Source organism: Kineococcus gurbantunggutensis (assembly GCF_050871925.1).
GTDB lineage: Bacteria > Actinomycetota > Actinomycetes > Actinomycetales > Kineococcaceae > Kineococcus.
The window spans coordinates 1-55,915 of sequence record NZ_JBJLSG010000013.1 but is presented as its reverse complement, the minus strand read 5'-3'; the positions used below and the strand labels follow the sequence as shown (position 1 = coordinate 55,915).

The following is a 55,915-nucleotide window of genomic DNA, read 5'->3' as shown; positions in this document are numbered from 1 at the left end:
GGTCCAGCAGCGAGCCGCCGCCGATCTCGGGGTCGTGGAAGCGGCGCGCGGACTCCGGCGCGGGGAAGCCCAGGTCGGCGTGCACGGAGAGCACCCGGCCGACCGCCCCGGAGGCGACGACGTCGAGCAGGTCGCGCGTCAGCGGCAGGAAGCGCGTCCAGTACGCCTCCATCAGGAACACCCCGCGCTCGCGGGCGGTGGCGGCCAGGTCGCGGGTGGCGGCGGCGGTGACCGTCATCGGCTTCTCCACCAGCACCGGCGTGCCCGCCAGCAGCGCCGCCCGCGCGGGGGCGTGGTGCTGCGGGTGGGTGGTCGCCACGTACACGGCGTCCACGGCCGGGTCGGCGAGCATCGCGGCCACGTCGTCGTAGGCGCCGGCGGCGCCGTGCTCGTCGGCGAAGGCGCGGGCCCGGCCCGCGTCGCGCGAGCACACCGCCACCAGCTCGCCGCCGTCGGCGCGCTGCAGCGCCTGCGCCACCGTGCGGGCGATGCCGCCCGTGCCGACGAAGCCCCACCCGACGCCCACCGCGCCACCTCCACCCGTCGTCGTGCCCGTCGTCGTGCCCGTCGTCGTGCCCGTCGTGCCGCTCACGTCCCGCTCCCCCGCTCGTCCCGCTCGTCGTGCCCGTCGTCGTGCCCGTCCGGTCCGTCCCGGCCCGCCGCCACCGCCGCCCGCGCGGCCTGCACCAGCCCGGCCCCGCGCAGCAGGGCGTCGGTGAGCGCGGCGACGAAGCCGCCGCCCGCGCCCGCACCCCCGGACCCGGCGGGGACGGCGGGCACCTCCGCCACCCCGGCGGGGGTGACGACGACGCAGCCGCGCGCGCCCCGGGTGACGACGCTGGTGCCGTCCGGGCGCACGGCGCGCGCCTGGCGCACCAGGCCCTCCACGTCGGCGGCGGGCTCCTCGCCGGCCAGGACCGCCAGCTCGGCGGCGCCGGGCACGAGCAGGTCGGTGCGGCGCAGCAGCTCCGGCGGCAGCGGGCGCGGCGGGGCGGGGTCGAGCACCAGCAGGCCGGTGCACAGCCGGGCGGCGGCCAGCAGCACCGCGTCGGGCGCCTCGCAGCGCAGCAGCACGACGCGGGCACCGCTGACGAGCGCGGCGGCGTCGCGCACCCGGGCGGCGTCGTCGAGGCGGTCGCCGGGGCCGGGGGCGACCTCGACGCCCGCGGCGGCCAGCGCGGCGCGCACGGCTCGCTCCGGCGCGCCCGCGTCGCCGACGGCGACCAGCGCGGTGCTGCGGCCCCGCCGGGCGGCGGCCGCGGCGTGCGCGGCGCCCGCGCCGCCGAGAGGACCCACGACGGTGACGTCGCGGGTCTTGGGGGCCTGCAGGCGCCCGTGCGCGTCGCGCACCGCGCCGGCGGGTGCCGGACCGTCGTGGCCCGGACCGTCGTGGCCCGGGCCGTGGTGGCTCGCGCCGGCGGGCGCGGGGCGCTGGCTCACCGCGCGGGCAGGACCCAGATCGCGGCCACGGCGGGGTCGCCGAGGTCCACGTCGCGGGCGCGCTCGCCCTCGCCGAGGCGCACGACGGTGGTGCCGGCGAACTCGCGGCGCTTGACGACGCGCACGTGCTCGTCGAGGCCGATGCCCAGGTCGGCGAAGTAGCGCAGCACCTCGGGGTCGGCGTCGGAGATGCGGGCCACGGAGCCGGCGGCGCCCTCGGGCAGGTCGGCGAGGTTGTGCGCGCCCGGCCGCGGCACGGTGCCGTCGGAGCGCGGGATGGGGTCGCCGTGCGGGTCGCGCTCGGGGTGGCCCAGGCGCCGGTCGAGCCGGTCGAGCAGCCGGTCGGAGACGGCGTGCTCGAGGACCTCGGCCTCCTCGTGCACCTCGTCCCAGGAGTAGCCGAGGTCGGCGACGAGGAAGGTCTCGATGAGGCGGTGGCGGCGCACGACGCCCAGGGCCTGCTCGCGCCCGGCGTCGGTGAGCTCCACGCCGCCGTAGCGCTCGTGGCGCAGCAGGCCGGCGTCGGTGAGCTTGCGCACGGCCTCGGAGGCGGTGGAGGGCGACACGCCCAGGGTCTGCGCGAGCCTGGAGAGGGTGATCTTCTCGTCCGACCACTCCCCGGCGGCGTACACCGTCTTCAGGCAGTCCTCGGCGGCCGGGGTGGCGGGACGGGGCACGCGCCCAGCTTGCCACCCGGGCGCCCCGCGCCGGGCGGCGCCGGGACGGACACCTGTTTTCGGTGGACCGAAAAGTGTTTGTCGACGTACAGTGGGGGTAGGGGACGAGCACCGCACGCACGACGAGAGGGGTGCCGACGTGGACCGACGCTGGACCGGGATCGGCGATGCGCTGCTGGCCGCCGCGCTGCTCGCCGCGGTGGTGGTGTGCGCGGGTGCGCAGCGCTGGGCCGAGGCCGCCGCCGCGCTGGCCCTGGCGCTGACCTGGGGCGCCGCCGCCGTGCGCCGCCTGGCCGGCCGCCGCGCCGGCGGTGCGGTGCGGGCCGTGGAGGAGGCCGCCGCGGTCGTCGCCGAGGGGGGCGACCCCGCCGCCGCCGCGGCCCAGGCCGGCCCCCGCGCCGCCTGACGACGGGGGCCGGGCCCGGGGCGCTGCCGCCTCAGTCGAAGATCTCGGCGGACACGCCGGTGGGGCCCTCGTACTCGCGGTCGGCGATCCCGGAGATCGCCTCCTCGACCTCGGCCGAGGCGCCGTTGCCCTTCGCGGCCTGCACCAGCGCGTCCTTGGACGCCGGGTACTCCACGCCGTGCAGCGCCTTCTGGACGTCGATGGGGCTGACGTTCGCCATGCTCGCTCCTCCTCGGGGTGGTGCTGATCCGTCCTGACCGGCCGCCCGGGCGGGCGACCGCGCCCCATCCACTCGCGAACCGGCCGGGCCCGCACGTCGGGGGTGCCACGATCGCCCCGTGGACAGCACCCCCGCGCACGGCACCGGCGCGCACGACGACGACCTCGCCCCCGCGCACCTGGCCGCCGCGTGGCGCGGCACCCGCCCGCCGCGCGCGCTGGTGCACCTGGACTCCGCCGCCGCCGGGCGCAGCAGCCGGGCGGTGCTGGCGGCCACCGCCGCGCACGCCCTGCGCGAGGCCGAGGTGGGCGGGTACGTCGCCGCCGCCGGCGCCGCGGACGTCCTGGAGCGCGCCCGCGACGACGTGCGCGCGCTGCTGGGCTGGCCGGCCGGGGAGGGCGTGGTGGCGTTCGTGCACGGCGCCGGCGACGCGCTGGTCCAGCTGCTGCTGAGCTGGCCGGGCGGTGCGCCGGCCACCGCCGCGCACGCGCCGGGCGAGTACGGCCCCAACACCGCGCTGCTGCACCGCGTCGGCGTCGCCCCGGTGCTCGTGCCCGGCCCGCACCGCCTGGACCCGGCCGCCTTCGAGCGGGCGCTGGCCGGGCGGCGCCCGGACCTGGTGCACGTGACGTGGGTGGGCAGCCACGTGGGCACGGTGCAGCCGGCCGCGCGGGTGGCCGCGGTGTGCGCGGCCGCCGGCGTGCCCGTCGTGCTGGACGCCGCGCAGGCGCTGGGGCACGTGGACACCGACATGGGCGCCCTGCCGCCGGAGGCCGACGTCGTCGTCTACGGCACCTCCCGCAAGTGGCTGGCCGGCCCGCGCGGGGTGGGCTTCGTCGCCGCGCGCGGCCCGCTGGCGCGGCGGCTGGGGCCGCTGGAGCAGCCCGAGGCGCACGTCGCCGGCCGCGTGGGGCTGGCCGCGGCCCTGGCCGAGCACCGCGAGCTGGGCCCGGCCCGCGTGCGCGCCGGGCTGGCCGCGGTGGGCGCCGCGGTGCGCCGGCGCCTGGCCGACGGGCTGGCGGGCTCCTGGGAGGTGGTGGAGGACCTCGACGAGCCCAGCGCCACGGTGACGCTGCGCCCGGCGGGCGGCGCGGTGGACCTGGTGGCGCTGCGGGCCCGGCTGCTGGGGGACGAGGGGGTGCTGACCACCTGCCTCGGCGTCGAGCGCGCCCCCGGGGAGATGCGCGCGCCGGCGCTGCGCGTCAGCGGGCACCTGGACACCACCGCGGGGGACGTCGAGCGCCTGGTGGCCGCGCTGCGCCGGGTCCGCTGAGCCGCGCCCCGCGCCGTCCTGGGCGCGCGGGATGCGGCCGCCGCTGGGAGAGTGTCGGTGATCACCCCGATCACCGACACGAGAACCCGGGAGGTCCGCGATGAAGGGCAAGGTCCTGTTCCTGGTGGCCGGAGCCGCCGGCTACGTCCTCGGCGCTCGCGCCGGCCGGGAGCGCTACGAGCAGATCAGCTCGGTGGCGGCCCGCGCGTGGGGGAACCCCAAGGTGCAGAGCACGGTCAACGACCTGGAGGGCAAGGCCACCGACGTGGCCAAGCAGGCCGGCGCGAAGGCGCAGGAGAAGGTCGGTGCCGCCGCCGGCTCGGTGGCCGGCACCGTGCGCGCCAAGGTCGGCGGCAGCGGCGAGGGCGAGGGCGGCGGCGGGATGGTCTACGACCCCGCCAGCGCCAGCGGCGTCGCCAGCGTCGACGACAGCGGCGCCACGAGCGCCGACGAGCCCCTGGGCGAGCAGCACCACACCCGGATGCCCACCGACTGACGGGCCGCCGGGCGGGTCGCCCCCGGCGCTCCCCCGCGGGGGAGCACCGGGGGCCGCCGCGCGCGGTCGGCGCCTCAGGCGCCCCCGCCCGCGGGCAGGACGCCGATCAGCTCCAGCCGGCGCCGGCACGCCGCGGTCCACCGCTCGGTGTGCGGCAGCGCGAGCCCGCCGTGGGCGCCCCACCGCACGCCGTCGGCCAGGCCCAGGCCGTGCAGCCGGCGGGCGCAGCCGGTGCCGTCGTGCTCGGTGCGCTCCCGGAGGCCCCCGCCGGGCAGGACGAGCACGGCGGGCGCGCTCAGCCACGGGCGGGTGCGGGTGCGCCGGCTCACAGCAGCGCGTGCAGCGCGCCCTCGCCCGCCGCGCCGAGCGCGAGGGTCAGCGGCAGCCAGGCCAGCAGGGCGCGGTGCTGACGCCCGCGGCGGCCCAGCAGCACCGCCAGCAGCGCCGCGACGGCGCCGAAGACCACCGCGTCGTCGGCGTAGCGCAGCACCAGGGCGTAGGAGACCAGCGCCTCGCACGCCCACGCGGCCACGAGCAGCGCCGCGCCCAGCCCGCGCTCGCGCCCGCGCGCGCTCCACCACGAGCGCCCCGCCAGGGCGAACACCGGCCCGGCGAGCAGGGCGGCGGCGGCCCACACGGCCGTCGACGACGCGCCGACGCCGAAGCCGCGCGCGGCGGCGGTGAGGTAGTAGCCGGCGACCTGCGCGGTGCAGGTGAGCAGCCCCAGCAGCGCGGCGCCGGCGCGGGTGCGGGCGCGCGAGCCGGCCAGGAACGGCGCCACCAGCCACGGGCTGACGGCGTTGGCCAGGCCCGCCAGGGCGGTGCCGCCAAGGACCGTCTGCCCCAGCGAGGTGGCCACCCCCACGAGCAGCCCCGCCAGCGGCGCCAACAGCACCAGCAGCAGGGGGCGGGCGGGGCGCGCGGCGGCGGGCGCGGTGAGGTCGGGCGCGGTCGGGGCGGGCACGGCACCACGGTCCCAGCGCGGCGGCGCCGGCGCGTCACCCCGCGGTCGGAGCGCGGCGGCCGCGCCCCTCCCCCGCCGGTCGGACGGGGGGCGCCGGGGCTCAGCCGACGGGCGCGGCGCTGCCGGGGGCGGGCTCGCCGGCCAGGTCCGCGGCCCACAGGTCCGGGCCGAACACCTCGTAGCGCACGTCGCGCGCGGGCACGCCGCGCTCCAGCAGGGCGCCGCGCACCGCGCGCATGAACGGCACCGGCCCGCACAGGTAGTGCAGGGCGCCGGCGGGCGGGCCGTCCTCCCCCAGGGCGTCGAGGTCCAGCAGCCCGGCGTGCACCCCGGCCACGCGGGGCGCGCCGGCCAGGGCGGAGGGGGTGGCGCCGTCCTCGAACCACAGGTGCGCGCGGGAGCCGGGCAGGGCGGCCAGGTCGGCGAGGACCTGCTCGCGCAGCGCGAAGGACGCCTCGGCGGTGTCGGCGTGCAGCAGCGTCACCGGCAGGTGCGAGCCGGCGGCGGCCAGGTGCGAGAGCATCCCGGCCATCGGGGCGATGCCGGTGCCGGCGCTGACGAGGACCACCGGACGCCCGGAGTCGTCCAGGACCACGTCGCCGAACGGCACCGACAGCTCCAGCTCGTCGCCCACCCGCACGCGCTCGCACAGCAGGGTGGAGACCTCCCCGTCCGGCTGCCCGCCGCCGTGCACGCGCCTGACGGAGAACTGCCGGTGCCTGCCGTCGTCGGCGCGGGTGAGGCTGTACTGGCGCGGCTGGCGCACCCCGTCGGGCATCGTCACCCGCACCGAGACGTACTGCCCCGGCAGGGAGGCCTGCACCAGCCGGTCGTCGGCGCGCTCCACCACGAACGTGGTGACGTCCTCGGTCTCGGCGCGCTTGGCGACCACCCGCCAGGGCCGCCAGACGGTGTCCGGGCGCACCCCGCGCGCGCTGTACAGGCCCCGCTCGGTGTGGATCAGCGCGTGCGCCATCAGCCAGTACACCTCGTCCCAGGCGGCGGCGACCCGCGGCGTGACCGCCTCGCCGAGCACCTCGCCGATGGCGGCGAACAGGTGCTCGTGCACGACGTCGTACTGCGCGGGGCTCACCCCCAGCGAGGCGTGCTTGTGCGCGGTGCGCACCAGCAGCTGCTCGGGGAGCTGCTCGGGGGTGCGCAGCAGGGTGGTGGCGAAGACGGCCACGGAACCGGCCAGCGCCACCTGCTGGGTGCCCTGCGCCTGGTTGCCGCGGTTGAAGGTGCCGTCGAGCAGCTCCGGGTGCGCGGCGAACAGGCGCGCGTAGAAGCGGTCGGCGATCTGCTCGACGTTCTGCGCGACGACCGGCAGGGTCGCCTCGATGACGGGACGGGAGCGCTCGGACAGCACGGGGACTCCTGGTGGTGGCGCGGGCGGGGCGCGGTCACCGTCCCACAGCCGGGGCGCGCCCGACAGGGCCCGGCACGCCGACGGGCGGGCCCCCGCGGTGGGGACCCGCCCGTCGGCGGTGCTGCGGCGCCGCCGCGGTGGGGCGCTGCGGTGGTGCCGTCAGCGGCGCAGGACGCTGCGGGCGACGCGGTTGCCCACGTACTGCCCGAGCTGCACGATCACGATGATCGTGGCGACGCTGACGTAGACGACGCCCCAGTCGTAGCGCTGCGAGCCGTAGGTGATGGCGTACTGGCCCAGGCCGCCGCCGCCGACCAGGCCCGCCTGGGCGGTCATGTCGACGATGCCGACGAAGATGAACGTGTAGCCCAGCACCAGCGGCCCCAGGCCCTCGGGCAGCACGACCCCGAAGAGGATCCGCAGCCGGGAGGCGCCGGCGGCGCGGGCGGCCTCCACCACGCCGGGGTCCACGTTCACCAGGCTCTGCTCGACGATGCGCGAGACCGCGAACGCGGCGGCCAGCGAGATCGCGAACGTCACCGCGTTCGTGCCGATCGTCGTGCCGATGACGGCCACCTGCAGGGGGCCGATGGCGGCGAGGAAGATGACGAACGGGATGGGCCGCACGACGTTGACCAGCACGCCCAGGACGCCGAACACCAGCCGGTTGCCCAGCAGGTTGCCCGGCCGGGTGGCGTACAGGGCGATGCCCAGCGCCAGGCCGAGCACGCCTGAGGCGACCATCGAGACCAGCGCCATGAACAGCGTCTGCCAGATCGCGTCCCGGTAGACGTCGAGCGTGTCGAGGAAGCCCTCCACGTCAGACCTCCTCCTCGACGGCGACGCCCGCCGCGCGCAGCGCGGCCAGGGCGGCGTCCACGGCCCCCTCGGGCCCGGTCGCCTCGTACGTCAGCGAGCCCAGGCGCCGCTCGCGCAGCTCCGAGACCCCGCCGTGCACGAGCTCGGTGCGCACCCCGGCGCCGCTGAAGGCCCGGTCCACGCGCTTCTGCAGGTCCGGCTCGTCGGTGACCTGCACGGTGAGCAGGCGGCCGGGGTGGCGGTGGCGCAGCCGCTCCAGCACGTCCGGCTCGGGCCGGTCGTGCAGGACGCTGCGCACGAACCGCCGCGCCGGCGCCGTGCGCGGCGCGGAGAACACGTCGTAGACGTCGCCGACCTCCACCACGCGTCCGTCCTCCATGACCGCGACCCGGTCGGCGATCTGCCGCACCGCGTCCATCTCGTGGGTGATGACCACGATCGTGACGCCGAGCTCGCGGTTGACCCGCCGCAGCAGCGACAGGACCTCGGTGGTGGTCTCCGGGTCCAGCGCGCTGGTGGCCTCGTCGGCCAGCAGCAGCGGCGGGTTCGTCGCCAGCGCGCGGGCGATGCCCACGCGCTGCTTCTGCCCGCCGGAGAGCTGCTCGGGGTGGGCGTGGGCGCGCTCGAGCAGGCCGACGAAGTCCAGCAGCTCGGCCACCCGCGCGTCGCGCTGCGCCTTCGGCACGCCGGCCACCTTCAGGGGGTAGGCGACGTTCCCGGCGACCGTTCGGGAGCGGAACAGGTTGAACTGCTGGAAGATCATGCCGATCTTCTGCCGGGCCCGGCGCAGCTCCTTCTCCGGCAGCCGGGTCAGGTCCTGCCCGGCGACGGTGACCGTGCCGGAGGTCGGCGCCTCCAGCGCGTTCATCAGCCGCACCACCGTCGACTTGCCGGCCCCGGAGTAGCCGATGACGGCGAGGACCTCGCCCTCGTGCACGTCGAGGCTGACGTCGTCGACGGCGGTGACGGCCTTGCCGCCCCTGCGCTCGTACCGCTTGCTGACGCCCGTGAGGCGGACGATGGGTTCGGCCACGTCAGCCCTGCGCCGCCCGGGCGTCCTGCTCGACGTCGGTGAGCTCCTGCTGCAGGGTGGCGGCGTCGGTGTCGCGCACCACGGCCTGCGGGTAGCTCTTGACGAACTCCGCCTGCACCGCGGGGTCGTGGATGAGGGCGGCCAGGTCCAGGTACGTCTGGTCGCCGGTGTCCTCCGCGCGCGAGACGAAGAGGTTCACGTAGGGCGCCGCGGAGGAGCTGCTGGGGTCGTCCTGGAACACGATGTCGTCGGGCGACAGGCCGGCGCTGGTGGCGTAGTTGTTGTTCACCACGGCGCCGGCGGCCGAACCGCTCTGCAGGGCGTTGGCGGTCTGCGAGGCGTCCAGCGCGGTGACCTCGACCTTGGCGTCCTGCACGTCGTCGGTGGTGGAGAACGCGTTGCCGCCGCCCTCCAGGGTGAGCAGGCCGGCGGCCTGCAGCACCAGCAGCGCGCGGGCCTCGTTGATGGCGTCGTTGGGGATGGCGATCGTGGCGCCCGGGGCGAACTGCCCCGGCTCGTCCACGGTGGTGGAGTACAGCGGCAGCGGGTAGACGGCGGTGGCGCCGATGGGCTGCAGGTCGTCGCCGGCCTCGACGTTGTAGTTCGCCAGGTACTGCACGTGCTGGAACTGGTTCAGGTCGACCTCGCCCTGCTTCAGCGCCGGGTTCGGCAGGCTGTAGTCGGAGAAGTTGACCAGCTGCACCTCGACGCCCAGCTCGGAGCGCGCCTTGTCGACGTAGGTCTTCCAGTACGGCTCGGCCTGGTCGGTGACGCCGATGCGCACGGTCCGCACCTCGCCACCGCCGGCGGCGGTGGTGGCGGTGTCGTCGCCGGTGCCCCGCACGACGAGGGTGACGACGATCGCCACGATCGCGACGATCGCGAGGCCGATGACGATCGGCAGCTTGCTGCGCCCGGGCTTCTCGGGCAGGGCGGGCGGCGTGGTGCTGGACAACGCGGGCTCCTCGTGGGTCGTGCTCGGTGGGTGCGCCGGCGGACCGGGGGTCCGCGGCGGGGGTCGAGGGGGCGGCGCCGCGGGGGCGCGCGCGGGGTGGGGGGCGGTCAGCCGGCGACGGTGGCGGTGCCGCCCCGGGGACACGACGGGGACGCGGCGCGCGGGCTCACGACGGCTTGCCTCCTGCTCGGGAAGGCCGCGGGCACCGGGGGTGCCGCACGGCCACACGCTTGCGGGACGCTCCGTCCCGCCGGGCTTTCACCTGGAGCACCCCACCGCGGACGAGGGTTGCCGGTCAGCTAGCCAGGGCTTGTCGCTGACGCTCGATGCCGCCGCGAATCGTACGAGGGCCGCGCGGGGGGCGTCAAAACGCCCCGGGGGCGGGCGCGGCGGCGCCACCGGCGCTGTTGCGAGTAGGTTGCAACAAGCGGTCGGTGCGGCCCGCCCGCTCCCGTCCCCGCGCCCGCAGGAGGTCCCGTGCCGTCAGCCGGCGCCCCGCCCCGTCCCGGTCCGCCCGGTCCGCCCGGCCCGCCCGGGCCCGCCGCCCCCGGCCGCGCCGCGCGCCCGGCCGACCCGCTGGGCCGGCGCGCGCGGGCCCGCCGCCGCGCCGCGGTGCTGGTGCTGCTGGTGGCGCTGGCCGCGGCGGCGGCCGTGCTGGGCGCCGCGGCGGGCGCGGCCGCCGTGCCGCCCGGCGACGTGCTGCGCATCGCCGGGCACCACCTGCTCGGGCTGCCTGCCCCCGCCGTCGCCGGCCCCGCCGCCGGCGCGGTCGCCGACGCGGTGGTGTGGCAGGTGCGCCTGCCGCGGGTGCTGCTCGGCCTGGCCGCCGGCGCGGGCCTGGCGGTGTGCGGCACGGCGATGCAGGCGATGGTGCGCAACCCGCTGGCCGACCCCCAGCTCCTCGGCGTGACCTCGGGGGCCTCCACGGGCGCCGCGGCCGCCCTCCTCTTCGGCGCCGGCGCCGGGTGGGGCGCGCACGCCCTGCCCGGCAGCGCCTTCGCCGGCGCGCTGGCCGCCGCCGTGCTCGTCCACGCCGTCGCCCGCTCCGCCGGCCCGCTCACCTCCGCGCGGCTGCTGCTGTCCGGCGTCGCCGTCGGCCACGCCCTGCACGCGGCCACCAGCTTCCTAGTCTTCGCCTCCGGCTCCGCCGAGGGCGCGCGCTCGGTGGTGTTCTGGCTGCTGGGCTCGCTCGGGCTGGCGGCGTGGGGCGCGCCGCTGGCGGTGGTGCTCGTCGTCGTGGCCGCCACCGCGGTGCTGCTGACGGCGTGGGGGCCGCGGCTGGACGCCCTGGCGCTGGGCGACGAGACCTCCCGCGCGCTGGGGGTGTCCCCGGCGGCGTTCCGCACGGCGCTGCTGGCCGTGGTGGCGCTGTGCGTGGGGGTGCTGGTGGCCGCCTGCGGGGCCATCGGCTTCGTCGGCCTGGTCGTGCCGCACGTGGCGCGGCGCCTGGTCGGCGGCGCGCACCGCTGGTGCGTGCCCGCCGCGGCCGCCCTGGGCGCGGCGTTCCTGGTGGCCGCGGACCTGCTGGCGCGCACCGCGCTGGCGCCGCAGGAGCTGCCCGTGGGCATCGTCACCGCGCTGGTCGGCTGCCCCTTCCTGCTGTGGCTGGTGCGCACCACCCGCACCGCCGCGTGAACCCCGCGACGACCCCGCGACGACCCCGCGACCCCTCCGAGGAGACCCGTGCCCCGCAGCGACCGCCACCACCGCACCGCCCTGCGCACCCGCGCCGGCGCCCTGGCCGCCTGCGCGCTGCTGACCGCCGGGTGCGGCGCCGGCGGTGAGGGGGGCGAGCGGGACGCGGCCCCGGGCGCCGGGCGCGTGGAGGTCGTCAACTGCGGCCAGCGCGTGCAGGTGGCCTCCCCGCCCGGGCGCGTGGTGCTGCTCAAGAGCGCCGCCGTGCCCGCCCTGCACGCCCTGGGCGTGCTGGGCAGCGCGGTGGCGCGCGCCGGGCAGTACCCGGCGGGCTACTACGACGCGGCCGCGCGGGCGGAGCTGGACGCGGTGCCCCTGCTGACCGACCGCACCGACACCGCCGGGCACCTGCGCATCTCCCGCGAGACGGTGCTGGCCCAGCGCCCCGACCTCGTGCTCGGCGAGGTCGACGGCCTGGACCGCGCGGTGCTGGCCGCCTCCGGCGTGCCGCTGCTGGAGGAGCCGGCGCTGTGCCGCACCGGCGAGCCGGCGTCCGGGTTCGAGGAGGTCTACGCGCAGGTCGAGCTGTACGGGCGCGTCTTCGACCGCGAGGAGCGCGCCCGCGAGGTCGCCGACGGGCTGCGCGCGCGCGTGGAGGCGGTGCGCGAGCGGGTGGCCGCGGCCCGGGCCGCCGGCGCGCCGCGGCGCACCGCGGCGGTGCTGTACCCCACCGTCGGCGGGGGCGTCACCTACGCCTACGGCGCGGGCAGCACCGCCGCGCCGCAGCTGGAGGCGGCGGGGCTGGTCAACGCGTTCGCCGACGTGGCCGACCGCGTCTTCGAGGTCACCCGCGAGGAGCTGCTGGCGCGCGACCCGGACGTGCTCGTGCTGCTGCACGGCGACGGCGAGCCGGGACCGGTGCTCGAGGCCGTGACGGGCCTGCCCGGCGCCGGGGGCCTGACGGCCGTGCGCGAGGGCGAGGTGCTGGTGCAGCTGTTCAACTTCACCGAGCCGGCCACGCCGCTGGCGGTGCAGGGCCTGGAGCGCATCGCCGAGCGGTTCACCACCGGGACGGCGCCGTGATCCGCGCGCGCGGCGTGCGGTTCGCGCACCGCGACCGGCCGGTGCTGCACGGCGTGGACCTCGACGCCGCCGACGGCCGGGTCGTGGGGCTGGTGGGCCCCAACGGCAGCGGCAAGACGACGCTGCTGCGCACCCTGCACGCCTCGCTGCGCCCGTCCGCGGGTCGGGTGGAGGTCGACGGCGACGACGTGGGCGCGCTGTCCACCCGCGAGGTCGCCCGGCGGGTGGCGGTGGTGGCCCAGGAGGGCGGGGGCGCCCCGGCGCTCACCGTCGCGGAGGTGGTGCTGCTGGGCCGCACCCCGCACCGCCCGGCGTTCGCGCGCACCAGCGCCGCCGACGAGGACGCCGCCGCGGCGGCGCTGGAGCGGGTGGGCGCCCTGGACCTGGCGGGCCGGCCGTTCGCGGCGCTGTCGGGCGGGGAGCGCCAACGGGTGCTCATCGCCCGCGCGCTGGCGCAGCGGGCGCCGAACCTGCTGCTGGACGAGCCGACCAACCACCTGGACGTGCGCTACCAGCACGAGGTGCTCGCCCTGCTGCGCGGCCTGGGCCGCACCGTCGTGGTGGTCCTGCACGACCTGGACCTGGCGGCGGCGCACTGCGACGAGGTGGTGCTGCTGCAGCGGGGCCGGGTCGTGGCCGCCGGCGCGCCCGGGGAGGTGCTCACCCCCGGCGCGGTGCGCGCGGTGTACGGCGTGCGGGCGCACCGGGTGGAGCTGGGGGACGGCTTCGCGCTGGTGCTGCGCCCGCCGGCCTCACCCGGTGCGCCCGGCCTCCACGGCCCGCACGGCGAGCAGCGGTAGCAGCCACCAGCACAGGGCGACGAGGACGCCGACGAGACCGGCCGCGGCCAGCCCGGCGGCCCGGCCGCCGACGACGTCCACGACGAGCAGCACGCCGCCGGTGACGACGAGCCCGACGGTGGCCAGGCCCGCCTTGGCGTAGCGCGTGCCCACGTCGACCAGGCGCGCCTTGGAGCGGCGGCGGAACAGCGCCCGGTGGTACCCCACCGGGGCCACGAACAGCACGATCGCGGTGACGGCCAGCAGCAGCACCACGACGTACACGCCGCGCTGGTAGGCGTCCAGCTCCTCGAAGCGCGACTGGAACGGCAGCGTCATGAGGAAGCCGGCGAGCAGCTGCACGCCGGTCTGCACCACCCGCAGCTCCTGGAGCAGCTCGACCCAGTTGCGGTCCATGCGCTCGGTGGGCGTCTCCCGGCGCAGCCCCGCGTAGGGGTCGTCGGGGTCACCGGCGACCCCGGGTCCGCTCAGGGGCCGACCCCGCCGTCGGGGTCGTCGAGGACACCGGGCTCCTCGCGCTCGTCGGCGTCCACGGGGTCCGGCCGCTCGGCGGCGCGGGCGAGGCGCTCGCGCTCGGCGGCGTCCTCCACGGCCTCCGCGTCCTCGGGGGTCACGGGGCTCTCGGGCGTGAAGTCCTCGGGGCTGCTCTCGCTCACGGGCACACCCTGCCGCGCGCACCGGTCGCCGTCGACCCGTGGGCGGGCGCGCCCTCCAGCCGCAGCAGCAGCCGCTTGGCCTCGGGGCCGCCGAGGTAGCCGCCGGCGCTGCCGTCGGCGCGCACGACGCGGTGGCACGGCACGAGCAGCGGCAGCGGGTTGCGCGCGCACGCGGTGCCCACGGCCCGCACCGCGCGGGGGCTGCCGACGGCCTCGGCCACGCGGGCGTAGGTGGCGGTGGTGCCGTAGGGCAGCTCGCGCAGCGCGGTGAGGACCTCGCGGCGGAACCCGCCGGCCAGGGACGGGTCCAGCGGCACGTCGAAGGCCCGCCGGCGCCCGGCGAAGTACTCCTCGAGCTGGCGGGCGGCGGCCTCCAGGGGGGCGGGCGCGCGCAGCACGCGCGGGCCGAGCCGGGCCGCGAGCTGCGCCAGGACCGCGTCGTGGTCCTCGCGGGCGAAGGCGACCCGGGCGACGCCGCGCGGGGTGGCCGCCAGCAGCAGCGGCCCCACCGGGGAGTCCACCGTCCGGTACGCCACGTCGAGCAGGTCCTCGCGCGCGGCGGCGCCGGCCAGGCGCTCGCGCAGGGCGCGCAGGTGCGCGTCCTCGCCGGGGCCGCCGCGCGCCCCGAGCAGGTCCTCGACCCCCTCCGGGCGCTCACGCGGGTGCGGGTGCTGGTGCGGGTGCTGGTGCGGGTGCTCGGTCACGACGGCTCCTCCGGCGGGGTCCAGGTGCGGCGCAGGGCGGCGACGCCGTCGGCGGCGGCCCGCCGCGCCGCCTCGGGGGTGCCGCCCACGAGGGCGGCGACCTGCGCGTGCGGCAGGCCGGCGAGGTGGTGGTACGCCACGCACCGGCGCTGCTTGGGCGGCAGCGCCGCCACCGCCGCCCGCAGCCGCGCGTCGCGCACGGGGTCGCCCTCGGGCGCGGCGACGGCGGTCTCGGGCAGCTCGGCGGTGGGCACCGGGCGGCGGCGGGCGGCGCGGTGGGCGTCGACCGCCTTGCGGTGCGCGATCGTCACCAGCCACGCGCGCACGTCGCTGCCCGGCGGCAGGGACGGGTAGGCGCGCAGCGCCGCCAGGAACGTCTCGGACCAGGCGTCGTCGGCGGCGTCGGGGCCGACGACGGCGCGGCACACGCGCAGCACGAGCGGGCCGTGCCGCTCGACGACGGCCTCGAACGGCTCCAGCGGCTCCCCGGTGCGTGCCTCCACACCCCGCTGACGTCCGCCGGGGCCGCCGCGTGAGGTCACCGCACCATCATCCGGCCCGGCCCCGGCGGTGCCGGATGATGGTGCGGTGACCGCCCCCTCCGCCGACGCCGCCGCCGCACCCGCCGGGACCACCGGCGCCGAGGGGGCCGAGGGGGCCGAGGAGCGCTCGGTGCGCTCCTACAAGCTGCGCCGCGGCCGGATGGGCAGCGCCCGCCGGGAGGCGCTGCGCACCCGCCCGCAGGCCCTGGCCGTGCCGGACGGGGAGGGCCCGCTGGACCTGCCCGCGCTGTTCGGCGCCGGCGTCCCGGTCGTGCTGGAGATCGGGTTCGGGACGGGCGCCACCACCCTGGAGATGGCGCGGGCCGACCCGGGCACCGGCGTGCTCGCCGTCGACGTCCACACCCCCGGGGTCGCCGCGCTGGTGCTGGGCCTGCGGGAGGGGGGCCCGGGCAACGTGCGGGTGCTGGAGGGCGACGGGCGCCTGCTGCTGCAGCAGCGCATCGCCCCGGGCGCCCTGGCGGGGGTGCGGGTGTACTTCCCCGACCCGTGGCCCAAGGCGCGCCACCACAAGCGGCGCCTGGTCGACGCGGGGTTCGCGGCGCTGGTGGCCGACCGGCTGGCGCCCGGCGGGCTGCTGCACGTGGCCACCGACTGGGAGCCGTACGCGCAGCGGGTGGCCGAGGTGCTGGCGGCCGAGCCGGGGCTGGAGCTGCAGGCCTCGCGGGAGCGGCCGGCCTGGCGCCCGGTGACCCGCTTCGAGGCGCGGGGCCTGGCGCGCGGGCACGTGGTGACGGACCTGCTGGCCCGCAGGCCGGCAGCGCCGGCCCGCCCGCGGGGCTGACGGAGCCCGGCAGCACGAGGACCCGCCCACCCGGTCGTCCGCTCGGGTGAGCGGGGTTCCGGGTGGGCGGGTCCTCGTGCGCCGGGGGTCAGGCGGTCAGGCGGTGAGGTCCACCGGCTCGCCGACCGCCTCCGGCCGCTGGCACGTCGTGCTCAGCTCCACCGTGGAGCGCGTGTCCGCCGCCCGCTGCACCGACTCCATCACGTCCAGCACGTGCAGCGCGACCTCATCGCTCGCCCGGTGCGCACGCCCCTCGCCCAGCGCGATCGCCAGGTCCGCCAGCCCGTACCCGCGCCCGGCGCCGACGTACCCCGCGCGCACGCCGACGTCGCGCCAGTTGCCCGCCTCGTCCGCGTCCGGGCCCGGCGCCGGGGCACTGGCGGCGGAGTACACCTGCACGCTGCCGTCGAAGTGGTTCGGGTCCGGCACCGAGAGCGAACCGCCCGTGCCGTGCACCTCGATGCGCGGCAGGCGCGCGGCCCAGGTGTCGAAGCTCATCACCAACGTGGACACCGCCCCGCTGGCGTGCACCAGCACCCCGGCCACCGAGGAGTCGATCGCCACGTCGAAGGACTGCCCCGCGCGCGGGCCCGAGCCGATGGTGCGCTGCTGCTGCGGGCGCCAGGAGACGCCCACCACCCGCTGCACCGGGCCCAGCAGGTGCACCAGGGAGGTGACGTAGTACGGGCCCATGTCCAGCAGGGGCCCGCCGCCGGGCTGGTAGTAGAAGTCCGGCTGGGGGTGCCAGCGCTCGTGCCCGGGGGTGGTCATGAACGCCGTGGCCGAGTGCGGCACGCCGATCTGCCCGGCGTCGAGCACCGCGCGGGCGGACTGCACCCCGGTGCCCAGCACCGTGTCCGGCGCGCAGCCCACCCGCAGCCCGGCGGCGGCGGCGGCCTTGACGACCTGCCGGCCCTGCTCCACGTGCATCGCCAGCGGCTTCTCGCCGTAGACGTGCTTGCCCGCGGCCAGCGCCTGCAGCGCGATGTCGGCGTGCGTGGAGGGCAGGGTCAGGTTCAGGACGACGTCCACGTCGTCGGCGGCCAGCAACTGCTCCAGCGGCAGCACCCGCGCGCCGGCGTGCTCGGCGGCCAGCGCCCCGGCGCGCTCGGTGTCCAGGTCCGAGACGGCGGTGATGCGCAGCTGGGGCAGGCGGACCAGGCTGGCGGAGTACTGCTTGCTGATCACGCCGGCGCCCACGACACCCACGCGCAGCGGCTGGTTCACCGGGCTGCCCACAGCAGACCCCTCTCGACGATCGTCTTGACGTTGGGGTCCCGCAGGACGGACATGTCGTGCCCGGGGGTGGCCACGAACACGCGGCCCTTCCCCCACTGGCGGGTCCAGACCGCCGGCGAGGTCACCGGGCGGTGCCACGGGTCCCACTCGCGCACGGCCTGCGTGGTCGTGGCCAGGACGTCGCAGTACTCGTCGGTGAGGACCCAGTACTGCTCGGTGACCAGGTCGAAGTCGCCCAGGCCGGCGGTGATCGGGTGCTCGGCCGCGGCCGGCGTCATCTCGACGCGGTAGGGGACGAAGTTGTCGGTCTCGTCGCCCTTGAGCTCGTCGGGGTGCTTGCCCGGGTGGCAGGCGAACTGCCCGCCGACCAGGTGCAGGTAGTCCGAGGAGTTCCGGTAGGAGTCGGCGATGCCGCCGTGCCAGCCGGCGAGGCCGGTGCCGGCCTCGACGGCCGCCATCAGCCCGGCCAGCTCGTCCTTCTCGATGCTCGTCATCGTCATGCACTGCACGACCAGGTCCACGCCCGCCATGAGCTCGGCGTCGGCGTACGCCTTCGTCGAGCCCTCCTCGACGCGGACGGTGAACCCGTTCGCCTCCAGGTGCGGGATGAACGCGTCGGTGGCCTCGACGGGGTGGTGACCTTCCCAGCCGCCGCGTACGACGAGGGCCTGGCGCTGGCTCACGAGGAGGTTTCCTTCCGGTGGTGGTGCGGTGGTGGTGCGGTGGCGCGTCAGGGCCGGCGCGTCACGGGTGCTGCGTCACGGGCGGTGGGTCACTTGCTGAAGCCGGCGGTGAGGCCGGCGATGAGCTGACGGCGGCCGACGACGTAGAGGACCAGGATCGGCAGCGTGCTCAGGACCACCGCGGCCAGGACCGCGGGGATGTTGATCGTGTACTGGCCCTGGAAGTCCCACAGGGCCAGCGGCATGACGCGCCGCTCCGGGCTCTGCGTCAGGACCAGGGGCAGCAGGAAGCCGTTCCACACCTGCAGGGCGTTGTAGATCGACACCGTGACGATGGCCGGGCGCGTCAGGGGGAACGCCAGGCGCCACATGCTGCCCCACTCGCTGGAGCCGTCCAGGCGCATGGACTCGAACAGCTCGTTGGGCACGTCGCGGATGAAGTTGCTCAGCAGCAGCACCGTCAGCGGGATCGCGAAGGCGATGGAGGGCAGGATCAGCGCCGTGAGGGTGTCGTACAGCTCCAGGCGGATGATGATCAGGTAGACGGGGATGATCGTCGCCTGCAGCGGGATCGCCAGGCCCATGAGGAAGACCCCGTTGACCGCCTTCAGGAAGCGGCCGCCGCCCCCGCGCACGATGGCGAAGGCCGCCATGAACGACATCAGCACGGCCGGGACCACCGAGCCCACGGTGATGATCACGCTGTTGATGAAGTACCGCAGGATGTTCGACTCGATGACCTGCTGGTACGCGCTGAGCGTGGGGTTCTTCGGCAGCGCCAGCGGGTTGGAGCCGAAGTACTCCGACTGCTCCTTGAAGCTGGTCACCACGATCCAGTAGATCGGGATGATGATGATCGCCAGCCAGATCCAGCCGAACAGCCCGCCGAGGTAGTTGCGCGAGCCGCCGGTGCGGCGCGAGCGCCCGCCGCCGGCGGCGTCCGCCGACGCCTTGCGGGAGGTGGAGACGGTGGTGGCCACGGGTCAGGCCCCTTCCAGCTGGCTGGTGTTCGCGTCCTTGCCGCCCAGCCGCTGCAGGAGCAGGGCCAGCACGAGACCGACGACCACGAGGATGACGGCGATGGCGCTGGCCGGCCCCATGAGGCTGGCGCGGAAGCCGCGCAGGTACATGTCCAGCGCGAGGGAGCGGGTGGCGTCGCCGGGCCCGCCCTGGGTGAGGACGAAGATGAGGTCGAAGAAGGTCAGCGACCCGACGACCATCAGCGTCGAGGACGTGATGATCGTGTACTTCAGCTGCGGCACGGTGATGTGGAAGAACTGCTTGATCCGGCCCGCGCCGTCGAGCTGGGCCGCCTCGTACATCGAGGCCGGGATCTGCCGCACGCCGCCTTGGTAGATCAGCGAGTGGAACGGCACGAACTGCCAGGACACGACGAACACCACGACGCCCAGGGCCAGCCACGGGCGCCCCAGCCAGTTCTGGTTCAGGAAGTCCAGGCCCAGGCCGGCGCCGATGCCGAAGTTCGGGTCGAGCAGCGCCTTGTAGACGATGGCGATGGCGGCCGAGCTGAGCAGCAGCGGGACGAAGTACAGCACCGCCAGCAGCGCGCGGTAGCGCTGGTTGCCGGCGATGAAGACGCCGATGAGCAGGCTGATCGGCGTCTGGACCAGCCAGGACAGCGCCATGATGAGGAACGTCACCAGCAGCGCGTGCGGCAGGCCGGGGTCGCTCAGGACCGACGTCCAGCTGTCGAGGCCGGAGAAGGTGACCGGCCCGATGCCGTCCCAGGAGGTGAAGCTGAGCGCGAACACGCCCACCAGCGGGACGATGCCGAAGACGGTGAAGAACAGCAGGGCGGGCAGCACCAGCCAGGCCAGGCGGCCGTGGCTGGTGCCACGGCCGCCCGACCCGGCGGCGCCCGCCGCGTGGACGGCGACGGAGCTCACTGCTGCGAGACCGCGTTCATGCTGTCCGCGAACTGCTGCGGCGTGAAGCCGTCCGGGTTGCCGAAGAGCTGCTCGATGTTGGTGAGCAGCTCCTCCGCGGCGGTGGGGCTGAGCGCCTGGTCCCAGGACATCCCGAAGAACGGGGCGTTGCTGGCGATGTCGTAGATGAAGCTGAGGAAGTCGCCGTCCTCGGCGGCGGCGAGCTGGTCGTCGATGCCGTTGACGATCGGGACCTCGCCGGCCTCGTTGATGAAGGCGGTGGCGATCTCGTCGGTCAGCACGCCGTCGCGCAGGTAGTCGCGGGCGATCTGCTTCTGCTCGTCCGAGGCCTTGGAGGAGATGGAGTAGTACTGCGCCGGGTTGCCGACGGTGCTCTGCCCGTCGCCCTTGCCGCCGTCGACGACGGGGAAGGACTGGTAGCCGAGGTTGCCGTCGCTGACGAAGGTGCCGCCGTCGGTCTTGATGGACCCGAAGCACCAGGAGCCCTGCAGCAGCATGGCGGCCTTGTCGGTGTACAGCAGCGCCTGGTCGGCGTTCTGGTCGGCCACGACGGAGTTGAAGCCGTCCACGAAGCCGCCGGCGCGCACGAGGTCCTGCGCCATGCTGAACGCCTTGAGGACGTCCGGGTTGGACCAGGCGTTGGGCTGGCTGTCGTTGATGGCCTGGTATGCCTCGGTGCCGGCCACGCGCTGGACGAGGAACTCCAGCCACATCATGGTGGTCCAGCGCGACTGGCCGGCCAGGGAGATCGGGGCGATGCCCGCGGCGCGGAACCTGGGCACCAGCGCCATCAGGTCGGCCCAGGTCGCCGGCGGCTCGGCGCCGATCTGCTGGAACAGCTTCTTGTTGTAGTACAGGAAGACGGGCTGCACGGTCTCGTGCGGCACGGCGTAGATCTTGCCGTCGACCTCGCCCGGGATCCAGGCGGCCTCGAAGAGGCGCTCGCGCATCTCCGGGTTCTCGTCGACGAAGCTGGTCAGGTCCTCGATCTGGCCGGCCTCGGCCCAGTCGCGCACGCTGCCGCCGCCCCAGCTGAAGATCAGGGTGGGGGCCTGGCCCGCGCCGATGGCGGTGCGGATCTTGGTCTTGTACGCGTCGTTCTGGTACGCGGCGACGGTCAGGTCACCGGACTCGGAGGTCTCGTTGAAGGAGTCCACCGACTGGTTGCGGACGTCCTCCTTCGGCTGGCCGGTGAGGAACCAGATGGTGGCCCCGCCGTCGGCGGCCTGGCCGGGGCCCGCGGACCCGCCGCAGGCCGCCAGCGTGGTGGCGGCCAGAGGGGTCGCCATGGCCAGGGCCAGGAAGGACCGGCGGGAGGTTCGCTTCTGATCCACTTCGATCTCCGATGCGCCGAGCCGCGTCCTCGCGGCTGCTCTCGAACGGATGCGGCGGGCGCCGCTCCGGAGGCCCGGGGGGCCTGGTCGCTCACCGCTCTCGAAATCTTTCGACAGCGGCGTCTGCCCGGAACCATAGGCAGGGGCTCCACCGGGGTCAAGCCGTTCACCCCGGGACGGCCCCCCACCGGGGTCACGGTCCGGTAACCCCCGGTTTTTCAACGATGCAAGGCCCTCCCGCTGCGCCGATCGATCGTCTAAAGTTTTCGCAAAAGGACGGCCGCGCCGTCGCGGCACCGAGGCCGCCACCGCGCCGCCACCACGTCGTCAGGGTCCCCGCACCCCCCAGCAGAGGAGGCCGCCGTGCTCGACCGCACCGCGCGCACCAGGAGCGGCCGCCGTCCGACGCTCGCCACCATCGCGCAGTCGGCCGGCGTCTCCGTGGCCACCGTCTCCAAGGTCGTCAACGGCCGCGACGACGTGGCCCCCGACACCCGGGCCCTGGTGGAGGACCTGCTGCGCCGCCACGACTACGCGCCCCCCTCCGCGCGCCGCACCCCCGCGACCGACGGCGGCGTCGTGCAGTTCTTCGTCCACGGGGAGCTGCGCGCCTACTCCACCCAGGTCATCGACGGGGTCCTCGGCGGCGCCGAGGAGGCCGGGGTGTCGGTCGCCGTGGGCAAGCTGCCCGCCGACCTCTCGCACGAGCCCTCGGCGCGCTCGTGGGCGCGCGACCTCGCCGCGCTGGGCCGCAGCGGCGTCATCGTCGTCACCGGCGAGCTGACCGCCGCGCACGTGGACGCGCTGGGGCACGTGGGCCTGCCGCTGGTGGTCATCGACCCGCTGAACCTGCCGCGCCGGGAGGTCACCAGCGTCGGCTCGACCAACTTCACCGGCGGCATGACTGCCACCCAGCACCTGCTGCACCTGGGCCACCGCGACGTGGTCTACGTCGGCGGCCCGGCCACCTCCTCGTGCAACCGGGCCCGCGAGCACGGCTTCCGCGCCGCGATGGAGGCCGCCGGGCTGCGGGTGCGCCCGGAGGCCACGGTGGCCACCGACGAGTTCGCCTACGAGCCGGGCCGCCGCGCCGGCGAGCTGCTCCTGGACGGGCCCTACCGCCCCACCGCCGTCGTGGCCGGCTGCGACTCCATCGCGCTGGGCGTCATGGAGGCCGCGCGGGTGCGCGGCCTGCGGGTGCCCGACGACCTGTCCGTGGTGGGCTTCGACGACACCGAGCTCGCCGAGGTCTCCACCCCGCCGCTGACCGTGATCCGCCAGCCGCTGCGCGAGATGGGCCGGGTGGCGCTGAAGACGGTGCTGCGCATGGCCGCCGGGGAGCAGCTCGACTCGCACCACGTCGAGCTGGCCACCGAGCTGGTCGTGCGCGCCACGAGCGCCGCGCCGCCCGCTCCCCCGGCCGCCGCCCCGGCCGGCTGAGGAGCCGGCCGGGCGCGGGAGCGGCCGGCGCCGACGCGCGCCGGCGGGCGGAGCGCGCCAGGCTCACCCCCCGGGGGGGCGGCGCTCGCCCCCGCGGACGGAGGGGTGGTCGATGAGGTACCGGGACGACGCGAGCCTGGACAGCGGCGGCGTGCAGGACCGCCGCGGCGGCGGCCGGCGGGCGGTCGCCGTGGGCGGCGGCGGGCTGGGCCTGGTCGGGGTGCTCGTGCTCGTGCTGCTGCAGGTGCTCGGCGGGACCGGCGACGGCGGTGCGCCCGGCGCGGGGTCGAGCTCCTACGTGGACGGGGTCGGCGGGGCGGGCCGCGGCGGCAGCACGGGCGCGCAGGAGCTGGCCGCCTCCTGCCGCACCGGCGCCGACGCCAACGCGCGCACGGAGTGCGCCCTGGTCGCGGACGTGGAGTCGGTGCAGGACTACTGGGCCGGCGTGCTGGGCGAGCGCTACGTCCCCGCCGAGACGGTCTTCTTCTCCGGCGCCACCGACACCGCCTGCGGAGCGGCCTCCTCGGGCACCGGGCCCTTCTACTGCCCCGCCGACCAGCTCGCGTACGTGGACCTGTCGTTCTTCGACGAGCTGCGCACGCGCTTCGGCGCCGAGGGCGGCGCCTTCGTCAACGCCTACGTGCTGGCCCACGAGTACGGCCACCACGTGCAGCACCTGCTGGGCACGACGGCCGCCGTGCGGCCCGGCGAGAGCGGCCCGGACAGCGGCAGCGTGCGCCTGGAGCTGCAGGCGGACTGCTACGCCGGCACGTGGGCCAGCCACGCGACCACAGTGCCCGACGACTCCGGCGCCCCGCTGATCGCCGAGATCACCGACGACGACGTCGCGCGCGCGCTGGACACCGCCGGCCGCATCGGCGACGACTTCATCCAGACGCAGCTCGGCGACGGCACCGCCGACCCCGGCTCGTACACGCACGGCACCTCCGAGCAGCGCCGGCTGTGGTTCACCACCGGTTACGAGACCGGGGACCCGGCGCGGTGCGACACCTTCGCCGTCGACGACCTGGGGTGAGCGCGCACGGCCCGAGGGTTGCGCCAGCCGGGTGACTTCATGACCGAACGTGACGAAGTGCTTGCGCCGGCTCCGCGCAGCCGCTCAAATCGAAGCACGGACCGCGGTACCGGGGGGTGCGAGGCGGCCGATCGAGATCACCGGGGGTAATCGTGAAGTGGATGACGCGTGCGCTGAGCATGGCGGCTGCGGGTTCTGCGCTGGTCCTGGGCACCGTGGCCCCGGCGAGCGCGGCCACGGGGGCGCAGGCGTTCCTGCCGGCCGCCGGCCGCACCAGCACCTGCGCCGGTGAGGTCAGCGCCCAGGAGCGGCTGTGCCGCGTCGCCTCCTTCAGCACCGCCGTGGAGGCGGGCCGGCAGGTGGTCTTCGTCGAGCTCACGACCGAGGCGTACACGGCCGACCCGGCCGACCGCGACCACAAGGTCTACCTCAGCGACGTGCTGTGCAGCGCGCCGGTGGACGCCTTCCTGCGCGGCGAGCGCGGCCGGCTGCTGGTCCTCAAGGCCACGCTCGACGGCTGCGACGTCGCCCTCGGCACCGGGCCCACCGGCCCCTACCGGTGGCGCGCCGAGGGCGACCTGGGCACCTCGGAGGCGCGGACGTCCGTGACGCCCGCGAAGGGGGCCGCGGCCGGGCCGGCGCAGGCCGGCGGGACCGCGGAGGGGACGACCTACGCGAACAGCCTGTTCTTCGGCTTCACCACGCCGACCGGCGCCTGAACCCGGGGCGCACCGCCCGGACCGCGGGGCCGGTCCCGCGCGGTCAGCCCCGCGCGCCGGGCGCGCCCGGCGGCTCGCACCGCACGAGCACCAGGGTGGTGTCATCGCCCTCCGCGCCCGGCACCACCGTCATGAGGTGGTCGGCCAGGTCCTCGGAGCCGCGGCGGGCGCCGTCGGCGGCGGCCGCGCGCAGCTGCTCGATGGTGGCGTCCAGGGGCAGGCCCCGGCGCTCCACCAGGCCGTCGCTGTAGAGCACGAGCACCCCGCCGCGGGGCACGCGCACCGGCACGTCCTCGGCGCGGCCGGTGGCCACGCCCAGCAGCGGGCGCGGGGTCACCCGCAGCAGCTCGGCGCCCCCGTGCAGCAGCAGCGGCGGCGGGTGCCCGGCGCTGGCCACGTGCCCGGTGCCGGTGCCGGGGTCCAGCACGGCGACGACGGCGGTGGCCGTGTGCTCGGTCAGGGTCGAGGCCACGAGCGCGTCGAGGCGGTCCAGCGCCGCCGCCGGGGAGTGCCCCTCCAGCAGGTAGGCGCGCGAGGCGGTGCGCAGCTGCGCCATCGCGGCGGCGGCGTGCACGCCGTGGCCGGAGACGTCGCCGACGACGACGGCCACCCGCCCGCCCGGCAGCGCGAAGGCGTCCCACCAGTCCCCGCCGAGCTGGCTGCCGGCGGCGGGGCGGTAGCGCGCCACGACGTCCAGGCCCGCGAAGCGCGGCGCCCGCTCCAGCACGACGGCCCGCTGCAGCGACTGCGCCACGGCGATCTGGTCGTGCAGGCGGCCGAGCACGACGCTGGTGAGCTGGCTGCGCAGCCGGTCGGCGGTGACCGCCTCCCAGCGCTGCCACGGCACGCTGCGCCCGCGCACGACCTCGCGCCACTTGTCGAACGACTTGCGCGGGCTCAGGCGCACCCCGGGGCCCTCGGCGGCGGCGAGGTGCTTGTTGCGCGGGTCCCCGCCCCAGTCCACGACCTCCTGCTGCTCCGGGCGCACCCACAGCAGCCAGCGGTCCACGCCCAGCCCCACCCGCAGCGCGCCGGCGGCCACCTGCTGAAACTCCTCCAGCGCCGGGTCCAGCGAGGCCAGGTGGTCGGTGAACGTCGGCGCGCCGTCCCCGCGCGCCAGGACCTGCGAGATGCGGTGCAGCGCAGCCGGTCCTGGGACCTCCCCCAGCGTGGAGAGGCGGGAGCCGTCGGCCAGGGCCGCGCCGGAGGCGCCGAGCAGCTCCAGCAGCCGGCGGTCGCCGAGCAGGTTCGCGAACGGGTCGCCGCCGGAACCGGTGGTGCGCGCGACGAGCGCGGCGAGACGCTCCTGCCCGCGCAGCGCGTCGTCGCGCTCGTCGGAGCGCTCGCGGCCGGCGATGAGCTGCGAGGCCGCCTGGCCCAGGAACTCCGCCGCCGAGCGCGCGTCGTGGCTGGGCCGGTGCGGCCCGGAGTAGTGGTGGCAGGCGATGAGCCCCCACAGCCGGCCGTCGAGCACCAGGGAGATCGACATGGAGGCGGTCACGCCCATGTTCTTCAGGTACTCGACGTGGATGGGCGAGACGCTGCGCAGCACCGAGTGCGACAGGTCCAGCGGTGCGCCGGTGCCGGGGTCGAGCAGGGGTTCCAGGCGCGAGGGGGCGTAGGAGACGTCGGCGATCAGGCGGGTCCAGTTCACGGTGTAGAGCCGGCGGGCCTGGGCGGGGATGTCGGAGGCGGGGTAGTGCAGGCCCAGGAAGGCGTTGAGGTCCTCGCGGCGGTCCTCGGCGACGACCTCGCCGTTCCACTGCGCGTCGAAGCGGTAGACCATGACGCGGTCGAAACCGGTCAGGGCCCGCACCTCGCGCGCGAGCTGCTGCGAGAGCCCGTCCACCGAGGCGGCCTCGGTGAGCCGGGTGACCGCCGCGCGCGCCGCGCGGTACGAGACCACCTGCACCCCGCGGGAGGTGCCCACCGGCTCGACCTCCACGACGAGCCGCTCGCCGGAGACGTGCAGCACCACGTCCACGTCGGCGCCCGGGGCGCCGGCCAGGTCCAGCGCGGTGTGCAGGGGCTCGCCGAGCTGGTCGGCGGCGTCCAGGGCCAGCACGGCGCCGGCGGTGCGCTCGCCGAGGACCTCGCGCAGCGGCAGGCCCAGCAGCTCGCGCGGGGCGCGCCCCAGCAGCGGCCCGGTGCTCTCCGAGGCCACGACGACCTCGTGGGTGCCGCGGTCCACCGCCAGCAGGAACCCGTGCGGCTGCACCGCGCCGGGCACGTGGATGGGCTCGCGGTCGCAGTTCGTCAGGTCGACCGGGCCGTACGCGGGCACGTACGGGTCCACCTCGGTCCCGGCGGCGCGGGCGGCGCCGGGGGGCCCGGGGGTGCCGCCGGCCGTCGGGGTGCTCACGCGGGTCGCCCGGCCAGCGGGGCCAGCCAGCGGCGGTAGGCGGCGAAGACGGCGGTGGCGGTGGCGGCCGCCTCGCGCACGGCCTCCTCGCCGGCCCCGCCGAGCGCGTCCACGGCGGCGGTGGTCTCGCGCCAGCGGCGCCCCGCCCCGGGCCGCCCGGTCAGCGACGTGCACGCCTGCTCCGGCACGCCGGCGGCCACGACCGCGGAGCGGATCAGCTTGCCGCCCAGGGTGGAGCCGTCCAGGACGTAGCACACGCCCAGGGCCTGCGCCCGGGTGGTGGGCACCGGCACGTGCGGGCAGGCGGGCACGGCGGCCACCTCGCGCGGCGGCACGCCCAGCGCGAGCAGGTCCGCGCGGGCCATCCCGGCCCGGGCGCGCTCGGCCACGTCCAGCACGCCGGGGTCGGCGGCGGCCCAGCGCCGCAGGGACTCCTCCAGGGGGTCGAGCAGCCCGAGGTTCAGCTCCAGCCAGCGGCGGTGCTCCTCGGCCCCCCAGGGCCGGTGCAGCACGTCCAGGCCGCCGTCCAGGTCCTCGTGCGCCTGCGCCGTGGCGGCCCGCACGCGGGCGAGCGCACCGCCCGCCCGCCGGCCGCCGGTCCGCACCGCACCGGCCACGCCGTCGATCGTCACGTCACCGCTCTCCCCGAGCGGCGCGCGCCGCTCACCGCCACGACCGTAACCCGTCGCCGCCGCGCACGGCCCCCCGCAGGGCGCCACGCCCTCCCTTGCGGGCGCCCTGCGCGCGTGGTGCCATCGGTGATCGGGCCCTCGCCCCCGGGGGCCCGGGGCGGTCCGCAGCGGACCGCACGACCGGCGGACATCGGAGTTGCCGTGGACACCCCGCTCACGAGACCCACCCGCCGGGTCCCGGTCCTCGACGCCGCGGGAGACCCCCGCACCGTCGACGTCCGCGACCCCGGTCCCCTCGACACCCTGCGCGAGGCGTACGCCGAGCGCCTGGCGCTGCTCGCGGCGCGCGCCCCCGAGGAGGAGCTCACCCGCAACTCACGGCTGATCCGCTCGCTGGAGTCCGGCGTGCTGCCGGCGCGGGCGCGGTTGCGGCGCGGCGGCCTGGACCCGGCCACGTTCCTGGGCTGAGCCGGGCCGGCCGGCCCGGCGCCCCTCAGGAGCGCGGCGGGCCGTCCACGCGGGCCAGGACGCGACCGTCGGCCACGCGCACGTCCACGGTGGTCTGCGGAGCGGTCGCCGGGCCGTCCACGACGCGGCCGTCGTCGAAGCGGAAGGCGCTGCCGTGCCAGGGGCAGACGACCTCCGGGCCGCCCGGGCCCTCGCGCACCTCGCCGCCGTGCAGGCCCGCGCCCAGGTGCGTGCAGGTGTCGGTCAGCGCCCGCACGGAGTCGCCGCGGCGCAGCAGGCACAGCGGGGCGTCCCCGACGTGCCGCTGGGCGAGCTCGCCGTCGGGCAGGTCCTCCAGGGCGCCGACGTCCACGTGCTCCCGGGCGCCCGCGCCCGCCAGGTGCGGCAGGTGCTCGGCGTGGTTGGCGCCGGCGGCCCACCGGTAGGACAGGTGCCCGCCCAGCGCCCCGGCGGCGCCGGCCACCAGCGTCCCGGCGGTGCGCAGCAGCGCCGCGCGCCGCCCGGCGACCAGCGAGGCCGTCCAGCACGTCAGGGCCACGGCGTTGCCGGTGGCGTGCACCAGCGCGGTGCGCTGCTGGTCGACGTGCAGCTGCGTGTAGTCCGCCCACCCGGCGAGGGCGGCGGGCGCGGCGGAGGCCGCGGCGACGGCCACCAGGCCCCGCGCCGGCGCGTGCAGGGCGCGCCCGCCCGGCAGGACGGTGGCGGCCGCGTCCAGCAGCAGCGCGGACAGCGACGTGCCCACGGGCACGAAGGCCATCGCCGGGTGCGCCGGGTGCCCGAAGGGCCGCCCGTGCAGCAGGGCGCGCACCTTCCCCCCGGGCAGCAGGCGGTCGGCCACGGCCCCGGCGCGGGACGCGACCGGGTCCAGCGCGGTCAGCCGGGAGGGTGCGTCGAACAGGGCGCCGATGAGGCTCATGCCCCTTGCCTACCCCGGTGCGCGGGGGTCGGCACCTCGGGCGCCGGCCCCGGCGGCGCCCGGCGCCTCGCGGCGGGCGCGGGCCGGTGGCAGGCTCGCAGCACGACGTGCGGGGCCCCTCGGGGGCGGGCAGACGGGAGGACGCCGGTGCCGGTCGCGGTGCGGGCCGTGGCGGCGGCCGTGGACGAGGTGGCGGGCCTGCTGGCCGGGCGCGGCGGGCCGCTGGACCTCGCCGACGGCCTGGTGCGGCACTGCGGGGAGCTGCTGGGCGCGGGCGCGGTCGGCGTGCTCGTGGAGGACTCGCACGGGCGGCTGCGGCTGCTGGCGAGCACCAGCGGCGCCGCCGCGGAGCTGGAGCTGCTGCAGCTGGAGGACGACGAGGGCCCCTGCCGCGACTGCCACCGCGCCGGGGAGCCGGTGGGTTGCGCGGACCCCGCCGAGCTGCGCCGGCGCTGGCCGGGCCTGGCGCCGGCGGCGCAGCGGCACGGCGTGCTCTCCCTGCACGCCGAGCCGCTGGCGGCGGGCGGGCGCACCTTCGGGGCGGTGGGGGTCTTCCTGGACCGCGAGGGCGGCCTGGACGAGGTGGAGCGCGCGGTGGTGCGCGCCCTGGCCTCGCTGGGGGCGGTGGGCCTCACCCAGCTGGAGCGGGTGGCCGCCGGGCAGCGGGTGCAGGAGCAGCTCCAGCGGGCGCTGGACAGCCGGGTGGTGCTGGAGCAGGCCAAGGGGGTGCTGGCCGAGCGCCACGGGGTGCCGCCGGAGGTGGCCTTCGAGCGGCTGCGCGCCACGGCGCGCACCGGGCGCCGGCGCCTGCACGACGTGGCGCGCGAGGTCGTCGAGGGCGCTCCCGGCGGCGCCGCCGGCCGCACCGCCAGCTGAGGCCCGCGCGCGGCGCCCGCGCGGCCGGTGGCGCGGCGGGCGCATGGACCGCGGCGCGGCGGGTACCAGCGGCTCATGGGCACCACCACGGCACCTCCCCCCGGCGCGGTCGAGCGCGACCGGGCGCGCACCGGCGCCCCGGAGCTGCTGCTCACGCTGCTGGTGCGCGGGTTCGAGGGGCTGCCGGGGCTGCGGGCGGCCCCCGGGGCGCCGGCCGGCGCGCCGGTGCGCTCGCGCCTGCTGGGGCGACCGGCGGTGGTGGTGCGCGGCGAGCAGGGGGTGCGCGACTTCTACGACGCCTCCCGCCTCGCCCGGCGCGGCGCGGTGCCGGGGGTGCTGAGCCACGTCCTCTTCGGGCGCGGCGCGGTGCACGGCCTGGACGACGCCGAGCACCGGGTGCGCAAGGACCTGTTCACCGCCGCCCTGGCGCCCGGGCGCGTGGACGCCCTGGTGGACGCCGCGGGCGCGGAGTGGGCGCGGGCGGTGGCGACCTGGCCGGCGCGCGAGCGCGTGGTGGTCTTCGACGAGGCCGTGGGCGTGCTGGGCCGGGCCGTGCTGCGCTGGGCGGGGGCGGGCGCCGGGGAGGCGGCCGACACCGCGCGCGCGGCCGACCTGGCCGCGATCGTCGACGGCTTCGGCTCGGCCGGGCCGCGGTTCCTGCGCGCGCGCCGAGCCCGGGCCCGCTGCGAGCGCTGGGCGGCGCGGGCGGTGCGCGACGCGCGCTCGGGCCGGCGCCCGGCCCCCGCGGGCAGCGCGCTGGCGCTGGTGGCCGCGCACCGCGACCCGCACGGGCGCCCGCTGGACGAGCGCACCGCCGCCGTGGAGCTGCTCAACGTGCTGCGCCCCACGGTGGCGGTGGCCTGGCTGGTGGCGCAGGGCGCGCTGGCGCTGCACGGGGCCCCGCGCTGGCGGCACGCGGTGGCCGCCGCCGCCACCGGCGCCCCGGAGGCCTCCGGCACCGCCGTGGCCGTGGCGCACGAGGTGCGCCGGCGGTACCCGTTCGTGCCGGCGCTGGCCACCCGCCTGCGCCGCGACGGCGAGGTGGGCGGGCACCGGCTGCGCGCCGGGGACCGGGTGGTGCTCGACGTGGTCGGCACCCACCGCGACCCGGCCGCCTGGCCGCACCCGGAGGAGTTCGACCCCGGCCGCTTCGACGGCGCGGGGGTGTGCCCCGCGGCGCGCGCGTTCGTCCCGCAGGGCGGCGGCGACGCGCGCACCGGCCACCGCTGCCCCGGCGAGCCGGCCACGGTGCGCCTGCTGGCGCAGGCCGTCGAGGTGCTGGCCGGGCTGCGCCTGGTCGTGCCGCCGCAGGACCTGCGGGTGCCCGCGCGGCCGGTGCCGTCGCGGCCCCGGAGCGGTTTCACCGTCACCCAGGTCGACCCGGGCACCGCCCGGGCGGCCGGACAGGAGATCTGAAGCATGCGGATCGTCATCACCGGAGCCAGCGGCAGCGTCGGCAGCGCGCTGCTGCGCCGCCTGGCCGCGCGCGACGCGGCCGGCGCGCAGCACGAGGTCGTCGGGATCGCCCGGCGGCTGCCGTCGCCGGGCGAGAGCCCCTACGACACGGCGAGCTGGGTCTCGCTGGACGTCGCCGACCCCGCGCAGCGCGAGCGGCTGCACGAGGTGGTGCGCGGGGCGGACGCCGTGGTGCACGCCGCCTGGCTGATCCAGCCCGCGCGCGACCCCGCGGAGCTGTACCGGGTGAACCTCGGCGGCACCCGGGCGGTGGTGGAGGCGGTGCGCGAGACCGGGGTGCCGCACCTGGTGCACCTGTCCTCCATCGGCGCGTACTCCCCGCGCCCGGCCGACGACCACCGCGTCGACGAGCACTGGCCGGTCACCGGGGCGCCCACGCTGCAGTACTCGCGGGAGAAGGTGGCCTGCGAGGAGTACCTGGACACCGTGGAGGCCGAGGTCCCCGGCCTGACGGTGACGCGGGTGCGCCCGGCGCTGGTGTTCCAGCGCGACTCCGCCAGCGAGATCGCCCGGTACTTCGCCGGGGCGCTGGTGCCGGCGCGGGCGCTGGGGCGCGTGCCGCTACCTGTGCTGCCGCTGCCGCGCGGGCTGCGCCTGCAGCTCGTCCACGCCGACGACCTCGCCGACGGGCTGGTGCGGATCCTGGAGCAGCGCGCCGGTGGCGCGTTCAACCTCGCCGACGAACCCGTCCTGGGCGGGCGCGACATCGCGCGCGCCCTGAACGCCCGCCGGCTGGTGGCCGTGCCGCACGGGCTGGCCCGCGCCGCGGTGGTGGCCAGCTACCACGCGCGCCTGCACCCGGTGCTGCCCGGCTGGTTCGACCTGGCGCTGTCGGTGCCGCTGATGGACACGAACCGCGCCCGCGCGGAACTCGGCTGGCAGCCGGCTCACGCGGCCGCGGACGTGCTGACCGAGCTCCTCGCCGGGATGCGCGGGCACGCCGGGACCGCCTCGCCGGCCCTGCGCAGCCGCTCCACCGTGGCACCGGGTTCCCGGGTGGGCACGTGACGCACCGCGGCGACCGTGCCGGCGACCGGACCGGTGGCGCGCACCGCGCCGCCGGCCGGTTCGCCGGTGAGCGCCTCGCGCAGCCGGTGCAGCACCGCCGTCAGCAGGCGCGAGACCTGCATCTGGCTGATGCCCAGTTCCGCGGCGATCTGCGACTGGGTCGCGTCGCCGAAGAACCGCAGCGCCAGGATGCGCCGGTCGCGGTCGGGCAGTTCCGCCAGCGCCGGGGCCAGCGAGGCCAGGTCGTCCACCACGGAGACCGCGTCGCCGGCGGCCACGAGGGTGTCGCCCACGGTGGTGTCGTCGTCGGCGCCGAGCCGGGCGTCCAGGGACACCGAGGAGTACGCGGCCGCGGCGCAGCGCGCCTCGCGCACCTCGGCCACCGTCGTGCCCAGCCGGCGCGCCAGCGCCTCCTCGTCGGCGCAGGCGGCGTTCTCCTGCTCCATGTCGCGCTCCGCCGAGCGCAGCCGCGAGCGCAGCTCCTGCAGGCGCCGCGGCGGGCGCACGTCCCAGCCGTGGTCGCGGAAGTGCCGGCGGATCTCGCCGGTGATGGTCGGGGTGGCGTACGCCGCGAACGAGGCGCCCGCGCCGGGCTGGTACCCCCGGGCGGCCTTGACCAGGCCCAGGAAGGCCACCTGCACCAGGTCGTCCCAGGACTCGCCCCGGTTCCGGTAGCGCGAGGCCAGGCCGCGCGCCAGGTCGAGGTGTTCCACGACCAGCTCCTCGGCGGCCGGGCCGTGGGGTCGGGACGGCGCCGCCGGGACGGCGTCGACGTCGGGAACTAGAGCGGTCACGGAACCCTCCGCATCGGTCCTTGCCGGATCACCAGGCGACCTTCTGCACCCGCGGGCACAGTCGAGCACCGACGAGGGGGGTCGGCAACCGCAGCCGGGGACGGGCGCGCGCCGCGGGCGCGGACCGCCGACGCGGCGGGCTCCTCAGCCGGGGGCGCCCACCACGCCGAGCAGTTCCAGCAGGTGCACGAACGCCTGCGCGAACGGCCTGTCCCGCACGCGTTCGCGCACCTCGCCCCAGTCCACGGCCTCGCGGATGCTGCGCACCACGCGCAGCGCCGGCGCGAAGTCCAGGGTGTGCTCGTCGAACGCGCAGAGCTTGTGCACCACCACGTCCGTGGCGGTGATGACGGGCATCTCCACCGAGAGCACCTCCGTCCAGGCCGCGCGCGCCAGCAGCGCGTCGTCGACGAGGACCCCGCCGCCGCGGTGCAGCAGGTCCACCTCCACGCCGTCGCTGAGGACCTTGAACAACCAGTCCTCCGGCGGGGCGAGCACCTCGTACCCCGCCTCGCGGAAGTGCTCGCGCACGCGCTCGGCGTCCTGCGCGCGCAGGTCGAAGTCGACGTCGTGCACCGGTTCGGGCGCGCCGTGCACCCACGCCGCGTACCCGCCGGCCAGCGCGAACGGCACGTCGGCGCGCTTGAGCTCGGCGGCCACCCGCACCAGCGCGGTGCGCCGCTGCTCGATGGTCGTGACGGTCGCGTTGACCCCGGCGTCGACCTCCCCGTCGCTGACCCCGTGGTTCCCCGTGTTCTCCACCGTGCTCCTCCAGGCCTCGTGCCGCACCCTGGGGGGGTGCGACTGGCGACCTTCAACATCCTGCACGGCAGATCGCTCGAGGACGACCGGGTGGACGTCGACCGCTTCGCGGCCGCCGTCGCCTCCCTCGACGCGGACGTGGTGGCGCTGCAGGAGGTGGACCGCTCGCAGGAGCGCTCCTCGCGCGCGGACCTGACGGCCGTGGCCGCCGAGGCGCTCGGCGCGCCCGAGCACCGGTTCGTGGCGGCCCTGTCGGGCACGCCGGGGGCGACGTGGATGGCGGCCACGGGCGACGAGCAGCCGGACGAGGCCGCCTACGGCATCGCCCTGCTGTCGCGGCTGCCGGTGCGCTCCTGGGAGGTGGTGCGGCTGCCCTCGGTGCCCTGGACGGTGCCGGTGGTCTTCCCCGGCCAGCGCCGCCCGAAGCTGGTGCGCGACGAACCGCGGGTGGCGGTGGTGGCGGTGGTGGAGGAACCCGCCACGGGCCGCTGCCTGACCGTGGCGGCCACCCACCTGTCGTTCCTGCCCGGCTGGAACGCCTGGCAGCTGCGGCGCCTGACGCGCACCCTGCGCCGCTGCTCGACGCCGGTGGTGCTCATGGGCGACCTGAACCTGGAGCCGGAGGCGGTGCGGCGCAGCACCGGGATGCGCTCGCTGGTCAGCGCCGACACGTTCCCGCTGCCGGACCCGCAGCGCCAGCTGGACCACGTGCTGGTCGGCGGCGAGGGCGCGCCGGGCCTGCGGGTGGAGCGCGCCGGGGCCCACCGGCTGCCGCTGTCGGACCACCTGGCGCTGACCGTCGACCTGGCCTGAGTCCCGCCGCGCGCTCGACCGCGCCCCGCCGCGCGCTCAACCGCGCCCCGCCGCGCGCCGATGCAGCCACGAGCCGGCGTCGGACCGGGCGGCGGACCGGGCGGACCGGGCGGAGGGGGTGGACGGGGTGGGCGGCACGGGCGTCGCGGCGCTGCGGCCGGGCGCGGCCGCGCCCGGCGACGAGGAGCTGGCCGCCGCGGTGCGCCTGGCGGCCGCGCTCGCCGGGCTCGCCCCGCACGAGGTCGAGCTGCTCACCGGCGAGGCGCAGTGCGCCCTGGAGAGCGGTGCGGCGTGCGCGTGCGCGCGCGTGCCGGTGGTGGACGCGCGGGGCCTGCCGCTGGGCGCGCTGTGCCTGCACGGGCCCTGCCCCGAGCCGGTGGTGCTGACCCGGCTGGAGGACCTCGCCCGGGTGCTGGCGCCCCTGCTGGAGCGGCGCTGCGGCGCGGCCCGCGAGGCGCTGGACGGCGAGGAGCGGCGCACGCTCGCCGAGCTGGTGAGCGCGGAGGTGGAGCACCGCCGCGAGCTCACCGAGGCGGTGCTGGCCAGCGTGGACGTCGGCATCCTCGTCGCCGACCCCGAGGGCCGGCTGCAGATGGGCAACGACACCGCGACCGCCTGGCTCGGGCAGCCGGTGCGCGACGACCTCGACCCGCGGGACCAGCCCGCCCACTACGGCCTGTACGGCCCCGGCGGGCGCACCCTGCTGAGCGCGCAGGACTCCCCGCTGCAGCGGGCGCTGCGCGGGGAGGAGGTCACGGGCGCGGAGGTGGTCCTGGTGCCCTTCGGGCGCCCCGCCCTCACCACGCTGTGCACGGCCCGGGCGATGCGCACCGCCGGCGGCGAGCTGCTGGGGGCCGTGGTGGCCATGCACGACGTCACCGCCGCGCGCGCCCGCGAGGCGGCGCTGGCGCGCGCGCACGCCCAGCTCGCCGAGCACGCCGAGCACGTGGAGGCGCTGGCGCGCGCCTCGCGCGCGGTGGCCACCGCCGACGACCCGCGCACGGCGGTGTGCGCGGCGGTGCGCGAGCTCACCGGCGCCGACGCGGTGTTCCTGCTGCAGCCGGAGGGCCCGGCGAGCCTGGCGGCGACCGCCTCGGTGGGCGGGGCGGCGCACCGCGACCTGCGGGTGGACGTCGCCTCCCGCACCAGCCTGACGGCCACGGCCTTCCTGGACGGCGAGCAGGTGTTCGCGCCCGACCTGGCCACCCACCCCGGCGCCGACACGCGCCTGGTGCGCGCGGTCGGGGCCGCCTCGGCGGTGTGGCAGCCGGTGCTGCTGCGCGGCGACGAGCCGATCGGGGTGCTCAGCGTCGTGTGGCACCGGCCGGTGGCGGTACTGCCGCCGGCGGTGGCGGCGCTGCTGCGCACCTTCGCCGCCGAGGCCGCGCACGCCGTGGAGCGCGCGGGGCTGCTGGCGCGGCTGGAGCGCGCCGCCGAGCACGACGCGCTCACCGGCCTGGCCAACCGGCGGCGCTGGGACGGCACGGCGGCGCTGGAGATCGCGCGGGCCCGGCGCACCGGCGCGCCGCTGACGTTCGCGCTGGTCGACCTGGACCGCTTCAAGCGCTACAACGACGCCTTCGGCCACCTGGAGGGCGACGCGCTGCTGCGCGAGTTCGCCGCGGCGGCCTCCTCGTGCCTGCGCGAGGCGGACACCCTGGCCCGCTGGGGCGGGGAGGAGTTCGCGATCGCGCTGCCCGGGTGCACCGCGCAGGAGGCGGTGCTCGTGACCGACCGGATCCGCGCGGTCGTGCCGCGCGGGCAGACCGCGACCGTCGGGGTGGCGCAGTGGTCGGCGGCGGAGTCGGCCGCCGAGGTGCTCGCGCGCGCCGACGAGGCGCTGTACCGCGGCAAGGGCGGCGGGCGCGACGCCACCGTGGTGGCGCCGCGCCCCTGAGGGGTGCCGGGTCCCCGCGCGCGGGGGCGTCGCGCAGGCGGCCCCGCGGGCGCGGCGGGGGGAGCTACACGCGCGTCCAGTGGCAGGCCACCAGCCGGTCGAGGTCGCGCACGGTGCGCGGCACCGGCTGCGGCCGGCGCGGGGCGACGTCCCGCGCGCTGGCCGGCAGGTCCTGCACGAGGGCCTGCGCGAGGTCGAACAGCTTGACGTTGTGCGACTGCGAGACGCGCGAGAGCTGCTGGAACGCCGTCTCCTCGTCGCAGCGCGCCACGGCCATCACCGCGCCCTTGGCCATGTCGATGACCGGGCGGCGGTCCAGCGCGGTGCGCAGCTGCGCCACCTCCGCGCGCAGCCGTTCCAGTTCCGCGCACGTGCCCGCGCCGTCGTGGGCGGGTGGCTGCGCGGGCACCCCCGGCGGGGCGCTGTGGTGCATCTTCCGACCTCCGTGGTGGTTCGTCCCGGGCACCGGTCGGCCCCGGGCGCGCCGGCGGCGAGGTCCGGGCCGGGCGCTCTGAGCATTCTAGACATCGCTCAGCGTGACGCCCGGGGACGGTGCTCCGTCCGGGTGAGGGCGTGTCGCCGCGCCGCCGGCGGCCGGGCGCGCCCGCCACGCCCGCTCGATCGCGGCGGGCCGCTGCTGGGCGGCGCGCACGCGCTCGACGTCGAGCTTGGTGGAGCGGTCGAAGGAGTACACCCCGTTCTGCTCCTGGAACACGTCGGTGAGCTGCGTGTAGCAGTACCCGAACACCAGCGGGTCGTCGAGCAGGACCGCGGTGAGCCCGGCGAAGCGCTCGTGGAACTCCTCCTCGCTGCGCGGGGCGCTGCCGTAGCCCCAGGAGGACTCCGCCCCGCGGTCCACCGAGGAGTCGCTGGCGTCGGTGTCGGGGCGCCACCAGATGCCGCCGAACTCGCTGCAGAACCACGGCTGCCCGCCGTAGGGCACCGACCACTCGCGCCCGTCCTCGCCGCGGTTGGTGTGCGGGCGGCCCTGCGCCAGGCCGCCGACCTCCCGGGCGAAGACCTCCGGCTCCTGGGTGTAGTCGTGGCTGTCCCACACGTCGGACTCGGCGACGCGGTGCGAGTACCCCGAGGCGTCCAGGACGGGGCGGGAGGTGTCCATCGCCTTGGCGGCCAGGAACATCGCGCGGGTGACGTCGTCCAGGACGGTGATCCTGTCGGTGAGGCGCTGGTACGTCTCGTTCAGCCCGCACCACCCGATGAGGGAGGGGTGCGAGTGGTCGCGCTCCAGGGCCTCCAGCCACTGGGTGACGAAGGAGGCGGTGGGCCGCTGGAACTCCCGGTCCACCTCGGTGCCGCGCTCGGCGGCGCCCCAGTCGCCGAACTCCCCCCAGCACAGGTAGCCCAGCCGGTCGGCGTGGAAGAGGAACCGCTCCTCGAAGACCTTCTGGTGCAGCCGGGCGCCGTTGAAGCCCGCCGCCAGGGACAGCTCGACGTCGCGCACCAGGGCGGCGTCGCTGGGGGCGGTCATCAGCCCGTCCGGCCAGTACCCCTGGTCCAGCACCAGGCGCTGGAACACCGGCTCGCCGTTGAGCAGCACCGCCTCGCCGTCGATGGAGACCGAGCGCAGCCCCGCGTACGTGTCCACGGCGTCGACCTCGGCGCCGTCGGCGTCCAGCAGCGCGATCCGCACGCCGTACAGGTGCGGGTCCTGCGGCGACCACAGCCGCACCCGGTCCCCGGGCAGGGCCAGCACCAGCCGGGGCGAGAGGTCCAGGTCCGCGCGCGCGGAGGCGGTCAGCACCTCGCCGCCGTCGTCGGAGACCACCGCGCGCAGCGTCCAGCCGGTGCGGTCGCCCGCCCGGCCGGTGCCCGAGCGGCGCAGCGGCTGCTCCAGGTGGAAGGCGGAACCGGCCACGTCCGGGGTGATCCTGGGCCGGGCCAGGGACACGTCGGGCACCGGCTCCAGCCACACGCTCTGCCAGATGCCGGTGGTGCGGGTGTAGAAGCACTCGTAGTTGCCGTGGCGGGTGGACTGCTTGCCGCGCGCCTGCGGCCCCCGGCGGCTGTCGCGGGCGCGCACCACGACGGTGACCGTGCCGCGGCGGTGGCCCAGGTCGACGGTGAAGGGGGTGAACCCGCCGCGGTGGCGGGCCAGCTCCTCGCCGTCCACCCACACGGTGGCGTCGTGGTCGACGGCGCCGAAGTGCAGCAGGGTGCGCCGGCCGGCCCAGGCCGGCGGCAGCTCCACCTCGCGCCGGTACCACACGGCCTCGGCGAAGTCGGTGAGGCCGACGCCGGACAGCGGCGACTCCGGGGCGAAGGGCACCGCGATCGAGCCGGTCAGCGGGCGGTGCAGCAGCCCGCGCTCCAGGCCGGAGTCGGCGGCGTCCACCTCGAAACCCCACGTGCCGTTCAGGGTGAGCCAGTCGGGCCGCACGACGGAGGGCCGGGGGTGCTCCGGGCGGGGGACGTCGCCCGCGCCGCTCGCGGGACCGGCGGGGGTGGACGCGGGGGTGGACAACGTCGTCTCCTGAGCTGCTCGGGGATCACGCGGGGATCACGCGGGGATCACCGCAGCATGCCGCCGGGGTGCCGGGCGGGCAAGGGCGCCGAACCGCCCCCGCGAAGTCCTGTCCAACGTTGGAGGCAGGTGCTAGCGTCCGCGAGAACGAGCGGGGACACCGGGGTCCCCGCACCGGGTCAGGGACGGACGGCGTGACCAGTTCTCCTCCACCTCCTCCACCGCGCCGCGCTCTCGGGCGGCGCTCCTTCCTGCGCGGCGGCCTGGCCGCCGGCGGCCTGGGCCTGGCGGCGGGCGCGGCCGGGTGCGGCAGCCCCCTGTCGGCCGGCATCGCCGGCACGCGCCTGGACCCGGGCACCGTCACCTTCTGGAACCTCTTCGGGGGCGGTGACGGCGCCCGGCTGCTGCTCATGCTCGACGAGTACCGCCGCCAGCAGGGCAGCGCGGAGTCCCTGCAGGCGGCGACGTTCGCCTGGGGCAACCCGTACTACACGAAGGTGTCCCTGGCGACGCTGGGCGACAAGCCGCCGGACGTGGCGGTCTCCCACCTGACGCGCGCCACGAACCTGGCCGCGGCCGGGCTGCTCACCGAGATCACCGACGACGTGCTCGCGCTGGGCGGGCTGTCCGCGGCGGACTTCAACCCCAGGGCCTGGCAGGCCTCCCAGCACGAGGGCCGCGTCTACGCCGTCCCGATGGACACCCACCCGTGGGTGGTGTTCTCCAACACCGACGTGTGCGAGCGGGCGGGGCTGGTCGGGCCCGACGGCGCGCTGGCGCCGATCACCGGGATCGAGCAGTGGGAGGCCGCGCTCACCGCGCTCAAGGAGGTCACCGGGCAGTACGGGGCCAGCACCGCGACGGTCAACGACACCTCCAACTGCTGGCGCTTCCTGCAGACGATGTACTCCCAGCGCGAGGGCAACACCCCCTTCCTCTCCGAGGAGGGGCAGGAGATCACCATGAACGACGAGCTGGTGGTCGACACCCTGGCGGTCATGCAGGGCTGGACGCGCAGCGGCCTGATGCCCACCACGATCGAGGGCGCCGGCGCCCAGACGCAGATGTTCCAGGGGCAGTCCGGGCTGTACTTCAACGGCGAGTGGGAGATCACCACCGCCCAGAGCATCCCGGACCTGCGGTTCAGCATGAGCCCCTTCCCCACCCTGTTCGAGCAGCCGGCCGCCCAGGGCGACTCGCACGCCTTCGTGCTGCCGCTGATGGAGCGCGACGAGGAGCAGCTCAGGCGCACCATGGGGTTCGTGAGGTCGATGCTCGACCAGGGCATGACCTGGGCCGAGGGCGGGCACGTGCCCACCTACCTGCCGATCTTCCAGTCGCCGGAGTACCAGGCGCTGCAGCCGCAGTCGAACTACGCCCCGGTCGCCGACTACGCCGTCTACGACGCCCCGGCCTGGTACTCCGGGTCCGGCTCGAACTTCGAGGAGATCGTCGGCGCCGAGATCGGCCTGACGCTGCAGGGCTCGAAGTCCCCCGAGGACGCCGTGGCCAGCATGCGATCGCAACTGGAGTCCTACGCGCGCACGGCGAACCCGCTGTGACCGGCGCCCGAGCCCCCCACCCGCCCGCGTCCGGCCGCGGACCGGGCCGCGAACCCGAAGGAGAGGTCGTCCCGTGAGCGCGCAGACCCTCGCCCCGGGGCGGGCCGCGGTGGCCACGTCCCGCGACCACGAGCGCCCCGCCAGCCAGCGGCAGCGCTCCGCCTGGCTGTTCATCGCCCCCTTCGCCGTGTTCTACCTGGCGTTCCTCGTGGGGCCGTCCCTGTACATGCTCGTGGCGAGCTTCTTCGACACCAGCCTGACCAAGAGCGGGCTGGGCTCCTTCGCCGGCCTGGCCAACTACCGGGAGATGCTGACCTCCAGCGCCTTCTGGTCCGCGATGTGGCACACCCTGCAGTTCACCCTCTACACCGTGCCGCCGCTGGTGGTGCTGTCGTTCGTCTTCGCCGTCCTGGCCAACCGGATGCGGCGCGGGCACTGGTTCTGGCGGATGGCGTTCTTCGTCCCCTACATCCTGCCCTCGGCGTCCATCTCGCTGATCTGGGTGTTCATCTACACCGCCGACAGCGGCCTGTTCCCGCAGGTGCAGCGCTGGCTGGGCGTGGACGAGCCGACGGCGGTGCTGGCCAGCCCGAGCCTGGCCATGGTCGGCATCGCGGTGACCACGATCTGGTGGACCATCGGCTTCAACTTCATCCTGTACCTGGCGGGCCTGCAGGACATCCCCCGCGAGCTGTACGAGGCGGCCGCGATCGACGGCGCCACCCCCTGGCAGCAGATCCGGCACCTGACGATCCCGCTGCTGAGCCGCACGACGACGCTGGTCGTCCTGCTGCAGATCATCGCCAGCCTGAAGATCTTCGACCAGGTCTACATCATGACCGACGGCGGGCCGGGCACCAGCACGCAGGTCGCCCTGGGCTTCATCACCCGCACCGGTTTCACCGACTTCCGCGTCGGCGCCGGCGCCGCGGCCAGCGTCCTGCTGTTCCTGCTGATCCTGGTGATCGCGCTCGCCCGCCACCTGCTGGAGACCCGTCAGTCGCGAAGGGAGGCCTGAGATGGCCACCGCGAACCCGCAGGCCCCCGCCCGCCGCCGCCGCAGCGGCATCTCCGCGGCCGCCCCCGCGGCCCGCGTCAGCACCGCCGGCACCAACGGCGGGAAGGTGTTCGACCGGGTCGGCTTCGTCGTCCTGCTCGTGTGCGCGGTGCTGTGGCTGCTGCCCAGCCTGTGGGCGGTCAAGACGTCGCTGACGTCCAACGCGACCGCCGCGCTGGGCGCGGAGGCGATCCTGCGCGACACCGACCCGACGCTGGCCTCCTACGCCACGCTGCTGCGCGGCGGGGACATCTGGAACTGGTACCTGGCCAGCGCCGTCACGGCGGTCGTCTCGGCCGGGCTCGTGGTCTCGCTGGGCTCGATGTGCGCCTTCGCGCTCTCGAGGATGCGCTTCCGGGGCCGGCAGCTGGCGTTCGTCCTGGTGCTCGCCGGGATCATGGTGCCGACCGACGTGCTCATCCTGCCGATCTTCCAGGAGCTCAACGCCCTGGGGCTGCTCAACACCTACTGGGCGGTGATCTTCCCGCAGGTCGGGGCGAGCGTCATCGCCATCTTCGTGTTCAAGCAGTTCTTCGACGGCCTGCCCAGGGAGCTGGAGGAGTCCGCGCGCCTGGACGGCGCCTCGAACTGGCGGATCTACCGCTCGATCATCATGCCGCTGTCGCGGCCGATCATCTCCGCGATGGCCATCGTGGTGTTCGTGTGGGTGTGGAACAACCTGATCCTGCCGCTGTTCGTGCTGTCCAACCCCAAGCTCATGACGATCCCGGTGGGCCTGGCCACCGTGCAGGGCTCCTACGGCCAGCGCTTCGCGGACATCCAGGCCTCCACCGTCCTGGGCGCGCTGCCGCTGGTGGTCCTGTTCCTGGTCTTCCAGCGCCGCATCGTCGAGGGCATCGCCGGGACGGGCCTGAAGGGCTGACCCGCCCCGGGCGCGCCCGCACGGCCCCCGCCGACCACGGTCAGCGGGGGCCGTGCGGCTGCCAGCCCAGCGCCGGCCCCAGCCGGGTGGCGGTGTCGGTGAGGATCTGCTCGTAGTCCTCGCGCGCGAACCCGAAGGGCAGCGCGAACACCACCTCGCGCACCTCCCGGTACCCCGGGTGCGCGTGCAGCGCCGCGGCGACCTCCTCGGAGGGCCCCACCAGGTCCGGGGCGAACAGCAGCCGCGCGGGTCCCTGCGGCTCGCGGGTGCGGGGCGTGCGCGCCGCCGCGTACGCCGCGTAGCGCTCGCGCTGGGCCGCCGTGGCGCTGTCCGTGGGCACCACCACCAGGCCCTGCGAGACGCGGGCCGCGGCCCCGGCCGGGTGCACGGCGCGGAACGCGCGCACCTGCTCGGCCTGGATCTCGCCGAAGTCCCACGGGCCCTCGCCCGGCGCCTTCACCACGCTGGAGGTCAGCAGGTTCAGCCCGTTCTCCCCCGCCCAGCGCGCCGAGCGGGTGCTGCCGGCGCCGTACCAGACGCGCCGCACCAGCCCGGCCGCGTGCGGCTGGACCTGCTCGGACCACGTCTCCACGCCCTCGGTGCCGCTGAAGGTGCTGGCCGGTTCCCCGCGCAGCAGCCGCAGCAGCCGCAGCACCCGCCCGTACCCGAAGTCCTCCAGGTCCGCCGTGCCCGGGTACAGCGCCTCGCGCACCTCCTCGAAGCGCATCGGCGGGCCGACGCTCACCCCCGGCTCCAGGCGCCCGCCGGAGAGCAGGTCCACGGTCGCCAGGTCCTCGGCCAGGCGCAGCGGGTTCTCCCACCCCAGCGGCGTCACCGCCGTGCCCAGGTGGATGCGGCTCGTGCGCTGGGAGGCGGCCGCCAGCACCGCCACCGGCGAGGAGATGCCGTGCTGCAGGTGCCGGTGGCGCAGCCAGGCGCTGTCGAAGCCGAGCTGCTCGCCCAGCTCGATGACCGCGAGGGTGTCGCGGTGGCCCGCGGCCGGGTCGGCCGGGTCGAACGAGCCGATGGTGAGGAACCCCATCCGCTCCAGCGGTGCTCCCTCGCGCGGCACGGCGGCCCCCTCGTCGTCGGCACGGACCTGCGGTCCGGACATCCTCCCCGCTGCGGGGCGCCGGGCGCCACGGGAGGTCCCGGTGCGGGCCCCGCGCGCACCGCCCGCCCCGCGCGCACCACCCGCCCCGCGGGCACCGCGGGCACGGCACGGGCACGGCACAGCCCTGCCCTCCCGTGACGGCGCTCCGCCGTCGCCGCGCGTGGCGTGGTGACCCGCGGGGGGCGGCGGGAGCACCATGGGGCGATCCAGAGCCGGCGCGGGGACGGCCGGACCGCGCCGGCGCAGGGACGGCCGAGGGGGTGGCGTGGTGGAACCCGAGGGCAGCGGCGTGGTGACGGTGTTCGGCGAGGACTCCTGCGAGGCGGAGTGCTTCTACTGCCGGGGGCCGGAGACCGACTGAGGGACCGCCCGGGCACCGGGTCCCGGGGCGTGCTCCGGGACCCGGTCCCCGGGCGGGCGGGTGCCCTCAGGCGCCCGCCCGCCCGCGGCGCGCCCCCGGGCGCAGGAACGTCGTGGCGAGCGCGAGCAGGACCAGCGCCGCGCACCCGGCGGTGAGCAGCACCGGGCCGCCGCCGAGCAGGGCGCGCCCGCCGGCCCAGGCGCCGACGGCGATGCCCACGTTGAACGTCGAGTTCACGACGGCGGGCGCCGCGCCCGGGACGTCGCTGGCGCGCAGGGCCGCGGTCTGCAGCAGCGAGGGCAGGGCGCCGAACGCCGCGCCCCACAGGACCACGACGGCGACCGTGGCGGCGGTGTGGCCGGAGGCCGGGCCCAGGGCGAGCAGGCACGCGGCGATCACCGCGATCGCGGCGCGCAGCGCGGCGAGCGGGTGGCGGTCGGCGGTGGCGCCGGCCAGCAGCAGGCCCGCGAAGCTGGCCAGGCCGTAGCCGAGCAGGGCCGGGCCGACCGCCCCCTGCCCGGCACCGGCGCGCAGCAGCAGCGGCGTGACGTACGTGTAGGCGCCGTAGTGCCCCAGCGTCAGCACGACGGTGGTGGTGGCGACCAGGAGCAGCGGGCGGCCGCGCAGCGCACCGAGCACGCCGGCACGGGTGCGCCCGGGGCGGGGACCGGTGGCCCCGCGCGGGCCGGGCACGGGCGGCGTGGCGGGCGGGCGGGCCGGCACCAGGACCGCGGCGGCGGCCGCCAGGAGCAGCAGCACGCCGGTCGTCGCGGCGAACGCCCAGCGCCAGCCCCAGGCCGCGCCGGCCGCGGTGCCCAGGGGGACGCCCAGCGCCAGGGCGAGGGTGATGCCGGTGTTCACCAGCGCGACGGCGCGCCCGGAGCGCCCCGGCGGGGAGACGGCGACCGCGGTGGCCACCGCGACGGAGAACAGGCCCGCGTGGGCCAGGCCGCCGAGCAGGCGCGCGGCCAGGGCGAGCGCGAAGCCGCCGGTGCTGCCGGCCAGGACGACGAGGCCGTTGGCGAGGGCGTACACCAGCAGCAGCGCGACCAGGACGCCGCGCGGGGAGCGGTGCGCCAGCAGCGCGGTCACCGGGACGGCGCCGAGCGCGACGACGAGGGCGTAGGCGGACATCCACCACCCGATGCGGTCCTCGGGCACGGCGAAGGCGGCGGCGAGCTGGGGCAGCAGGCCCACGGGCATCACCTCGGTGCTCACGGCGGCGAAGACCGCCGCGGCCAGCAGCGCCAGCGTGCCCGCGGGCAGGCGGCGCGCGGTGCCGGCGACGGGGCCGGCGGGGGTCGTGGAAGCCTGGTGGCCGGTGCGCACGGCACCAAAATACTCGAAGCGCGAGCAAAAAGGGGGCGGTACCCCGTGGGGACGCTGACGGCCCGCGGCGCGCAGCTGATGCGCCTGGCCCACGAGCGGCCCGGCCTCACCCGCGCCGACGCCGCCCGCGCCCTGGGCGCCGGCACCGGCACCACCGCCGACCTCGTCGCCCGCCTCGCCGGCGAGCACCTCCTGCACGAGCGCCCCGCCCCTCCCAGCGGCACCCGCGGGCGCCCCACCCGCCACCTCGTCGCCCACCCCACCGGCCCCCTCGTCCTGGGCGCCGCCGTCAGCCACGAGGACTGGCGCGTGGCCGCCCTCGAGCTCGGCGGCGGGCTCCTGCGCACCGAGCGCGGCACCCACGACGGCCGCGACGGCACCGCCGTCCTGCGGGCCGTGCGCGCCGCCGCCGGGCGCCTGCACCGGCGCTTCCCCGGGCGCGTGCGCGGCCTCGGCCTCGCCGTGCCCGGCCCCGTCCACGACGGGCACGTCCTGGACGCGACGATCCTCGGCTGGCGCGCCCTCGACCTGCGCGCCGCCGCCCCCGCGCCCGTCCCCGACGCCGGGGGGCACGGCCGGGCCTCCGCCGACGTCTTCGTCGCCGGCAACGACGCCACCCTCGCCGCCGTCGGCGAGGCCCGCCGCGGCGCCGCCACCGGGGCGGCCGCGCACCTGCACCTGCACGTCGACGCCGGCCTCGGCGGCGCCCTCACCACCGGCGGGCACCCGCTGGCCGGCGCCCGCGGCCAGGCCGGGGAGTTCGGCCACGTCCCCCTCGGCGATCCCGCCGTGCGCTGCCCCTGCGGCGCGCGCGGCTGCTGGGGCACCACCGTCGACGGCACCGCCCTCGCCCGCACCCTCGGCGACCCCGCCCCCGCCGACCCCGTGTCCTACGCCCGCCGCGTCCTGGACCGCGCCGCCGCCGGCGAGGACGGCCCCCTGCGCGCCGCGCGGGCCGCGGGCACCTCCCTCGGGCGCGGCACCGGCGGCCTCGTCAACGCCCTGGACGCCGACCTCGTCACCCTCGGCGGCCTGGGCGCCCGGCTCCTGGAGGTCGTGCCCGACGAGGTGCGCGGCGCCTGCTCCGAGGCCCTCATGGGCTTCCGCCGCGACACCCCGCCCGCCCTGCTGCCGGCCGCCCTCGGCGACGACGGGCCGCTCGTGGGCGCCGCCGAGCAGGTGTGGTCCCGGCTCTGGGACCTGCTCTGACCCCGAGCCCCCCCTCGCCGTGATCGAGGAAGTGGCGACTTCCCCGATCACGGCGATCGCGCGAGACCGGGCGACCCCGCGCGGGAGCGGAACCCCTCAGAGGCCGTGGACGCGCAGCACCTCGTCGAGCGCGCCCGCGGGCACCCCGCGGCCGTCCGGGCGCGGCCAGTGCACCACCACCTCGTCGAAGCCGGCCTCCTCCAGCCGGTCCGCGAACCGCTCGTACCGCCCGAACACGCCGGTCTCGTCGCGGCCGACGAGGGCCAGGCGGCGCAGGGCGCGCCCGGGGGCCACCTCGCGGCGGGTGCGCTCGAAGCGCTCGGCGGCGTCGACGTACCCGGCGGTGACGGCGTCGGGGTCGGTGGCGGCCGGGTCGCCGTAGGTGACCCAGCCGGTGCCGGTGCGGGCGGCGAACGCGGCGCCCCGCGGCCCGGCCGCGGCCACGGTCAGCGGCACCCCCCCGTCCTGCACGGGACCGGGCAGGGTGCGGGCGTCGTGGGCGGTGTAGAACTCGCCGCGGGCGTCGGTGACCGGCTGCGCCAGCAGGGTGGCCAGCAGGGTGGTCCACTCCTCGAACCGGCGCTGGCGCTGCCCGGGCGTGAGGGGCTCCACGCCGAGCACGGAGGCGTCCTGGGCGGACGTGCCCGCTCCCACGCCGAGCTCGAAGCGCCCCGAGCACACGTGGTCCAGCGTCATCACCTCGGAGGCGAACGTGACGGGGTGGCGGAAGTTCGGGGACGCCACGAGGGTGCCCAGGCGCACGGTGCTCGTGGCGGCGCCGGCGGCGGCGAGCAGGGGCACCGCGTTGAACCAGGGCCCCTCGCGCATGTCCCGCCAGGACAGGTGGTCGTAGGTCCACGCGGTGCGCAGGCCGGCGGCCTCCACCTCGCGCACGGCGGCGGTGAACCGCGCGGGTGCGTGGTCGTTGAGCACGACGGCGGACAGGGCCAGGGTCACGGGGTCCTCCGGGCGGTCGGGTGGTCCGCAGCCTCTCAGACGCCGCCCGCCGAGCGCCCGCGGCGCCACCACCGGCGCCGGACGGGCCCGGCGGGCGGTGCGGGCGGCGGCGGGGGCGCCGGGCGGGAGGCGGCCCAGCGCTCGCGCAGCTCGCCGGCGTCGAGCAGGGCGACGACGACGAGCGGGCCGTCGGCCGGGCGCCGGTACAGCTCGCGCACGCGGGCGTTGAAGTCCTCCGCCACGGCCTCGACCTCGGCGGCGGAGCGCAGCTCGGCGAGGTCGCGCAGGAGCACCTCGCGCTCGCGGCGCAGCGCCAGCGCGGGCGGCAGCATCGCGGTGACGTCGAACCCCTCGCGGCGGGCCTTGTCGGCGGCCCACTCCTCCGCGGAGAAGGGCCGGTCGAGGTCGCGCAGCGGCTGCCCGGCCCCGCGCAGGCCGTCGAACTCGCCGCGCTCGGCGGCTTCACGCACCTGCCGCTCGACCCAGCTCTCGAACGAGCTGCCGCCCGGTTTCCGGCCCGTCACCCCTGCGAGGCTACGACGGGCGCGGCCGGGCGGCAGCGCGGGACCGTCCGTCGGGTCAGTCGACCTCGGTGCCGACCTGGTCGTCGGGGACGACCCGCCCGTCCGGGGTGAGCTGCACGCTGTCGGGCAGCGTGTCGTACGCACGCGGGTCGAGGCGGTCGACGGCGCCGGTGGCGAGGTCGGCGAGCATCTGCTCGATGCCCGCGACGGTGGCGCGGGTGAAGCGCTCGCGCCCGGCCTGCCCGAGGGTCTGGGTCTGGCCGCGGATCTCGAAGAGCACGGTGCGGGTGCCGTTGAGGGCGAACGCCGAGCGCGCCTGGCCGGGCAGGTCGCGCTCGGGCGCGTGGCCGTAGCGCACGGGCAGGTACCCGGCGCGCTCGATGCCGTTGAACGCCGAGATGGCCAGCTGGCGGGAGGCGTCCTGCATGTTCCGGTACGGCGCGTACTTGCCGCCGGGCTCGAACTCCTGCTCGGGCAGCGGCGGGTAGTCGACGGCCACGTCGATGAGCTCGCCGGTGTCGTCGCGGGCCACGCAGGCGCCCTGGTGGTGGATGTCGAGGAACCCGTCGACGCCGTCGTAGCGCCCCTGCAGGTCGACGTAGAGGTCGCGCAGCGCCTGCGACTCGGGGTTGAGGAACCAGCCGAAACCCTCGGGCGCGCCGGGCAGGTCGGCGGGGTCGGGCACGTGGTCCAGGTCGGCGTGGAAGTCGCGGTTGAGGTCGAAACCCGGTGCGGTGACGTAGTCGTCGCCCTGCTGCACGCGCTGGATGTAGTTCCAGGCGGGCTGGCCGGCGGCCAGCTGCGGGAACTCCGCGACGACCTCCGCCCACGTGCGGTCGTTGCCGCGCCGGTCCAGCTCGGCGCCGTCGACGTTGAGCTTGGGGACGGCCACGACGGTCACCGAGGCGAGCAGCCGCTCGGTCCACGCGTCGTCGGAGGTGGCGAGCTGCTCCAGCACGCGCAGGACCGCGTCGGGCCCGACCTTCTCGTTGCCGTGGATCTCGGCGTTCAGCAGCACGACCTTCTCGCCGGTGCCGACGGTGGCGGCCCAGATCTCGCGCCCGCGGTTGGAGCGGCCGATCTCGGAGACGGTGAGGCGGCCGTGGCTGACGGCCTGCAGGCGGCGCAGCTCGCGGCCGAGCTCGGCGTGGCTGGTGAACTCGTTGACCGGCAGCTGGCGGACCTCGGTGGTGCACGGCGGGGGCGCCAGCGGGTCGACGGGCGCGGCGGTGGCGGGCAGGCCGGCGCCGAGCGCGACGGTGGCGCTCAGCGGCAGGACCGACAGCCCGGTGAGCCAGCGGGTGGCGCGGCGGGAGGAGCGGTGGTCGCGGGGGGCTGCGGTGCGCACGGGGCTCCAGGCGGGGGGTGGCGCGACGACGCGCCGGGGCAGGGTCGCGTGCGGCGGGAGGAGCGCGGGAAACGTTTCCCGCGATTCCGCTGTGCGTTTTCCACGTCCCCGTCGCACCACGTGTCAACAACCTGCAGTGAGGAGAAATGCACGCTCCGCACCCGTTGACCGGGGCGCGTGCCGCGCCTGGCCTCGGCGGTCCCGGGCCCCGCGGCCGCCGGTGCCCGCACGCGCGAACGCCCGGCCGCGGCCCCTCCCGCGGTGGCGGGACGGGCGCGGCCGGGCGCTGCGGCGGGCGGGTGCCCTCAGAGCTCGGTGTCGATCTCGTCGGCGATGCGCCGGCCGATCTCCAGCGACGCGGTCGCCGCCGGGGAGGGCGCGTTCAGGACGTGCACCTGGCGGATGCCGCGCTCGAAGTAGAAGTCGTCGACCAGAGCGCCGCTGCGGTGCAGGGCCTGCGCGCGCACGCCGGCGTGGGTGGGCACGAGCGCGTCGTCGGCGAGGGCGGGCACGAGCTCACGCAGGCTGGCGAGGAAGCGCGCGCGCGAGGCGGAGCGCAGCACCTCGTCGATGCCGGTCCTCCAGTACCTCATGCCCAGCTTCCAGGTGCCGGGCCAGCGGAAGGTGTCCAGCAGGTCGCCGGCGGAGACGTCGCCCCAGGTGTAGCCCTCGCGCTTGAGGGCCAGGACGGCGTTGGGGCCGGCGTGCACGCCGCCGCCGATCATCTTCGTCAGGTGCACGCCCAGGAACGGCAGCGTGGGGTCCGGGACCGGGTAGATCAGGCCCTTGACGAGGTGGGACTGCTGCGGGGTGAGCTCGAAGTACTCCCCGCGGAAGGGCACGATGCGCACCTCCGGCTCCAGGCCGGCGAGGCGGGCCACGCGGTCGGAGTGCAGGCCGGTGCAGTTGACGAACACGTCACCGGTGACCTCGCCGGTGGTGGTCTGCACGGTGACGGAGCGGAACGTGGAGGAGATCCCGACGATCTCGGAGTCGAAGCGGATCTCGCCGCCGTCCTTCTCCACGAGCTGGGCGAGGGTGTCGGACACCCCGCGGTAGTCGACGATGCCGGTGCTCTCCACGCGCAGCGCGGCCACGCAGGAGACGTGCGGCTCGAACTCGCGGGCCTCCTCGGGGGAGATCATCCGCACCGGCACGCCGTTGGCCAGGCCGCGCTCGAGCAGGCGGCGCAGCGCGGGCACCTGCTGGGTCGTGGTGGCGACGACGAGCTTGCCGCAGATGTCCACGGCGACGCCGTGCTCCTCGGCGAACTCGCGCATCGAGCGGGCCCCGGCGGTGCCGAGCTGCGCCTTGAGGCTGCCGGGCGCGTAGTACAGGCCCGAGTGGATGACGCCGGAGTTGTTGCCGGTCTGGTGCTCGGCGACCCGGCCCTCCTTCTCCAGGACGGTGACCCGGTGCCCGCGCGAGCTGAGCGCCCGGGCCGTCGACAGGCCGACGATCCCGGCACCCGCGACGACGACGTGGCTGGCCATGCGTGTTCCTCCCCCTGCTGCTGCGGTGCTGTGCGTGCTCCCGCGGCGACGGCGCGCGCGGGACCCCCGCACGAGTGTCGCGCACCGCGGCGGCGGACGGCGACCACCCGGGTGCTGCGCTGCTCCGCACCGGGCGCACCGGAGGCGCTGCGCCACCGATCGACCACGCGCAGTGGCGACACGGGGCCCGCGAGGGGTCCTCGGCGGGGCCGGCCGGGGCCGGCTCAGCGGGGCCGGCTCAGCGGGCGAGGCGCTGCAGGGCCCGCCCGGCCAGCAGCGAGGGCACCGAGGCCCGCTGGAAGGCGCGCGCGGCGCCGGTCAGCGCCGCCCGCTCGTCGTCGGCCAGGCGCAGCGAGGCCGCGGCGACGTTGAACTCCACCTGCTGCACGCTGGAGGCTCCCGGGATCACGACCACGCGCGGGTGGGAGAGCAGCCACGCCAGCGCCACCTGCGCCGGCGCGGCGTCGTGCGCGTCGGCCACCTCGCGCAGCACCCCCAGCAGCGGCGCCAGGCGGCGCAGGTTCTCGACGCTGAACAGCGGGTTCGCCGCGCGCACCCCGCCGGGGCGGTGGTGCTCGTCGTAGCGGCCGCCGAGCAGGCCCTGCGCCAGCGGGCTCCAGGCGACCACCAGGCGGTCCTCGCGCTCGGCGAACGGCACGAGGTCGTCCAGCGCGCCGGGCACCGCCAGGGAGAACTGCACCTGGTTGCTCACCACCGGCCGGCCCAGCGCCTCGTCGGCGCGGCGCCAGCGCTGCAGGGAGTAGTTCGACACGCCCACCGCGCCGATCCGGCCGGCGTCCAGCAGCTGGCGCATCCCGCGCATCGTCACGGTGTCGGGCACCACCGGGTTCGCCTGGTGCACCTGGTACAGCGGGATCCGCTCCAGCCGCAGGCGGCGGGCGCTGCCGGCGGCCCGGCGCCGCACGACCGGCGCCAGGGGCGCCACGGGGAACACCTTGGAGGCCACGACCACCTCGGAGCGGCGCGCGCCCAGCGCGTCGGCGAGGATGCGCTCGCTGGTGCCGAAGCCGTACACCTCGGCGGTGTCGAAGAGGGTCACGCCCAGGTCCAGGGCCCGGTGCACGATCCCGCGGGCCGTCGTCGAGGCGTAGCCCTCGCCGTAGCCCCACTCGCGCGAACCGAACTGCCACGTCCCCAGCCCGACCCGGCTCACCGGGGTCAGGCCCTCCACCTGCAGGTGCTCCACGCGCCCAGTGGAACCGGTGGGCGCACGGCGCGCCACCCGGGCGCCGCCCGGGAGGTTCAGGCCAGCGGCGAGGGGTGCAGCGCGCCGCGCCCGGCACGCTTGCGGGCGTACATCGCCTCGTCGGCGCGCCGCAGCAGGTCCTCGAAGCCCTCGCCGCCGCGCCCGCGGGCCACGGCCACCCCCACGCTCACCGCGATGGAGACCTCCACCCCGCCCAGGCCCACCGGGTCGGCGACCGAGCGGGCCAGCCGGTCGGCGACCTCCGCGGCCCGCTCGGCCGCGCAGCGCGGGTCCAGCCCGGTCAGCGCCACGATGAACTCGTCACCGCCCAGGCGCGCGGCCACCGCCCCCGCCGGCAGCCCGGAGCGCAGCCGCTGCGCCACCCGCACGAGCAGGTCGTCGCCGGCGGCGTGGCCGAAGCGGTCGTTGACGGCCTTGAAGCCGTCCAGGTCGCAGAACAGCAGGGCGACCGCGCCGTCGCCGTCCAGCGCCGCGGCCACGCGCTCCTCCAGGTGCCGGCGGTTCGGCAGCCCCGTCAGCGCGTCGGTGCGCGCCAGGTCCTCGATGCGGCGCAGGTAGGCGCGGGTGCGGTCGCGCTCCACCTCCAGCGCGCGCAGGGCCTCCACGCGCTCGGTGACGTCGTCCTGCAGGCCGACGTACTGCACGACGCGGCCGTGCTCGTCGCGCACCGGCGCCAGGCGGATCTCGTTCCACCACGGGGTGCGCCCGGGGCCGCGGTGGTTGAGCACCACCCCGCGCCACTCCTCGCCGGCGGCGATCGCCGCGCGGATCGAGGCCAGCGCGGCGGGGTCGGTGTCCGGGCCCTGCAGGAACCGGCAGTTGCGGCCCAGCGCCTCCTCCGCGCGCAGGCCCGACAGCTCCTCGAAGGCGGCGTTGACGTACACCAGCGGCTGGTCGGGGCGGGTCACGTCGGAGATCGTCACGCCGTGCGAGGTGGTGCCCAGCACCCGGTGCACGATCCGGCCGACCGCCGTGGCCTCGTCGGCCGCCTCGCGCAGCGCGGCGGGCGCGGCACCGGCGGACGCCGCGCCCGCGCCCGCCGGGGCGGCGGGGACCGCGACCGCGGACGGGGCGGGGGCCGCGACGGTGGACGGGGCCGCCGCGACGCGCGGGGCGACCCGGGAGAGCAGCGAGTGCGCGGCCGCGACCACCGTGGAGCGCCGGTAGGTCAGGGCGTACTCGAAGGTGCGCTCGGCGTCCGGGCCGGTGTCGCCGAGGTCGCGCGCCAGCAGCGCCACCGAGAAGTGCGGGCCGAGCACGACGACGTCCCACTCCCCGCGCACCGCGTCGTGCGGCGACAGCGCCGCCCCGCGCAGCCCCGGCAGCGGCTCGGCGGGCAGGCCCTCGCCCAGCGCGCACGCGAAGCCCACCCGCTCGACCAGGTCGCGGTAGCGGCTGGTGGTGGAGGGCGTGAAGTGCCGCGCCTCCTGGAAGGTGGAGGCCACCACGCAGGTGGGGCCGATGCGCATCGCCTCGCGCTCGAGCTGCTTGGACAGCTCGATGAGCAGCGACTTCGGCGAGCGCCGCAGCGGGGTGCCGGCCGGCAGCAGCGCGAACGGCGAGGAGGCGGCGAACTCCCCCAGCGCCGGCGGGGCGGGCAGGCGCAGCTCGCCGGTGGGCAGGCCGGGCACGGGCGCCGGGCCGGGCCGGCCGAACAGCCAGCCCTGCCCCAGGTGCGCGCCGAGGGCGCGGGCCATGTGCAGGTGCCGCTCGTCCTCGATGCCCTCGGCCAGGACGGTGGCCCCGCTGGCCTCGGCGTACGCGTTGACCGCGTTCATGATCTCGGCGACGTCGGCGCCGGGGCGGTCCTGCACCAGGCGCAGGTCCAGCTTCACCACGTCCGGCTGCAGCAGCGGCATGAACGCCAGCGACATCACCTCCGCGCCGACGTCGTCCAGCGCCACGCCCCAGCCCAGCTCGCGCACGCGCGCCACGGTGCGCAGCAGCTCCGCGGGCCGCGCGGCCAGGGCCCGCTCGGTGATCTCCACGACGACGCGCAGCTCGCCGGGCGCGTCCTGCGCGAGGGCGAGCAGCTCCTCCAGCGGCGCGCTGTCGAGGACCTCCGGCTCGACGTTGACGAACAGGGTCAGCGGGGCCAGCAGGCCCGAGGCCAGGGCGCCGCGGAACGCGGCGGCGCGGCAGGCCTGGTCCAGCTCGGCGAGCAGGCCCTCGGCGCGCGCGGCGGCGAAGAGCCGGTCCGGGCGCTGCAGCGGGCCGAGGGGGCCGCGCGCGAGGGCCTCGTAGGCGACGACGGCGCCGCTGTCGAGGTCGACGATGGGCTGGAAGACGCTGCGGACCCCCCGCGCCCCCAGCACGTCGGCGACCGTCGCCCCGGCGGCCGTCGCGTCGCCGGTCGGCACGGCACCCTGCTGCGTCACCCGCAGGTGTTCGGCAGCCGCCGCGCCGGCCTTGAGCCCGCCGGCCTCCAGCCGCGGGCCCGGGGCGTCGGCGGCCTCAGGCGTGCTCGGGCACGCCCGGGGCGGGGGCGGTGCCCCCCGCGCCGTCCGGCCCGGCGGTGCCCCCCGCCCCGTCCGCCTCGTCGTCCGTCTCGTCGTCCGTCTCGTCGTCCGTCTCGTCGTCCGTCTCGTCGTCCGTCTCGTCGTCCGTCTCGTCGTCCGTCTCGTCGTCCGCGTCGTCGCCGGGTTCCCCGCGGTCCTGCTCGGCGAAGAAGACGGAGACCACGTCGAGCACGGCGCCGGCCAGGCCGGGGCGCACCGTCCACGGCTCCACCGCGGAGAGCACCCCCATCTCCACCAGCGCCTCGACCGTGGCCAGCGCGGCCGGCAGGTCCTCGGCGTCGCCGGTGCTCTCCAGCACCGAGCGCAGCTGCGGGGTGGTCATCGGGTCCAGCACGGCGGCGGTGACCACGCTCAGCCCGCCGACGACCGCCGCCGGGGTGGCGGAGGAGGCCAGCACGTTGGTGATCGCCGAGGCGAGCGCGCCGGCGGCAACGTCGCGGCGCGGGTCCAGCTCGTGCAGGGCATCCACCGGGCCGGGCACGTGCGTGCGCCCGTCGACGACCTCGGCGACGCCGGCGGCCGTCCAGTCCAGCCACAGCGCCACCGGGTCGAGCGCGTCGCCGACCTCGGCGCGCAGCGCGTCGACGACGGGGCCGTCCACGACCGGCTCCTCCCCCACCGGGACGCCGGCGCGCAGCGCGTCCAGGGCGCGCAGCGCCCCGGCGACCACGGGCACCGCCTGCAGGTCGCGCAGCTCCTCCTCGCGCGGCACGGCCAGGGCCGCGGCCTCCAGGGCGTCCAGGACGCTGTGCTGGTCGGAGGCGGCGCCGGCGATGCCTCCGGAGGCGACGTCCAGGCAGTCGGCGAGCTCCTCGGGGTCGCCGCCCCAGGCGTCGGACTCCCCCAGGAACATCAGGTAGGTCGTCCAGGCGATGCGGACCTCGTCGACGAGCTCCTGGGGGTCCAGGCCGTTGTGCTCGGCGACGGCCGGCACGAGCTCGGTGAACAGCCGGCGCAGCTCGGCGGCGGAGAAGTGCGTCGCCGACGTCCGGACCACGTCCTCGCCGGAGTCGATGAGCAGCCAGCCCAGGGACTCCATGAGGCGCGCCTCGAGGTCGCCGGGGGCCAGCACCGCCTCGTCCTCCTCGGTCTCGAGGAAGGTGCGGTAGGCCACCTGCAGGTCGCCCAGGGCGCGCCCGCCGGTGCGCAGCGGCGACAGGACCGGCGCGGTGCGGGTGCCGCCGGCGCGGCGGGCGGGCTTCTTCTTCTTGGGCACGGCGGGCACCTCGGCGTCGGGGGCGGTCCCGCCCACCCTACCGAGCGCGCCCGCCGGCGGACCGGGCGTCGAGCGGTCCCCGCCGGCGCGCCGGGTACGGTGGCGGGCGAGGTCGACCACCCGGAGGGGGCTGCCGTGCCGGCTGACGAGCAGGCGCGCTTCGAGGCGCTGCGCCGCACCGCGAAGGCGAAGGGCTGGACGCTGGAGGCGCCGACGAAGCGGCACCCCGGGTACCTGCTGACCAGCGGCCGCCCCGGTGCGGCCGACGCCCGCATCGCGTTCGGCGAGAAGGGGCCCGTGCTCACCCTGGCCGAGGCCGAGCAGTGGCTGCGGGAGCTGCCGAAGGGCTGAAGGTGGCCACGAGGACCGGCGGCCGGGCGGCCGGGCGGCCCGGCCG

The 55,915-nt window shown here is 77.1% G+C and carries 55 protein-coding genes, 1 pseudogene and 1 riboswitch (1 of these 57 cut by a window edge); of the genes and pseudogenes, 21 read left to right on the top strand and 35 right to left on the bottom strand.

Annotated features, from left to right (window positions below; translation table 11 throughout):
* The 3 genes in view from ACRYR7_RS04125 to ACRYR7_RS04115 are tightly spaced (each overlapping or abutting the next) and all read right to left on the bottom strand, a layout consistent with a single transcriptional unit that may run on beyond the window.
* On the bottom strand, positions 1-592 hold the 5' portion of the coding sequence (locus tag ACRYR7_RS04125) for a Gfo/Idh/MocA family protein (protein WP_432570793.1). The gene continues 455 nt to the left of window position 1, outside the view; only the first 592 of its 1,047 coding nucleotides appear in the window; it begins with the start codon at positions 590-592; its stop codon lies off the left edge, out of view.
* Positions 589-1,440 (bottom strand): PfkB family carbohydrate kinase, encoded by an 852-nt coding sequence (locus ACRYR7_RS04120; RefSeq protein ID WP_432570792.1) that lies wholly within the window; start codon positions 1,438-1,440, stop codon positions 589-591. Before ACRYR7_RS04120 ends, ACRYR7_RS04125 begins: the two co-directional genes overlap by 4 nt.
* Positions 1,437-2,117 carry a metal-dependent transcriptional regulator gene (locus tag ACRYR7_RS04115; RefSeq protein WP_432570791.1) on the bottom strand — a complete coding sequence of 227 codons (681 nt, stop codon included), beginning with the start codon at positions 2,115-2,117 and terminating at the stop codon, positions 1,437-1,439. Before ACRYR7_RS04115 ends, ACRYR7_RS04120 begins: the two co-directional genes overlap by 4 nt.
* Positions 2,118-2,256: 139 nt before the next feature.
* On the opposite strand from ACRYR7_RS04115, the gene ACRYR7_RS04110 reads away from it, so the two are divergent.
* Positions 2,257-2,523, top strand: a complete 267-nt coding sequence (locus ACRYR7_RS04110) for a hypothetical protein (protein ID WP_432570790.1) — start codon at positions 2,257-2,259, stop codon at positions 2,521-2,523.
* Positions 2,524-2,554: 31 nt separating this feature from the next.
* Here the strand turns inward: ACRYR7_RS04110 and ACRYR7_RS04105 are convergent, their stop codons facing one another.
* Entirely contained in the window at positions 2,555-2,743 is a 189-nt protein-coding gene (locus ACRYR7_RS04105; RefSeq protein ID WP_432570789.1) for a DUF2795 domain-containing protein, read from the bottom strand.
* 118 nt (positions 2,744-2,861) lie between these two features.
* Here ACRYR7_RS04105 and ACRYR7_RS04100 point away from each other — a divergent pair, with 118 nt between their 5' ends.
* Complete coding sequence (locus tag ACRYR7_RS04100; protein WP_432570788.1) at positions 2,862-4,016, top strand: aminotransferase class V-fold PLP-dependent enzyme; 1,155 nt, start codon at positions 2,862-2,864, stop codon at positions 4,014-4,016.
* A 100-nt stretch (positions 4,017-4,116) separates the two neighbouring features.
* Complete coding sequence (locus ACRYR7_RS04095) at positions 4,117-4,512, top strand: YtxH domain-containing protein (RefSeq protein ID WP_432570787.1); 396 nt, start codon at positions 4,117-4,119, stop codon at positions 4,510-4,512.
* Positions 4,513-4,586: 74 nt separating this feature from the next.
* Here ACRYR7_RS04095 and ACRYR7_RS04090 read toward each other — a convergent pair whose 3' ends face one another.
* From ACRYR7_RS04090 to ACRYR7_RS04065, 6 genes are all read right to left on the bottom strand, one after another.
* Positions 4,587-4,841: a hypothetical protein gene (locus ACRYR7_RS04090; protein ID WP_432570786.1), complete on the bottom strand. Its 255-nt coding sequence runs from the start codon at positions 4,839-4,841 to the stop codon at positions 4,587-4,589.
* The gene (locus tag ACRYR7_RS04085; protein WP_432570785.1) at positions 4,838-5,476 is read right to left on the bottom strand and encodes a DUF6518 family protein; all 639 of its coding nucleotides are present in this window, start codon (positions 5,474-5,476) and stop codon (positions 4,838-4,840) included. The genes ACRYR7_RS04090 and ACRYR7_RS04085 overlap by 4 nt, the downstream gene beginning before the upstream one ends.
* 100 nt (positions 5,477-5,576) lie before the next feature.
* Complete coding sequence (locus tag ACRYR7_RS04080) at positions 5,577-6,845, bottom strand: globin domain-containing protein (RefSeq protein WP_432570784.1); 1,269 nt, start codon at positions 6,843-6,845, stop codon at positions 5,577-5,579.
* A gap of 159 nt (positions 6,846-7,004) precedes the next feature.
* Positions 7,005-7,604 (bottom strand): methionine ABC transporter permease, encoded by a 600-nt coding sequence (locus ACRYR7_RS04075; protein ID WP_432570803.1) that lies wholly within the window; start codon positions 7,602-7,604, stop codon positions 7,005-7,007.
* A gap of 61 nt (positions 7,605-7,665) precedes the next feature.
* Positions 7,666-8,697, bottom strand: coding sequence for a methionine ABC transporter ATP-binding protein (locus ACRYR7_RS04070; protein WP_432570783.1), 1,032 nt, complete (start codon positions 8,695-8,697; stop codon positions 7,666-7,668).
* Position 8,698: 1 nt separating this feature from the next.
* Positions 8,699-9,652, bottom strand: a complete 954-nt coding sequence (locus ACRYR7_RS04065; protein ID WP_432570782.1) for a MetQ/NlpA family ABC transporter substrate-binding protein — start codon at positions 9,650-9,652, stop codon at positions 8,699-8,701.
* Positions 9,653-9,873: 221 nt separating this feature from the next.
* Positions 9,874-9,983: riboswitch (SAM riboswitch) on the bottom strand.
* Between the two features lie 245 nt (positions 9,984-10,228).
* Between ACRYR7_RS04065 and ACRYR7_RS04060 the strand changes: the two genes are divergently transcribed.
* Genes ACRYR7_RS04060 through ACRYR7_RS04050 form a run of 3 tightly spaced genes read left to right on the top strand, consistent with a single transcriptional unit; the run spans position 10,229 to position 13,170 of the window.
* Positions 10,229-11,287, top strand: coding sequence for a FecCD family ABC transporter permease (locus ACRYR7_RS04060; protein ID WP_432570802.1), 1,059 nt, complete (start codon positions 10,229-10,231; stop codon positions 11,285-11,287).
* A 48-nt stretch (positions 11,288-11,335) separates the two neighbouring features.
* Positions 11,336-12,370 carry an ABC transporter substrate-binding protein gene (locus ACRYR7_RS04055; RefSeq protein ID WP_432570781.1) on the top strand — a complete coding sequence of 345 codons (1,035 nt, stop codon included), beginning with the start codon at positions 11,336-11,338 and terminating at the stop codon, positions 12,368-12,370.
* Positions 12,367-13,170 (top strand): ABC transporter ATP-binding protein, encoded by an 804-nt coding sequence (locus tag ACRYR7_RS04050; protein WP_432570780.1) that lies wholly within the window; start codon positions 12,367-12,369, stop codon positions 13,168-13,170. The genes ACRYR7_RS04055 and ACRYR7_RS04050 overlap by 4 nt, the downstream gene beginning before the upstream one ends.
* Here ACRYR7_RS04050 and ACRYR7_RS04045 read toward each other — a convergent pair.
* The 4 genes from ACRYR7_RS04045 to ACRYR7_RS04030 all read right to left on the bottom strand — a co-directional run bounded on the left by ACRYR7_RS04045 (position 13,123) and on the right by ACRYR7_RS04030 (position 15,033).
* Entirely contained in the window at positions 13,123-13,566 is a 444-nt protein-coding gene (locus ACRYR7_RS04045) for a DUF6328 family protein (protein ID WP_432570779.1), read from the bottom strand. The genes ACRYR7_RS04050 and ACRYR7_RS04045 overlap by 48 nt on opposite strands.
* Before the next feature lie 71 nt (positions 13,567-13,637).
* Positions 13,638-13,826 carry a hypothetical protein gene (locus tag ACRYR7_RS04040; RefSeq protein ID WP_432570778.1) on the bottom strand — a complete coding sequence of 63 codons (189 nt, stop codon included), beginning with the start codon at positions 13,824-13,826 and terminating at the stop codon, positions 13,638-13,640.
* Complete coding sequence (locus tag ACRYR7_RS04035; protein WP_432570801.1) at positions 13,823-14,458, bottom strand: methylated-DNA--[protein]-cysteine S-methyltransferase; 636 nt, start codon at positions 14,456-14,458, stop codon at positions 13,823-13,825. Before ACRYR7_RS04035 ends, ACRYR7_RS04040 begins: the two co-directional genes overlap by 4 nt.
* A 68-nt stretch (positions 14,459-14,526) precedes the next feature.
* Positions 14,527-15,033, bottom strand: coding sequence for an RNA polymerase sigma factor (locus tag ACRYR7_RS04030; protein WP_432570777.1), 507 nt, complete (start codon positions 15,031-15,033; stop codon positions 14,527-14,529).
* A gap of 67 nt (positions 15,034-15,100) precedes the next feature.
* Between ACRYR7_RS04030 and trmB the strand changes: the two genes are divergently transcribed.
* On the top strand, positions 15,101-15,874 hold the full coding sequence (gene trmB, locus ACRYR7_RS04025; protein WP_432570776.1) for a tRNA (guanosine(46)-N7)-methyltransferase TrmB: 774 nt from the start codon (positions 15,101-15,103) through the stop codon (positions 15,872-15,874).
* 96 nt (positions 15,875-15,970) lie between these two features.
* Here trmB and ACRYR7_RS04020 read toward each other — a convergent pair whose 3' ends face one another.
* The 5 genes from ACRYR7_RS04020 to ACRYR7_RS04000 form a co-directional block, all read right to left on the bottom strand.
* Positions 15,971-17,113: a Gfo/Idh/MocA family protein gene (locus ACRYR7_RS04020; protein WP_432570775.1), complete on the bottom strand. Its 1,143-nt coding sequence runs from the start codon at positions 17,111-17,113 to the stop codon at positions 15,971-15,973.
* Complete coding sequence (locus ACRYR7_RS04015) at positions 17,098-17,796, bottom strand: ThuA domain-containing protein (protein ID WP_432570774.1); 699 nt, start codon at positions 17,794-17,796, stop codon at positions 17,098-17,100. The genes ACRYR7_RS04020 and ACRYR7_RS04015 overlap by 16 nt, the downstream gene beginning before the upstream one ends.
* 89 nt (positions 17,797-17,885) lie before the next feature.
* The gene (locus tag ACRYR7_RS04010) at positions 17,886-18,776 is read right to left on the bottom strand and encodes a carbohydrate ABC transporter permease (protein ID WP_432570773.1); all 891 of its coding nucleotides are present in this window, start codon (positions 18,774-18,776) and stop codon (positions 17,886-17,888) included.
* A 3-nt stretch (positions 18,777-18,779) separates the two neighbouring features.
* On the bottom strand, positions 18,780-19,634 hold the full coding sequence (locus ACRYR7_RS04005) for a carbohydrate ABC transporter permease (RefSeq protein WP_432570800.1): 855 nt from the start codon (positions 19,632-19,634) through the stop codon (positions 18,780-18,782).
* A 65-nt stretch (positions 19,635-19,699) separates the two neighbouring features.
* Positions 19,700-21,037: an ABC transporter substrate-binding protein gene (locus ACRYR7_RS04000; protein ID WP_432570772.1), complete on the bottom strand. Its 1,338-nt coding sequence runs from the start codon at positions 21,035-21,037 to the stop codon at positions 19,700-19,702.
* 363 nt (positions 21,038-21,400) lie between these two features.
* Between ACRYR7_RS04000 and ACRYR7_RS03995 the strand changes: the two genes are divergently transcribed.
* From ACRYR7_RS03995 to ACRYR7_RS03985, 3 genes are all read left to right on the top strand, one after another.
* The gene (locus ACRYR7_RS03995) at positions 21,401-22,477 is read left to right on the top strand and encodes a LacI family DNA-binding transcriptional regulator (RefSeq protein WP_432570771.1); all 1,077 of its coding nucleotides are present in this window, start codon (positions 21,401-21,403) and stop codon (positions 22,475-22,477) included.
* A 112-nt stretch (positions 22,478-22,589) separates the two neighbouring features.
* A complete protein-coding gene (gene ypfJ, locus ACRYR7_RS03990) occupies positions 22,590-23,513 on the top strand; it encodes a KPN_02809 family neutral zinc metallopeptidase (RefSeq protein ID WP_432570770.1) in 924 nt (307 codons plus the stop codon).
* A gap of 161 nt (positions 23,514-23,674) precedes the next feature.
* Positions 23,675-24,232, top strand: a complete 558-nt coding sequence (locus ACRYR7_RS03985) for a hypothetical protein (RefSeq protein ID WP_432570769.1) — start codon at positions 23,675-23,677, stop codon at positions 24,230-24,232.
* Positions 24,233-24,275: 43 nt separating this feature from the next.
* Here ACRYR7_RS03985 and ACRYR7_RS03980 read toward each other — a convergent pair whose 3' ends face one another.
* Positions 24,276-26,594 carry a SpoIIE family protein phosphatase gene (locus tag ACRYR7_RS03980; protein ID WP_432570768.1) on the bottom strand — a complete coding sequence of 773 codons (2,319 nt, stop codon included), beginning with the start codon at positions 26,592-26,594 and terminating at the stop codon, positions 24,276-24,278.
* Positions 26,591-27,226, bottom strand: coding sequence for a biliverdin-producing heme oxygenase (locus ACRYR7_RS03975; protein WP_432570767.1), 636 nt, complete (start codon positions 27,224-27,226; stop codon positions 26,591-26,593). Before ACRYR7_RS03975 ends, ACRYR7_RS03980 begins: the two co-directional genes overlap by 4 nt.
* A 201-nt stretch (positions 27,227-27,427) precedes the next feature.
* Here ACRYR7_RS03975 and ACRYR7_RS03970 point away from each other — a divergent pair, with 201 nt between their 5' ends.
* Positions 27,428-27,694: a hypothetical protein gene (locus ACRYR7_RS03970; RefSeq protein WP_432570766.1), complete on the top strand. Its 267-nt coding sequence runs from the start codon at positions 27,428-27,430 to the stop codon at positions 27,692-27,694.
* A 25-nt stretch (positions 27,695-27,719) separates the two neighbouring features.
* Here the strand turns inward: ACRYR7_RS03970 and ACRYR7_RS03965 are convergent, their stop codons facing one another.
* A complete protein-coding gene (locus tag ACRYR7_RS03965; RefSeq protein WP_432570765.1) occupies positions 27,720-28,610 on the bottom strand; it encodes a Rieske (2Fe-2S) protein in 891 nt (296 codons plus the stop codon).
* 147 nt (positions 28,611-28,757) lie between these two features.
* Here ACRYR7_RS03965 and ACRYR7_RS03960 point away from each other — a divergent pair, with 147 nt between their 5' ends.
* The 3 genes from ACRYR7_RS03960 to ACRYR7_RS03950 all read left to right on the top strand — a co-directional run bounded on the left by ACRYR7_RS03960 (position 28,758) and on the right by ACRYR7_RS03950 (position 31,970).
* Complete coding sequence (locus tag ACRYR7_RS03960; RefSeq protein WP_432570764.1) at positions 28,758-29,486, top strand: GAF and ANTAR domain-containing protein; 729 nt, start codon at positions 28,758-28,760, stop codon at positions 29,484-29,486.
* Positions 29,487-29,561: 75 nt separating this feature from the next.
* Positions 29,562-30,902 carry a cytochrome P450 gene (locus tag ACRYR7_RS03955; protein WP_432570763.1) on the top strand — a complete coding sequence of 447 codons (1,341 nt, stop codon included), beginning with the start codon at positions 29,562-29,564 and terminating at the stop codon, positions 30,900-30,902.
* Positions 30,903-30,905: 3 nt separating this feature from the next.
* Positions 30,906-31,970, top strand: a complete 1,065-nt coding sequence (locus ACRYR7_RS03950; protein WP_432570762.1) for an NAD-dependent epimerase/dehydratase family protein — start codon at positions 30,906-30,908, stop codon at positions 31,968-31,970.
* Positions 31,971-32,050: 80 nt separating this feature from the next.
* On the opposite strand, the pseudogene ACRYR7_RS03945 reads toward ACRYR7_RS03950, so the two are convergent.
* Both ACRYR7_RS03945 and ACRYR7_RS03940 read right to left on the bottom strand, forming a co-directional pair.
* Positions 32,051-32,764 (bottom strand): annotated as a pseudogene (locus ACRYR7_RS03945) (sigma-70 family RNA polymerase sigma factor); the annotation flags it as partial.
* 144 nt (positions 32,765-32,908) lie between these two features.
* Positions 32,909-33,526 carry a nucleotidyltransferase gene (locus ACRYR7_RS03940; protein WP_432570761.1) on the bottom strand — a complete coding sequence of 206 codons (618 nt, stop codon included), beginning with the start codon at positions 33,524-33,526 and terminating at the stop codon, positions 32,909-32,911.
* A 36-nt stretch (positions 33,527-33,562) separates the two neighbouring features.
* Between ACRYR7_RS03940 and ACRYR7_RS03935 the strand changes: the two genes are divergently transcribed.
* Together ACRYR7_RS03935 and ACRYR7_RS03930 are read left to right on the top strand one after the other, a co-directional pair.
* On the top strand, positions 33,563-34,339 hold the full coding sequence (locus tag ACRYR7_RS03935) for an endonuclease/exonuclease/phosphatase family protein (RefSeq protein WP_432570760.1): 777 nt from the start codon (positions 33,563-33,565) through the stop codon (positions 34,337-34,339).
* Positions 34,340-34,466: 127 nt separating this feature from the next.
* Positions 34,467-36,236, top strand: a complete 1,770-nt coding sequence (locus ACRYR7_RS03930) for a GGDEF domain-containing protein (protein ID WP_432570759.1) — start codon at positions 34,467-34,469, stop codon at positions 36,234-36,236.
* A 64-nt stretch (positions 36,237-36,300) separates the two neighbouring features.
* Here ACRYR7_RS03930 and ACRYR7_RS03925 read toward each other — a convergent pair whose 3' ends face one another.
* Both ACRYR7_RS03925 and ACRYR7_RS03920 read right to left on the bottom strand, forming a co-directional pair.
* Positions 36,301-36,669, bottom strand: a complete 369-nt coding sequence (locus ACRYR7_RS03925; protein ID WP_432570758.1) for an ANTAR domain-containing protein — start codon at positions 36,667-36,669, stop codon at positions 36,301-36,303.
* A gap of 87 nt (positions 36,670-36,756) precedes the next feature.
* Complete coding sequence (locus ACRYR7_RS03920) at positions 36,757-38,718, bottom strand: glycoside hydrolase family 2 protein (RefSeq protein ID WP_432570757.1); 1,962 nt, start codon at positions 38,716-38,718, stop codon at positions 36,757-36,759.
* A 194-nt stretch (positions 38,719-38,912) separates the two neighbouring features.
* On the opposite strand from ACRYR7_RS03920, the gene ACRYR7_RS03915 reads away from it, so the two are divergent.
* The 3 genes from ACRYR7_RS03915 to ACRYR7_RS03905 all read left to right on the top strand — a co-directional run bounded on the left by ACRYR7_RS03915 (position 38,913) and on the right by ACRYR7_RS03905 (position 42,220).
* Positions 38,913-40,280, top strand: a complete 1,368-nt coding sequence (locus tag ACRYR7_RS03915) for an extracellular solute-binding protein (protein ID WP_432570756.1) — start codon at positions 38,913-38,915, stop codon at positions 40,278-40,280.
* Between the two features lie 73 nt (positions 40,281-40,353).
* Positions 40,354-41,298 carry a carbohydrate ABC transporter permease gene (locus ACRYR7_RS03910; RefSeq protein WP_432570755.1) on the top strand — a complete coding sequence of 315 codons (945 nt, stop codon included), beginning with the start codon at positions 40,354-40,356 and terminating at the stop codon, positions 41,296-41,298.
* A 1-nt stretch (position 41,299) separates the two neighbouring features.
* Complete coding sequence (locus ACRYR7_RS03905; RefSeq protein WP_432570754.1) at positions 41,300-42,220, top strand: carbohydrate ABC transporter permease; 921 nt, start codon at positions 41,300-41,302, stop codon at positions 42,218-42,220.
* A gap of 40 nt (positions 42,221-42,260) precedes the next feature.
* Here ACRYR7_RS03905 and ACRYR7_RS03900 read toward each other — a convergent pair whose 3' ends face one another.
* Positions 42,261-43,334, bottom strand: coding sequence for an LLM class flavin-dependent oxidoreductase (locus ACRYR7_RS03900; protein ID WP_432570753.1), 1,074 nt, complete (start codon positions 43,332-43,334; stop codon positions 42,261-42,263).
* 427 nt (positions 43,335-43,761) lie between these two features.
* The gene (locus ACRYR7_RS03895; protein WP_432570752.1) at positions 43,762-45,024 is read right to left on the bottom strand and encodes an MFS transporter; all 1,263 of its coding nucleotides are present in this window, start codon (positions 45,022-45,024) and stop codon (positions 43,762-43,764) included.
* A 45-nt stretch (positions 45,025-45,069) separates the two neighbouring features.
* Here ACRYR7_RS03895 and ACRYR7_RS03890 point away from each other — a divergent pair, with 45 nt between their 5' ends.
* Entirely contained in the window at positions 45,070-46,233 is a 1,164-nt protein-coding gene (locus tag ACRYR7_RS03890; protein WP_432570751.1) for an ROK family protein, read from the top strand.
* 96 nt (positions 46,234-46,329) lie between these two features.
* Here ACRYR7_RS03890 and ACRYR7_RS03885 read toward each other — a convergent pair whose 3' ends face one another.
* From ACRYR7_RS03885 to ACRYR7_RS03855, 7 genes are all read right to left on the bottom strand, one after another.
* On the bottom strand, positions 46,330-47,190 hold the full coding sequence (locus ACRYR7_RS03885; protein WP_432570750.1) for an LLM class flavin-dependent oxidoreductase: 861 nt from the start codon (positions 47,188-47,190) through the stop codon (positions 46,330-46,332).
* A gap of 35 nt (positions 47,191-47,225) precedes the next feature.
* Positions 47,226-47,714, bottom strand: coding sequence for a DnaJ family domain-containing protein (locus tag ACRYR7_RS03880; protein ID WP_432570749.1), 489 nt, complete (start codon positions 47,712-47,714; stop codon positions 47,226-47,228).
* 55 nt (positions 47,715-47,769) lie between these two features.
* Positions 47,770-49,062, bottom strand: coding sequence for a M14 family zinc carboxypeptidase (locus ACRYR7_RS03875; protein ID WP_432570748.1), 1,293 nt, complete (start codon positions 49,060-49,062; stop codon positions 47,770-47,772).
* A gap of 305 nt (positions 49,063-49,367) precedes the next feature.
* Positions 49,368-50,555 (bottom strand): L-2-hydroxyglutarate oxidase, encoded by a 1,188-nt coding sequence (lhgO, locus tag ACRYR7_RS03870; RefSeq protein WP_432570747.1) that lies wholly within the window; start codon positions 50,553-50,555, stop codon positions 49,368-49,370.
* A 238-nt stretch (positions 50,556-50,793) separates the two neighbouring features.
* A complete protein-coding gene (locus ACRYR7_RS03865) occupies positions 50,794-51,762 on the bottom strand; it encodes an aldo/keto reductase (RefSeq protein ID WP_432570746.1) in 969 nt (322 codons plus the stop codon).
* 56 nt (positions 51,763-51,818) lie between these two features.
* A complete protein-coding gene (locus ACRYR7_RS03860) occupies positions 51,819-54,161 on the bottom strand; it encodes an EAL domain-containing protein (RefSeq protein WP_432570745.1) in 2,343 nt (780 codons plus the stop codon).
* Between the two features lie 76 nt (positions 54,162-54,237).
* The gene (locus tag ACRYR7_RS03855) at positions 54,238-55,554 is read right to left on the bottom strand and encodes a hypothetical protein (RefSeq protein WP_432570744.1); all 1,317 of its coding nucleotides are present in this window, start codon (positions 55,552-55,554) and stop codon (positions 54,238-54,240) included.
* 99 nt (positions 55,555-55,653) lie between these two features.
* Here ACRYR7_RS03855 and ACRYR7_RS03850 point away from each other — a divergent pair, with 99 nt between their 5' ends.
* The gene (locus tag ACRYR7_RS03850; protein WP_432570743.1) at positions 55,654-55,869 is read left to right on the top strand and encodes a hypothetical protein; all 216 of its coding nucleotides are present in this window, start codon (positions 55,654-55,656) and stop codon (positions 55,867-55,869) included.
* Positions 55,870-55,915: the final 46 nt, after the last annotated feature.

What these genes read in the sequence shown, in the direction of transcription:
- ACRYR7_RS04105 (WP_432570789.1), bottom strand. Translation starts at nt 2,743, where the DNA reads ATGGCGAACGTCAGCCCCATCGACGTCCAGAAGGCGCTGCACGGCGTG.
- ACRYR7_RS04095 (WP_432570787.1), top strand. Translation starts at nt 4,117, where the DNA reads ATGAAGGGCAAGGTCCTGTTCCTGGTGGCCGGAGCCGCCGGCTACGTC.
- ACRYR7_RS04075 (WP_432570803.1), bottom strand. Translation starts at nt 7,604, where the DNA reads ATGGCGCTGGTCTCGATGGTCGCCTCAGGCGTGCTCGGCCTGGCGCTG.
- ACRYR7_RS04045 (WP_432570779.1), bottom strand. Translation starts at nt 13,566, where the DNA reads ATGGACCGCAACTGGGTCGAGCTGCTCCAGGAGCTGCGGGTGGTGCAG.
- ypfJ (WP_432570770.1), top strand. Translation starts at nt 22,590, where the DNA reads ATGAGGTACCGGGACGACGCGAGCCTGGACAGCGGCGGCGTGCAGGAC.
- ACRYR7_RS03985 (WP_432570769.1), top strand. Translation starts at nt 23,675, where the DNA reads ATGACGCGTGCGCTGAGCATGGCGGCTGCGGGTTCTGCGCTGGTCCTG.
- ACRYR7_RS03965 (WP_432570765.1), bottom strand. Translation starts at nt 28,610, where the DNA reads ATGAGCCTCATCGGCGCCCTGTTCGACGCACCCTCCCGGCTGACCGCG.
- ACRYR7_RS03955 (WP_432570763.1), top strand. Translation starts at nt 29,562, where the DNA reads ATGGGCACCACCACGGCACCTCCCCCCGGCGCGGTCGAGCGCGACCGG.
- ACRYR7_RS03950 (WP_432570762.1), top strand. Translation starts at nt 30,906, where the DNA reads ATGCGGATCGTCATCACCGGAGCCAGCGGCAGCGTCGGCAGCGCGCTG.
- ACRYR7_RS03925 (WP_432570758.1), bottom strand. Translation starts at nt 36,669, where the DNA reads ATGCACCACAGCGCCCCGCCGGGGGTGCCCGCGCAGCCACCCGCCCAC.
- ACRYR7_RS03905 (WP_432570754.1), top strand. Translation starts at nt 41,300, where the DNA reads ATGGCCACCGCGAACCCGCAGGCCCCCGCCCGCCGCCGCCGCAGCGGC.
- ACRYR7_RS03900 (WP_432570753.1), bottom strand. Translation starts at nt 43,334, where the DNA reads ATGTCCGGACCGCAGGTCCGTGCCGACGACGAGGGGGCCGCCGTGCCG.
- lhgO (WP_432570747.1), bottom strand. Translation starts at nt 50,555, where the DNA reads ATGGCCAGCCACGTCGTCGTCGCGGGTGCCGGGATCGTCGGCCTGTCG.